Genomic DNA, 54,663 nt, shown 5'->3' on the forward strand with positions numbered 1-54,663 from the left:
TCCACCAAGCCGCGGGTGCTTAGGCTGGAACCCCTTGGCCATCGAGTGCGCCAGGCGGATCCCGGAACAGGTCCGGGATGACGGATGGTTGCCGTAAAGGGCCGCGTCCCACCCCATCGCGCCCGTTCAGCCTTATTACCGAAAACGGTCGTTTATAGGTTCGCGACCTGACCCCGCTCCTTCCCCGGCTTCACGGCGTCATCGCCGCCACCCCGTCATCCCCGCGAAAGCGGGGACCCAGGGTCTCGGGCAATGGGGCTTCGGGCACGACCGCGCCTCTCTCCTGAACAACGCCCGGGCGCAATCGCGCAATGCCATCGCGCACCTCGCCACCATCCCTAAAGCAGGCTCCCCTGCGCTCCCGCCTGATGGCTCGCCCGCATTTCCACCCGCGACGCCGCCTTCACCGGGCTGATCAGCGGCGGCAGCTTGGGCCGCCTTCCTTCGAACAATTCCTGCAACGTCACGAATTGCAGCGCCGGAAACCGCCCGAACTCGGTCTCGATCACCGGCTGCGACGCCGCCTCGTCGCGCATCCCCTTGGTCGGCGCGCCCTTCATCACGAACAGGCCGAAGCGGTGCCGATCGCGCTCCATCACCCGCCCCAGATCGCGCACCATATTGGGGTTCACATGGTCGCCCGCCTTCACGCTGATCACTCCGGTCTCGATGCGGTTCTTGGCGGCGAGATAGTTGAACCAGCCGTCGACGCCCTTGTCCCCGCCCTTCTTCTCGCGCGGGAATCCCCCCACCTGCCAGCTCACCCATTGCTGGAACTGATGCGGATCCTCCTCGGCCAGCCGCTCGGCGCTCGCCAGGTCCTTGGGCACGCCGATCGTCTCGAACTGGATGCCGGGATAGCCTTCCCGCATCCGGTTCTCGATCATCCCGATCGCGATATGGGTTACGTCGATCCCGATCCACTGCCGCCCCAGCTTTTGGGCGGCGTCCACCGCAGTCCCGCACCCGCAAAAGGGATCGAGCACCACATCGCCGGGGTTGGACGAGGCGGAGATGATCCGCTCGAGCAGCGCGCGGGGCTTCTGGGTGGGGTAGCCCAGACGTTCCTGGGCTTGGGAGTTAAGGGGTGGAATATCCGTCCAAACGTCTGACAGTGCGACACCGCGCTGCTCATCGAGGAAGCGTTTTAGCTGAGGCACACCCCCGGGCCGTGTCTGAACCACCAGCCCCGCGCCGTACGCCTTTTCCATACGGTCCCGCGTCCATCTCCATACGCGTGTCACCCCCAGAAACTCGTATGTCAGGTTCGGCCTGTCGCGGTTGGGGTTAATGAGGTTGTCGAGCCTGTAGAGCCTCCCGTCGGCGTCCCGATGGCTATATTTCGCCCGTGTTTTCCCTGGCAAATTCGAGGGATCATAAGCCTGAAACACAGCTTCGACGTTCCAACGAGCCTGATCCGTGCGCCCGTAGTTTAGAACCACGTCGTGATTGTTCGGCAGACGACGGCTCATTAGGCCTTTGCCGGTGGAACGCAGCCACACGATCTCGTTGCGGAAATTCTCCGCCCCAAACACCGCATCCAGCACCAGCTTCAGATAATGCGACGCGGTCGGATCGCAGTGCAGATACAGGCTCCCGGTCGGCTTGAGCACGCGGTGCAGTTCCACCAGCCGCACCGCCATCATCGCCAGATAGGCCATGAGCGGATTCTCGCCGATCGCCGCGTGCATCGCCTCCATCATCACCTGGAGCTGGCGGTTGGTCCCACCCGCAATGTCGAGCATGGCGTTGTTCGATGCCTCGCCCCAGGTCCAGGTGTCGCCAAAGGCCTGGATGCTTGCATCCGCCCCCGCACCGTTCGCCGCCTTGAACAGCACGTTATAGCCCGCGTTCGAGTTGAACGGCGGGTCGAGATAGATCAGGTCGACGCTGGCATCGGCGACATGTGTGCGCAGCACATCCAGATTGTCGCCATAATAGAGCTTGCTCACCCCCGCCTCCCCCAAAGCAGGAGCAAGCCTAATCCGATCGGGCGCGGCCGCTCCCACGCAACCTGATCCGCTTCGGCGATCCAAATTGGAGAGATCGGACGCAACTGGCGCGCACGCCGCTTCGTTCCTATCTCTGGCCCCTAGCATCCCCAAAAGAACGAAGATAGAACAAGCCTCATGGCATTGACTCACATTACCGTCCGCGGCGCGCGCGAGCATAATCTCAAGGGCGTCGATATCGACATCCCGCGCGACACCCTCACGGTGATCACCGGCCTGTCCGGCTCGGGCAAGTCCTCGCTCGCCTTCGACACCATCTATGCCGAGGGGCAGCGCCGCTATGTCGAGTCGCTCAGCGCCTATGCGCGCCAGTTCCTCGAGATGATGCAGAAGCCCGATGTCGATCATATCGAGGGCCTCTCCCCCGCGATCAGCATCGAGCAGAAGACCACGTCGCGAAACCCGCGCTCGACGGTGGCGACCGTCACCGAAATCTACGATTATATGCGCCTGCTCTGGGCGCGTGTCGGCGTGCCGTACAGCCCCGCCACCGGCCTGCCGATCGCCGCGCAGACCGTCAGCCAGATGGTCGATCGCGTCCTCGCGCTGCCCGAGGGCACCCGCCTGCTCCTCCTCGCCCCCGTCGTCCGCGGTCGCAAGGGCGAGTATAGGAAGGAGCTGGCCGAGTGGCAGAAGGCCGGTTTCCAGCGCGTCCGCGTGGATGGCGAGACCTATCTGATCGAGGAAGCCCCCGCGCTCGACAAGAAGTACAAGCACGACATCGAAGTCGTGGTCGATCGCCTCGTGGTGCGCGATGACATCGCCACCCGCCTCGCCGAAAGCTTCGAGACCGCGCTCAAGCTCTCCGAAGGGCTGGCCTATGTCGATCTGGTCGACACCACCGTCGCCGAACTCGCCGTCACCCCGGCGAAAGCCGGGGTCTCTGGCAAAGGCGCTGCGCAGGAGCCGCACGAGATCCCGGCTTCCGCCGGGATGACGGCGGGCGGCGCGATGAAGGGCGCCGGCATCCCCGCAAACCGCATCGTCTTTTCCGAGAAGTTCGCCTGCCCCGTCTCCGGCTTCACCATCGCCGAGATCGAGCCGCGCCTCTTCTCGTTCAACGCCCCCCAGGGCGCCTGCCCGGCCTGTGACGGCCTCGGCGAAAAGCTCGTGTTCGACGAGGATCTCGTCGTCCCCAATCACGAGCTCACCATCAAGAAGGGCGCGATCGTGCCCTGGGCCAAGTCGAACCCGCCCAGCCCCTATTACATGCAGGTGCTGGGCAGCCTCGCCCGCGAATTCGGCTTCAGCCTCGATACGCCGTGGAAGGATCTGCCCGGCGAAGTCCAGCTCATCATCCTCCACGGCACCGGCGGCAAGCCCGTCACCCTCACCTTTGTCGACGGCAGGAAGAGCTACGACGTCCGCAAGCCGTTCGAAGGCGTGATCGGCAATCTCAACCGCCGCATGCTTCAGACCGAGAGCGCGTGGATGCGCGAGGAGCTCAGCAAATATCAGGCGTCGCACCCCTGCGAAGTCTGCGACGGCGCGCGCCTCAAGCCCGAGGCGCTGGCGGTCAAGATCGCGGGCGCGGACATCAGCTACGCCACCCGCCTCTCGGTGGTCGACGCGCTGGCATGGTTCCAGGCGCTGCCCGAAACCCTCACCGATCAGCAGCGCGAGATCGCCCGCGCGATCCTCAAGGAGATCGACGAGCGGCTCGGCTTCCTCAACAATGTCGGGCTCGATTATCTCAACCTCAATCGCACCTCCGGCACCCTCTCCGGCGGTGAGAGCCAGCGCATCCGCCTCGCCAGCCAGATCGGTTCGGGCCTCTCGGGCGTGCTCTACGTGCTCGACGAGCCCTCGATCGGCCTCCACCAGCGCGACAACGACATGCTGCTCGCCACGCTCCGGCGCCTGCGCGATCTGGGGAACACCGTGCTGGTCGTCGAGCATGACGAGGATGCGATCCGCACCGCCGATTACGTCATCGATATGGGTCCCGGCGCGGGCGTCCATGGCGGTCAGGTCGTCGCGCAGGGCACGCTCGATCAGGTCCTTGCCAGCCCGGACAGCATCACCGCCGATTATCTCGCCGGCCGCCGCATGGTCCCGCTCCCGGCCAAGCGCCGCAAGGGCAATGGCAAGAAGCTGACCGTCCACAATGCCACCGCCAACAATCTGACCGGCGTCACCGCCAGCATCCCGCTCGGCACCTTCACCTGCATCACCGGCGTCTCGGGATCGGGCAAGTCGAGCTTCACGATCGACACGCTCTATGCCGCCGCCGCGCGCCAATTGAACGGCGCGCGCATCCTCGCCGGCAAGCACGACAAGATCACGGGCCTTGAGCATCTCGACAAGGTGATCGACATCGATCAGTCGCCGATCGGCCGCACCCCGCGCTCAAACCCCGCCACTTATACCGGCGCCTTCACCCAGATCCGCGACTGGTTCGCCGGCCTCCCCGAAGCCCAGGCGCGCGGCTACAAGCCCGGCCGCTTCAGCTTCAACGTCAAGGGCGGCCGCTGCGAGGCCTGCACCGGCGACGGCCTGCTCAAGATCGAGATGCACTTCCTCCCCGACGTCTATGTCACCTGCGACGTCTGCCACGGCCAGCGCTACAATCGCGAGACGCTGGAAGTGAAATTCAAGGGCAAGAGCATCGCCGACGTGCTCGACATGACCGTCGAGGACGCCCACGAATTCTTCAAGGCCGTCCCCCCCATCCGCGATCGCATGGCCATGCTCGCCGAAGTCGGTCTCGGCTATGTCAAGGTCGGCCAGCAAGCCACCACCCTCAGCGGCGGCGAAGCCCAGCGCGTCAAGCTCGCCAAGGAACTGGCGCGCCGAGCCACCGGCCAGACGCTCTACATCCTCGACGAACCCACCACCGGCCTCCACTTCGAGGACGTCCGCAAGCTGTTGGAGGTACTCCACGCCCTGGTCGAGCAGGGCAACACCGTGGTCGTGATCGAGCACAACCTCGACGTCATAAAGACCGCGGACTGGATCCTCGACCTGGGGCCGGAGGGCGGGGTGAAGGGCGGCGAGATCGTCGCGGAAGGCACGCCGGAGACGGTGGTGAAGGAACCGCGGAGCTTTACCGGGCGGTATCTCAGCCCATTGCTAAACCGCCCCGCCGCTGTGGCGGCGGAATAAATCAAATCTTTGTGGCGGTGTTCGGAAAATTAGGATTTTATCCACATAGTTCACAGGAGCAAATTCACAGGTGGCAGAAAGCAGTGGATCAACCATGAATGCTTGGACCCGCCTTTTAGAGGTCATGGTAAGGTGTTTTCCCGAATCGCGGAAATTACCTCCGTGGTTGAAAAAGAAAGCCACCATGGACCACCTCCTGTCGCACGATATCGATAAGGCGTCGGATAGTGGAATTTATGACTATGCGGAGCCGTATAAGAGCGCGTCTTTGGACTTAGAAAGCCAACTAATACGAGCGCTGGCTGATTCACGCGCGTTTAAGCGCTTGAGCGACATTCGGTTTTTGGGCGCACTAGATTATTGCTTGGTGTCCAGACCAAATGGTTCTCAAAGTAACGCGCGCTTCACCCGGGCGCAGCATAGCATTGGGGTAGCAGCCCTTGCGCGAGCATATCTCGATTTAACTACGCATTCATCTTCAGACAGATTGATATGTGTGGCAGCAGCAATGCTGCATGACATCGGCCACCCCCCTTTCTCTCATACACTTGAGCCGGTTTTTCATGAGAAGTTCGGGCTAAACCACCATCGCGCATCTGAGGAGGTAATTTTGGGAGTTGGACACTCTCCCGAAATTTCTGAAATCCTTTCGTCTTTTGGGATCAGTGCCGAGGCTGTCGTCTCTGTTCTCAACGGCAATGACGAACCATTCCAAGGATTTTTCTCCGGGCCGATTAACTTCGATACGATCGAAGGAATTTTGAGATCTAGGAATTATCTCAAGATGCAAAATCTTGGGATAACTCCAATAAAGGTGGTTCAGGCAGCTACTGAGCGGCACGATGACCACAATCAGGAAATGGTTGACGCTTTTTGGAAATGTAAGGACGAGATGTACACCCTCGTCATACGCTCAAAACTTGGAGTTTTATTTGATACGCTGTTCCAAGAGGCAGCTAAGGATATTATTGATCTGCTACAGCCTAGTGATTTCTATCTGACTGAATCACAGATGTTTCGTAAGTTTCCAATTTTCCGTCAAGCGGCCCAGAGGCAATACTGGCATCGCATGGGGGAAGCGCTGCTTCCCGACGAAGTCCCATTTCAGGTTCGACGCTTCTATGTAAACGTGGGCGGGGATTTCTTTAAATGGCAAGATCGCGAGAGATATAAACAATCGAAATCTGCTAGCACCTTGACTCTCAAGGACGTTCTGCCAGCCTAATCTCACATAGTGGGGTGAGGGGCATGAAGGGCATTACGGAGGCCATTGATTTTTCCGAGGGCAAGCTTAGGGAACTTCGCGAAGCATTGAGTGCCTCGATGCCCGACGGCCAGCTAGTCGTTACCTGCGGATCGTACGCGAGACGGGAGGCTTCTCCATCGTCGGATATGGATTATTATTCGATCTTGGATGACGGAACCGACAAATCCCTGACTCCGCCTTGGGACGCCCCTTTGCGCAACGAGATTGAGGGACGAGTTGGAAAACTCCCAGCCGCACAGGGAGCTTTCGCGACCAACGTTGGGGAGCAGGAACTGCTAGAAAATTATGGCGGTTCTAGGGATAGCAATGACACGATCACGCGTCGAATGCTGTATCTCCTAGAAGGCGATTATTTGACTTGCCCGGAAAAATTCAAAGCGCTTCGACGACGAATAATTGAACGTTATGTTGATCATACTCCGGGCGATCACCAATTAGCATTTTATCTACTGAATGATATTATTAGGTATTGGCGCACTTTAGCTGTTGATTACGCAGATAAGACATACGGTGTGGAGAATCCAAAACCCTGGGCAGTTCGCAACATTAAGTTGATATTTTCTCGTAAACTTATTTATGCGAGTGGACTATTCAGTGTTGCATTAACTGCTGATCGAACAAAAGAAGACAAATGCGATATTCTTGAAGACATGTTCAACAGGACTCCCTTAGACCGCCTCCGATATGTTAGCGGTGACATAGCTATTGAACGGCTTTTCCAGATGTACTCTTTTTTTCTAGATCAGCTATCAGACCCTTCAGTCCGACAACATTTGGATACGCTCACCACCGAGACAGGTCGATTGGACAAGATATTCCGCCGCTTAAAGAATGAGGGGCACTATTTTTCCCGCGAGCTTATGGGCGTTTTCACCCGAACTTTTCATGCGTCGCATCCTATACATATGGCAGTGATATTTTAGTAGAGTTGCGATGGCACTCTACTAAAATACGCCAATCCCGCCCCACCAAAGCCGCGTCGTCGGTCGGCACTCGCAGCGCCGCTGGCCGGGCTTGCCCGCGCTTCGCACAGTGCTGGATTTAGCCCCCGCTAAATCCTAGCATCCGCTGCGCCATGCCCCATCTCCCCACCTCCCCCGCCCATCTCGGCCTCGGCGCCACCGCCACTGTCGAGCCGCCCTTCACCGGCATGGAGTGGTACGCCGACTACGCCACCCGCCACGCCGCCGACGGGATCGAGGGCCGCTTGGTCTCGCAATATGACTTCGCCGAAAGCTGGACGATGTGGGAGGTCCACCCGCACGGCGCCGAGATGGTGATCTGCACCGCCGGCACCCTCACGCTCCACCAGCAACATGCCGACGGCGCCACCGAAAGCGTGACGCTCGCCCCCGGCGACTATGCGATCAACCCGCCCGGCACCTGGCACACTGCCGACGTGCCCCCCGGCGTCACCGCCACCGCGATCTTCATCACGCCCGGCCTTGGGACCGATCACCGGCGGCGGTGAGGGGGCATCGCGGGTCGGCAGAAGAGAGTTTCACGCAAAGACGCTAGGACGCGAAGAAGGGGTGGTTCACGCGGAGGCGCAGAGAGCGCGGAGATTTGCCTTGCCGCGCCAGCGGCCCTCGACAACCACCGCCAGCCATGCCACCGCCCAAGATAATGGCGGCTGACGCCGCCGGAAGGCACACCCTCTTCGCGCCTTGGCGCCTTTGCGTGAACATCTAAAATGCCGCGTCCTTCGCGCCTCCGCGTGAACCCTCTTCTTCCGCCCCCGCCCGCGCCTCCCCCGCCCGCGACCGACAAAAGCCTGTCCTACACGCCCCGATCCCTATAACTGGTTCGTCCTCTATCGATCCGGAGAGGAGGACCATGCCGCCAGCACCGAAACCCGCCGCTCCACGCGAAAAAAACGCGCGCACCCGCCTGCCCCCGGTCCCGGCAGGAACCGCGTCTTGGTGTCACCTTTGTGTAACCTTTCGCGCCCGCTTCCCGCTTCGCCGCGTCGCGGGGCCCTCGTGCGAATGAGGGCGGAGCCGGCGCGATTGCCGCCCCCGCCCTTCGGGGCTTCGCTATTGCTTGCCCACCGTGCTGGTGAAGCTGCTGGGCGAGAAATTGCCCTCGACCAGATTGTCGCCATAGCTGCGCACCGCGCCGCCGCTTGCGGTGGCGACTGCGGCGCTGTTGCCCGTCACGGCGTTGTCGCTGGCGAAGATCACGCCGTTCGCGCCCGTTGCGGAAAAGGCGACCACGCTGTTCGAAGAGATCGTGGTGTCGGAAACCAGCACGTTGACCAGCACGCCGTTGGTCAGCACCTCCACGCCGGTCGCGTTGGCCGTGATGTGGCTGTTCGAGATCGTCGCGACGGTGCCGCCCGCATTGGTGCTCACGCTATGGTCGAACTTGATCCCCGCGCCGAGATTGTTGTGGACGCGCACCCGATCGAGCGTGACGCGCGCCAGCCCTCCCGCTCCGGTCGGCTGGACCAGGATGCCGGTGGCGCCGGTATTGCCGTTGTTGATGATCGTGACGTCGTCGACGATCAGGCGGCCCAGTCCGGAGGGCTGGAAGAGGATTCCCGAGCCGTTCACCGTGCCGTTGTTGCGGATGATCACCTTCTCGATCGTCAGCGACAGCCCGGCAATGAAGCGGATGCCGTTGATCCCGGCCGAAGAGCCGGTGCCTCCGGCAATCTCGAGCCCGCGCAGCGTGATATTGTCGTTCACGCCGGCGTTGATAACGATGCCGTTGGAAGCGGCGTTCAATATGCTGCCCGGAAACTGCGTGCAGTCGATCGTGATCGCCTTGGTGATCGTCACCGCGCCCCAGCCACCCGGATCCAGGCAGTTGATCTCGCCCCCCGCCGCGGTCTTGGAAATGGCACCGGCAAAGGTCTTGCACGGGGCGGTGCGGCTGCACGGATTGGCATCGTCCCCCACGCCCGAAACCCAGGTCCGCGTAGCCTGGGCCGACGCGGGCGCGATATGAACCAACATCGTCGCGGCCGCAGCCACGACAAGCATAGTCAAGCGCTTATAAACCATCATGATGACTTGCCCTCCTGTTTCGCAGGACTGAAATGCCAGTCGGCAGCCGACTGTATCACTGCGCAATATCGCCGGTAAGACGCCTGACGGTAGTTCCAGCCATAATGGCGTAGATTGGAGGAATACGGGAGACGCTGACGATAGGAACGCACCTAAACCATCTTTGTCGTCACAGAATTGTCCTCAAGGCGACGAATTACTGTTTGCTACCGGGCAGATTCGATGGCGTGGCGGGCCGGGCGGCGGCGCGCCGGATCGATCGTTGGCGCAAGGCTTCCCCTCCGCGCGCCGCCCCGCGCTTGAAATACGGTGCCGCGATCCCATATCAGCGTTCAGGCAACACGCGCCGAACCGGCTTTTCCCTCGTGGAATGCGTGATGCCCGCCCCGCCGCCAATCGCAATCCGATCCGCAATTGCCGGTCGAATTGCATGCGCATGGGGCCGCCGCACATCGCAATCCCGCGCGTGCGGCTTTCCACCCTCCAAACAGGAGCAAAGATTGAACTTTTTCGACCAAGTACACGAAACGCAGATTACCCGTTTGTATCCGCAGCCGCGCATTGCGACGCGGCGCTCCGTTCCCCTCTATCGCCGCCTTTTCCCGCTCGATCCGCCGCATGAGCGCGCGCCGAACGGCTAAAGCGGCCTTCACCTCTCCTGCCTGCCCCCGAATCCCGGCTTCGCGCGTTGGACGCGCAATGTCTGGAGACAGGGCAGGGTATCAGGAGACTGACATGAGCATTTTGGGACGCATCAAGGACGCTATTCTGGGCCGCGGCGGCGGCATTTTCGGCAAGGACGCGCCCGCTGCGCCTGCCCCCCAGTCCGCGCCCGTCTCCCCCACCCCCCTAGATCAGCAGGCCGGCACCGCGCCCGTCGCCTCTGCCGAGCCGGTCGATGTCGAAAGGGTGTTGACCGAGAAGCTGGCGGCGAAGGGCAATCCCGATCTCAACTGGCGCACCTCGATCGTCGATCTGATGAAGCTGCTCGATCTGGATTCGAGCCTCGAGAACCGCAAGGAGCTCGCCACCGAGCTGGGCTATTCGGGTGCCAAGGATGGCAGCGCAGAGATGAACATCTGGCTCCACAATGCGGTGATGCTGGAGCTCGTCAACAACGGCGCGAAGGTGCCGGACAAGCTGACCGGCTGAGCGCCACGCGGCGGGCGCGCCTTGCAATCCCGTCCGCCGCTCCCATATTGGCTTGGCTACCTGTCGCATATTGACGGTCTTCGGCGCTTTGCGGCTCCTTCTTCCTTCCTTCCCTGCTCCTCGCGGCACGAGGGTTCTCCATGCCGGAGGCCCGCAGAAGAAGAAGGTATTACCCATGGCCATCACCGGCACCGTGAAATTTTTCAACAATGACAAGGGCTATGGCTTCATCGCTCCCGAAGAGGGCGGCCAGGACGCGTTTGTCCACATCTCGGCCGTTGAGCGCGCCGGGCTGTCGACGCTCCAGCAGAACCAGCGCGTCAGCTACGAGCTCGAGCAGGACCAGCGCGGCCGCACCTCGGCCGTGAACCTGCAGGAAGCCTGATCCCGCGCCGGCGCCCTCGCGCGCCGGTCCGGATCGTGCGCCGCGCTTCCCCTTTCCGGGCGAGCGCGGCGCCGCTTTCGTTTTCCTTTCTCCATTGGAGGCTCCGTGGCGGATCTTCTCACTCTCTACCGTGAACATGCCGAACGCGCTCAGGCCGATGCCGATGCCGCGACGCTTGGAAATGTGCGTGAGCGCAATTTGCGTGCCGCTGACGCCTGGCGTCAGATGGCTGAGCGGATCGAGCGCACCGAAACCGCCCGCGCCACCCGCGAGCCGCATGGCGACCCGGCGCTCCGCGCGCAGAGGACGACCCCGTAACGTTTTACCGGAACAGGCGGCTCTGGTAGGGGTTGATCGCGTCGAACCCGCAACGAACCGGAAAGGCTGACCATGGCCACGCGAAAGACTCCAGGCACTACTCCCCGAGCTACCACCCGCCGCCCCGCCGCAAAGCGCAGCACGGCCAAGCCCGCTGCTGCGCCCAAGGCCGATGCCGCCGCTGAGAAGCCGGCCAAGGCTCCCGCTGCGAAGGCGCCCAAGACCGCCGCCGCGAAGCCGGTCGCCGCCGCTGCAAAGCCGACAGCCACCAAAGCACCCGCAGGGAAAGCGGCCAAACCGGCCGCTGCCAAGGATCCCGCTAAGACTGCGGCAAAAGCCACGGCCAGGCCTGCCACGAAGCCCGCGCCCAAGAGCGCAGCATCGCCAAAACCCGCTGCCGAGCCAAAGACAGCAGCAAAGCGCAAGCCTGCCGCAAAGGCAACGCCCGCCAAGCCCACCGCACCGAAAGCCGCAGCTCCGCAGGGTGCTGCTCCGAAGGCTGCGGAAGCGCCCGCCCCCACCCTCGCCGCCCGCGTTCAGGCCGCGCCCGCACCCGTCAAGGCTGCGGGCATTGCCGGCCTGGTCGCGGCAATCGGCGGCGCTGTGCTTGGGGCACTACGTATCTCTCGCAAGCCGTCCGGCGACAGTTAGGAGGCAACATTCGGGACGGGCGCGCAACCTTTACGCCCCGTCGCGCATTGCTCCCTGATCCAGAGAGGATGGGAGAAGCATCATGCGTATCGTCGTCTTGGGGTTGCTGGCTGCAACCACGCTCGGAGCCTGCACAGAGGATGGCTATGGCCCCTCGCGCAGCTATTCGAGTGCATATGTCCAATATGATTATAACCGGCCCGATCCGGCCTATGGCGGTTATTATGCCGATCGCTACTATCGCGATGACAACCGCCGCTATCGCGAGCGCCGTCTGAGCCGGAATGATCGGGTCTATCGCGGCCAGGACGGCCGCTATTATTGCCGCCGTTCGGACGGCACCACCGGCCTGATCGTGGGTGGCGTCGCGGGCGGCCTGCTCGGCAATCTCATTGCTCCAGGTGGCTCGGAAGTACTCGGCACTGTGCTGGGCGCTGCTGCGGGCGCGGCAATCGGATCCTCGGCGGACCGGAACGAAGTGCGCTGCCGATAGGATTGCGATATATTCACGGGCGCGGCGCGTGCCGCCGCGCCCCGTCTATCGGAAGGATATTGCATTGAGCACCCGCACCGGCAGCGCACGCTATGAGGGCTTCGGCAAGGAAGGCCGCGGCCATGTCAGCACCCAATCGGGCGTGCTGGCCGATCAATTCTACGGGTTCGGCACCCGCTTCGGCGACGAAAAGGGCACCAATCCCGAGGAGCTCATCGCCGCCGCGCACGCCAGTTGTTTCACCATGGCGCTCAGCTTCGCCCTTGCGCGGGCCGGCTTCTCGGATGGCACACTGGAGACCCAAGCTGCCGTCAAGCTCGATCAGGACAGCGAAGGCGGCTTTGTCATCACCCGCTCCGATCTCACGCTCGTCGCGAAAATCCCCGGCATCGCCCACCAGCAGTTCCAGGCTCTGGCCGAAGGCGCGCACGCCAATTGCCCGGTGTCGAAGCTGCTGAAAGCGGAAAGCACGCTGAGCGTCACCCTCGCCTAGGGCTTGATCCATCCGGGTCGAATAACCGCCGCTCTCCCGCTTCCGCGGGCTGATCCAAAATGTCCGGATTCCGCTCTAGCGCCGTTCGATCAACCGGCCCACGCCCTCGTGGCGGGTCGGATCTCCCTCAACGCTTTCGTGCTCCAGCCTGTTGCGGATCGCGATCAGTTCCTGCTCGCTCAGATGCTCGATCCCGATGAATTCGTTCCGGCCGCTGTCCAGTGCGCGGATGATCTCGTCGAGCTTGCACTGGATCGCCGCAGCATCACGATTCTGGGCGTTCTGGATCAGGAACACCATGAGGAAGGTCACCACCGTCGTGCCGGTGTTGATCACCAGCTGCCACGTGTCGGAATAATGAAAGAGCGGGCCGGTAAGGGCCCATAATAGAATGACCAGAAACGCCAGCACGAACGCCGGAGACCGCCCCGCCCATCCCGCCACCAATTGCGCGAAGCGCTCGAACAACCTTCCCATGCAGGACTCCTTTGCCACACACCTAGCGCCGCGCAGCGCTGCGGTCACTTGGGGATAGAGGCAGAGTCACAAGCTGCCGGATTTTGGGCCGGAAAGTCTGGGATGGCGGCGAAACGCAAAAGGGGGCCGGCATTTCTGCCAGCCCCCATGTCACCGGACTTCGGCCGATTGACCCGGACGGATCGCGCAGCCTGGTTTCGGCGGCATGCTCCACTCGCGCCGGCAAGGGCATGCGAGCTTCGCGTCGGTCGCTAGAGGTGGAGGGTTCCGTGCACTTTCCCGAAGGACGATGCACTTGCTCTCCGGCCCCTGGTGGCCCGCTTCAGATCCGCCGCAAGTGGCGAAACTGGAGCCTTGCGAGATGCTTCCCGATTGGCCCTTCAACCGTTCGACCGCTTGCGCGGCTTCCGAGCTGATGGTCCGCTCTTCGTGACCGTCCCTTCCCTTGCGGCTGGCTCTTACACCACTGCAATCTCCGGTTGGCCATCCCGGCTCCCCTCGTGCCTCCGCAGCGCTTGCGCACCGCTTCAGCATCTGGTTCCGCCGTGCTCCGGCCGTCTCTCGAAGCCCTTGCGATCGCTTTCGCGTCCGCGCGGTCTCGCAACTGTCCGTCGCTGGCATCTCTACGTCCCTGCCCGGCTGGTTTCCCTAAGGCGCCTGCGCCCGGCTGGTCCGGCAAGTCCTTGATCCTGCTTCGGTTTCCCGCCGCCCAACCATCTCCTTACAGTCATGAAGGTGTCACCGAATCCGATTCGCGCAAAGTGGCAAATGAGGGCGCATGCCTGTTGATAACGTGGATAACGTGCACAGATTCGCAGGTCTATCAGACCGGTGACCAGCCGGGTGCCGCGAGTTCGAACCCCGCGAATTCGAAGCCAGGAACAACAACGCAACTGACCAGCGTCCATCCCGCCCCCGCCTCTGCCGCCTGCCAGCAGCCTACCGGCACCCGGGCCTGTGGAGCCTCGCCCGACAACACATCCGGTCCCAGCGCCACAGCTTCCACATCACCCTCCGAGCGCTGAATGCGCAACGTCAGCGGCGCGCCCGCGTGCCACAACCACAATTCGTCGGCATCGACGCGGTGCCAGTGCGAACGCTGGCCCGCTTCGAGCAGGAAATGGATCGCCGTTCCTCCAGCCCGTACGCCGGGTTCGGCCTCCGCGCGCCAGGTCTCGCGATACCAGCCGCCTTCGGGGTGCGGTGTCAGTCCGAGCGCCGCGATGATCTCTTCCGCCTTTTGCATGGGGTTACCTTAGCACCGCCATTCCCGCAGGTAAGCCGGTCGCGCAGCCCCATCGCCTGCCCCCTTTCGCAAGCGGGCCATTAACCAACGCCCGCTATAACCTCGCATATGCTGCGCCTACTCGTGCTTTCCACGCTCTTTCCCGATGCTTCGCGTCCACGCTTCGGAAGCTTCGTCGAGCGTCAGACCCTGTCGCTGGCGAGCCATCCCGATATCGAGGTGCGCGTGGTTGCGCCGCACGGTCTTCCCCCTTGGCCGCTTCGCGCGCTCCCCCGCTACCGCCCGCTCGCCACGCTACCCGCGCGCGAGCAATGGAAGGGTCTCGACGTGCATCGCCCCGCCTTCCTCAATCTGCCCCTGACCGGCGGGCGCTTTCACGCGGCGGCGCTCACCCGCGCGATCACTCCGCTGCTGGAGGATATCCGTCGCGATTTCCCCTTCGACGCCATCGCCGCCGAATTCTTCTTTCCCGACGGGGTCGCCGCCATCGCGCTCGGGCGCCACTTTGGTGTCCCCGTGTCGATCAAGGCGCGGGGATCCGACGTCCATCATTGGGGCCGCCTTCCTGTGACCGGCGCGCAGGTTCGCGCGGCGGGGTGCGCGGCGGACGGCATGCTCTCGGTCAGCGAGGCCATGCGCGACGACATGATCGCGATGGGCATGCCCGGCGATCGAATCGAAGCGATCATCACGGGCGTCGATCTCGAACGCTTCGCTCCCCGCGATCGTGCCGGGGCCAAGGCGGAGCTGGGAGTCCACGGCTCGCTTATCCTATCGGTCGGCGCGCTGATCCCGCTCAAGGGGCACGATATCGTCATCGACGCGATCGCCGGAATGCCGGGCGTCACCCTGTGTATCGCCGGTGAGGGTCCGGAGCGCGAACGGCTCACGGCGCTGGCCGCGAAGCTCGGCGTGGCGGATCGCGTTCGCCTGCTCGGCAACATCCCGCATGACGAACTCTCGGTCTATCTCGCCGCCGCCGATGCGATGGCGCTGGCGTCCGAGCGCGAGGGACTGGCCAATGCCTGGCTCGAAGCGCTGGCGAGCGGAACCCCGGTGGTGATTCCCGATGTGGGCGGTGCGCGGCAGGTCGTCCGCGAGGATGTGGCCGGCCGGCTGGTCGAGCGAACGCCGGAAGCCTTTGCCGCTGGCCTCGGCGATATCCTCGCCAACCCGCCCGCGCCCGATGCCGTTCGCGCCACCGTGGCGCCCTTTACCTGGGCGGCAAATGCCGATCTGCTGCACGACTATTTCATGCGGCTGGTCAGCCGCTATCGAAAGGGGTTAGTCTCCGCGCACTGAACATTTGCCGGAGACCGACCATGGCGAAGGACAAGAGCCCGAAAAGCGGATCGCTGCTGCCGAAGAGCATCGCCGGCGCGAAGCTGCCCAAGGATATCCGCAAGAAGCTGACCGATCTCGCCAAGCATCCCGTCGTCGCCGATATCCTTGCCGCCGGGCTAGTGGCCCTTGCCGCCAAGCTCAAGAACGAGCCCAAGGTGCAGCAGGCGGCCGCCAAGGCACGCACCAAGGCGGCCGATGTCGCCGCTGACGTGGCGGAGGCGGCTGCAGGCGTGGCCGCCGCCGTCGCCCGGCCGACAGACGCCCCGCCTGCGGCAAAACGTGTTCGGAAGCCCGCTGCCCCGGTAGCCAAGGCCGACAAGCCGAAGACCCCCGCCAAGCCGAAGGCGCCCGCCAAGGCCAAGTCCACGTCAAAGCCTCGCGCCGCCGCCAAGCCCAAGCCGGCGGAGTAGCCGCCCGCTTGGGGATCAGTGCCGGGCCGCCCAGGCCCCCGCCTGCTTCTCCGCCAGCGCGATCAGATCACCCTGGACCACGTTCATGTCGATCAAATGGAGCCCCCATCCGGCGAGCACCGTTGGTCCCACGCGGACGTCTCCGCCAATATCGTCGATGCGCGGATCGGCCGGATTTGCATGCGTCGTCACCGCCAGATAGTTGAACCCGTCTTTCCGCACGCATTCCGCCGAAAGCAGCCCCGGTGCCCGGACGAACGGCGTGGTCACCGGCTTGCCGTCGCTCGTCCATCGCGGCGCCTGATCCGCGCCGAGAAGGCTCCCCGATGTGACCAGATAGTTCCGCGTCACCGCGCTGCCGCCCCGCAGCGCCGCCGGGTTGGTGCACGCAGCCTCCACGCCGGGCCGGTCGCCCTTGCCGAAGCGGCTGTCGGCGGGCGGCGGCGAATCGGCGCGGAAGCTGGCGAAGCTGACGATGCAGCCGGTCTGCGTCTCATCGCGGCATAGCGAAATGGTCTGGTACAACCCGCCGATGTCCTTCCCCTCGGGCACCGGCACCGTGGTTCCGATCAGCATCGCCGAGATCAACTGCTTCTGCGCCGGCTTGCCCTCGATCGCCTTGCCGAGCAGCTTCGCCAACAGGCTCGCCCCCTGGCTGTGCCCGATCAGCACCACGCCGCGACCGTTATTGTCGCGGGCCAGATAGTCGTTCCACGCCGCCTCCACGTCGCGATAGGCCATCTCGCGATCCACCGCGGGCGTTTGCCCCGTCATCAGCGCGCGCAATGCCGTGAGCGTCACCTGCCGATATATCGGCGCGAACACCCGGCACTTCGCTCCGAAGCGCGCCGCCTGGAACTGGATTACTCTATTCTCTTCGGGGCCCGCTCTCAGATCGCTATTGGGCGTCGGGTCGAGCGAGACCGTTGGATAGACGTAGAAACAATCGAACTTCGGATTCTTCGCCGCCTCGAATTTCTCGATCGTGGGCGTGCCATCCGCCGCGATCACGGTTGCCGTCAGGTCCTGCGTGCATGCGTCCTGCCTGCCCGGGCGGCACAGCCAATTGGCGTCCTGCCGGTAATCGGGATCGGATGAGATCGCGGCCAGCGCGAGTGCAAGCATCAGCATAAGGCACCTCTCCTGTCCCGAGCGATCCTACTGCGCCCGCGCCATCAGTCCAGCGGGTAGATCGCGCCCGCGATCCAGCGCAATTCGGCGCGAAGTACGCCCCAGGCGCGCGCCGCCGCCCGGCTGTCCATCGCTTCCAGCCCGATGTCGCGCGCGGCCAGCGCCTGCACGAGCGCCACAGGCGGCCGCCGCATCGTGGCGCCCGTCCCGAGCAGGAGGAATTCCGGTTTTGGATCAAGCGCAAGCAGCGGCGCCAGATCGCTCTCGCTGAGCGCCTCCAGCGGCGGCGGGGCCCAGCCATCGGCGCGCTCGGGGCTGATCAACAGACCCTCATAGACGCCGCCGTCGACCTTGAACCCGCGCCCCGAAAAGCCGGTAATCACCGGCCCCTCAGCACCGCTGCGGTTCATTTGCATCTGGCTTTGCCTCAGCGACTTTCGCGTGGCCCCACACGCTCCGCGCCGGCCACCACGCCCTTTTCGGCCTTCTCCTCGCGGAAGCCCGGCTTGAGGCCCAGCGTGATGAGCAGCGACGACGAAACATAGACCGACGAATAGGTGCCCACGATGATGCCCAGCATCATCGCAGCGGTGAAGCCGCGCAGCACATGGCCGCCGAAGATCAGCAGCGACGTCAGCGCCAGCATGATCGTGACCGATGTCATCACCGTGCGCGGCAGCGTCTCGTTGACCGACAGATCGATCAGCTCTTTCATGCCCATCTTGCGGTATTTGCGCATATTCTCGCGAATACGGTCGTCGATCACCATCTTGTCGTTGATCGAATAGCCGATGATCGTCAGCACCGCCGCGACGATATTGAGATCGAACACGAACTGGGTGAGCGCGAAGAAGCCCAGCGTCATCAGCACGTCGTGGATGATCGCCACCGCGGTCGATACGCCGAACTGCCATTCGTAGCGCAGCCATGAGAAGATCGCGATGCCGATGATCGCAAGAATGACCGCGAGGATGCCGTTGAAGACCAGGCCTTCCGAAACCTTGCCGGAGACGGTGGAGTAGCTGCTGAAGGTCGCGCCGGGGAATTTCTCCGCGAGCGCCACCTTCACCTTTTCCACCATCGCATTCACCGCGTTGGGATCGTTCGAATCAGGCACCGGCAAACGCACCGTCACCGTGTTGGCATTGCCGAGCTGCTGGAGCGTGGCATCGCCCAGACCAAGCTCGTTGACCGTCGAGCGCACCTCATCGAGCGGCGGGGCCGTGACGAACTTTTCCTCGATCGATACGCCGCCGACGAAATCGACGCCCATGTTGAGCTTCAGCGTGGCCACCAGCACGATCGCCGCCACGCTCAGAAGCGCGGTGATGAAGAATGCGATGTGCCGAACCTTTACGAAGCCGATGTTCGTATTGTCTGGAACGATCTTGAGCAGACGCATGATGAGCGTGCCTTAAATATTGATGTCGGTGGGGCGGTTCTTCCGCGCCCAGATCGAAACGAGCAGGCGGGTAAAGACCACTGCGGTGAACACCGAGCTGACGATACCGATCAGCAGCACGATGGCGAAGCCGCGAATCGGCCCCGATCCAAGGATGAGCATGATCAGCCCGGCAATCGCGTGGGTCACGTTCGCCTCGAAGATCGTCCGGCTCGCTTCCTTGTAGCCGAATTCGATCGCCTGCGTAACGTTGCGCCCGCGCCGCCGCTCTTCGCGAATACGCTCGTTGATCAGCACGTTGGCGTCGACCGCGGTACCGATGGTCAGCACGAAGCCCGCGATGCCCGGCAGCGTCAGAGTCGCGTTCAGCAGGCCCATAACCGCCAGGATGATCAGCACGTTCAGCGTCACCGCCAGCGTCGCATAGATACCGAAGCGGCCATAGGTGAGGATCATGAACGTGATCACCGCAACGATGGCGATGATCGACGCGGTGACGCCCGCCTTGATGGAGTCAGCGCCCAGTTCGGGGCTGACCGTGTTTTCTGAAACCACCTTCAGGTTGATCGGCAGCTTGCCCGAACGCAGCGCGATCGCAAGCTGGTTGGCGCTCTCGACGGTAAACCCGCCCGAGATCGTCGCGCTACCGCCCAGGATCGGTTCGTTGATGTTGGGTGCCGAAATCACCTCGTTATCGACGATGATCGCAAACGGCTTGCCGGTATTCTCCTGCGTCACCTTGGCAAAACGCTTCGAGCCGGTGCCGTCCAGGCTGATGGCCACGTCCGGCCGGCCCTGCTGGTCAAACGACTGCGTCGCGTCGAGCAGCATGTTGCCGTCGATGAGAACGCTGCGGAACACGGCGATCTGCCCGCCTGCCGAAGGATAATTCAGCACCTGGCTGCCAGGAGGTACCTGGCCCGCCCCGATCATTTCGGGGCTGACGCTGGTATCCACCAACTTGAATTCGAGCTTGGCGGTGCGGCCGAGCAGCTTCTTGAGCGCGGTCGGGTCCTGGAGCCCTGGCACCTGCACGACGATGCGGTTCGCACCTTCCCGGATAACCGTCGGTTCCAGCGTGCCCAGCGCGTTGATGCGCCTGTCGACGACCTCGCGGGCGTCGTTCATCGCCTCCTCGACCTTCTGGCTCATGCCGGCGCTGCTGGGCGTGAGCACAAATTTGGTCGAATCGACCACCGCGATATCCCAGTCGCGTTGGCCGGTCGTGCCCACGCCATTGGTCAGCGGCAGCAATTTCTCGCGCGCGGCATCCACCTGGGAAGGATCACGGACCATGAAGGTCACCTTGCCATCCTGCACAGAGATGTCGCCGATATCTACGCGCGGGGCACGGCGCATATCGTTACGCACCTGCTCCTTCATCGCCTCCAGGCGCGCCTGCGCTACCCCGCTGGTATCGCCTTCCAGCAGCAGATAGCTGCCGCCTGCCAGATCAAGCCCAAGGTTGATCGCCGGATGCGGTATCCAGCTCGGCCATTGATCGCGCTGGTCCTTCGAAAAGAAGCTCGGGATCGCCAGGACGACCATAATCGCCAGGCCGATGAAGATCGAAAGCCGTTTCCAGCGGGGGAAGTCCAGCATCAGTCGTTCGCGGGTTTGCCGGTGCCGGCCGGGATCACTTCGGCGAGCGTCGCCTTGATCGCGCGGACCCTCACATTGGTTCCGAGTTCAATCTCGACCTCACGATCCTCGACCTTGGTGACCTTGCCGATCAGCCCGCCGCCGGTGACGACACGGTCGCCCTTCTTCACCGAGTTCACGGCGTTCTGAAGCTCCTTCATCCGCTTTTGCTGCGGACGGATCATCAGAAAATAGAAGACAACGAAGATGAGGACAAGCGGCAGAAGCGAGACAATTGCGCCTGCGGCGCCGCCGCTTTGGCCCGCCGCGCCTGCGGCCTGTGCATATGCTGGGGAGATGAACATGGCTTCCCGAATGGCTGGAGACAGGAGCGAAAACCGCTCCACACTGAGCGGCGGGCGCTAACATGCGTGCAGCGCCCGCGCAACCGCCTTGCATCTGCGCGCCGACCGTCCTAGAGGCCCCTCCCCTGAGCCCGCGACGAGCGGGGCAGGTATCTGGTCGGGGCGTAGCGCAGCCTGGTAGCGCATCACACTGGGGGTGTGGGGGTCGCAGGTTCGAATCCTGTCGCCCCGACCAATTTACCACACTATTTCAATGGGTTAGCACGGGTCCGCTGGCAGCGTCAGCGGCATCCCGCTTCGCTGTCTAACCTATGTGTAGCAGCGCCGCCGACCCAGTCGCTTTCCCTCTGTTTTTCGGCTGCTAGGTCACCTAGACCTTATGGTATGCGAAAAATGCCATTGATACGGCTTGGGTTGGGAATGGCGGCGGTGACTGCAAGTCATACTGCTGCCGCTGAAGATCGGGTTGAGTGCTTCGACGCAGTTGTATCGGCGAAAATCCTGCGGCAAACACCAAGCGTATTCCCTGACTGCGGAGACGATTGCATAATCATCTCCTGGCCGTGGTTTATGGAAATTGATGTGAAGCGGGTAGTCGAAGGAAAGGTGTCGAAAGGTCGGCAGCTAATCCTAACGGTGCAACATGTTCCCTTTCGCAAAAACCTAGGGACGCGTCGATGGTGGCTTAGGCGGAATTCACTCGGCGGGTTCAATTTACTGAGAGTAGGCGACGAGAAGCCCGCGCGCTGCACCGCAGGTTCCGCCCCAGCAGACCCATATATCCGCCCAGCTCCGGGACAGACACTTAACGATCTACTGCGTGAGGGCGAAGTGGCATATCGTCAGTTACTCGACAAATAGACATCGCAGCAACGCCCCGAACCCGAGGGCGCGAGGCGTTGCACAGCGTCAGACCTGAAGGAGACTGGTCCCGCTGGTGCGGTCGTTGGATTGACGGGGAACGCACCGCTATGCCCCGGCGCGGGTGAAATGGACAAACCCCGCGCAACCCTATGCCGCTATCACCGCCCACCGTCAGCGGGCATATGCGAGCGCCCAAACCATCCCCTCGTCCCATTCGCGGAGGTGGTCGAGGATTCGCAGGAAGTCCCCTGCCAGCTTGCCCGCCTCAACATCCGCGTACACCTCGTCTGCGAACGCATCGAACGAGCCGCAAAGAATGACGATCGGCGATGGTCGCGGTTTCCGAGCACTCTCTATCCGCTTGACGCGGCGTTGGAGCGCCCGGATGCCCGCCACTGTGGTCAGCCCTTCCCGCTGAGCGCCTTGCTCATCTCAATGTCAGCGGCCATCTGCCCGCCAGCGAGCGCGGCGTTGTCGTCGGCCACGCCAAAATGGCGGTTGATGATGTGGTGCGCGTTCTCGATGGGCATCCCATACTTCTCAGCGCGGCGGCGCTGGTCGAGCGCCACGTCAGCCTTGCCCTCGGGAACGGTCGGTTCGATATTGTCAGTCATGGTCGTATCACCTTCAGTTGAGTTGGTTATTGCAGCACGCCCAGATGGCCGAGCATGTCGAGCGCGTCTCCGCGCTCACGTTCCCCGCTGCACTCGCGCAGCACGTCCATGCAGTTCTTTGCCGCCTGCTTCCGAAACGCCGGATCGAGGTTGGCAATGGGCTGGGGCGGTGCGGGTTCGACACCGAAGAAGGTCATCATCTCGCCGCCCGACATGGGCAGCACTTTCACATCGCAGTTCTCGCTTGCCGCTAGACGCTCTGCGGCGGTGCGCCACTTGTGGTATTCGTCCGCGTGCTGGATGCCCACGCGCCTGCCATTGATAAGGATGACAAGGAACAGGTCGCGCGGACCCGGTTCTGGGCACATGGCGCGATGGGCAGCGCGCCAGCTTCGATAGTCGGTCATGGCTGGTCTCCGTCGGGGTATGCGTCAATCCGCGCGGATGCCGTTCGCATCGCCGACTTTCGCAACCGAAGTGCAAATAATTCCAGTTTAGCGAGAGGCATTGCTCGCCTCCTCAAGCGCCTCGATCCGAGCGGACAAGTCTTCCTGAGCGCGAACATCGGAGAGCCGAGCGATGCTGTCGATCACCAGCCGCCCCACATCCGGGGCAAGTTGCCCGCCCGCTACCGCGTCCAACACCTGGGCGACCTGCTCACTGATCGGCGCTGCCGAGTTGAAGGCGAACTCGGTCTTTTCCATCTGTGCCTTCACCGAGGGCAGCACCTTGGCAAGAACGATACTGGCGGCGTTGGTGTCGCCCTCAAGCGCCTTGCCCACCAGCACGGACACGATGGCGCGCATTTCGTCCAACATTTGAGCGGTGGCGAGCAGACGCTTGTCGGGGCGACCGGCAGGACGTCCAGCGGGGTTCGGCGACGGACAGCCGGGAGTCCACGCGGGGTTGCCCGCACCGCGCACGGGCGGCGCAGGTGACGGGGGCGCAGGCTTCCAATCCGTGCCCCAAGGGGGAGCGACAGCGTTCATCGAACTACCTCGATTTGATTAGAGCAAGCGTCAGACCGGGACGGCGAATGCGGCGTTGGACTCTTTTACCTGCTTTCGCACCATTTCGGGGGTCACCGTTTTGACGAGGATCTGGCGCTTGCCGTCCTTCGATTCCTCGTAGATCTTGATGTCGCCGACCGCATCGCTGACCGCCTTGGTGAGCATCTTGTATCGGTTGTTCAGCATCTCCGCCGCCGCCTTCATCGCCCGCAGCTTCTTCGCTTCGAGCGGGCGCTGCGCCCCGTGCCACTCATGCAGGAATTGCGCGCTGGTCTCCGCGTCGATCCCGGAGAGGTAGTGCCGACCGCCGAGAACAGCCGTAACCGTGATCGAATCGCCGTCCGCAATCGCTTGCCGGATCGCGGTGATGCGCTTCGCCTCATTGTCCATGCCACGAAAGAACGACCTGATCTCGGATGCCATGCTCTGAGTAGCCCGCTGCTCCACCGGCGCGTTCAACTCCTTCTCAAGCGAGGCGATATTGTTGTTGAGTGTGTCCACCGTGCGCGACCACGAACCGTAAACCTTGCTCATCAGCTTGGTGGCGTGATTATCGACAGCAATCAGTTGCGCGTATTCATTGAGAGCTGGATTTTTTGCCGCGCCAGCCTTGGCGTCGTGAATCGATTGCAGCGCCTGAAACGCCTCATGCACTGCCGTTTCGGTCTGCCCAAGCAACGGGCGCGTCTCGTCGTCGTAATCGGCAATCTCACCGGCAATGCCGGGATACAGCGTTGGCGAAATACGGGTGTCGATCTTATCGGACATTTTACGCAGCCGGGAACATCGCCATGCCGATTAACACCCCGGGCATGTATCGCGGATGGATTGGCGCGGACGGAATACCGCATGTCGCGGTCTCCGCCGAAGAAAAGCTGCCACAGCCCTGATGCCGATAAGTTCCGAGCTAGGGATATCGCCATTCGCAGCTAGGTCGTGAACCGATAAACGGGTTTCAGGGTCGGACGTCTTCGCCCGCTGCATATGGGCGTAGATCAGCGCCTGCATCCTTGAAGGCGGCGGCGATCTCCGTCAGGCTGAAGCACCGATCCCATAATTCGGTCGCGAGCAGATTGATGGCCGGAACCGAGACTTGCGTTGCCGGCCCAGGATTTGTTTCAAGGACACCGGGCCGCCTAATGCGTATGGGCGGGGTCTCATGTCCACAAGGTGCCTTTACGGCGACAGCCTGCAACGTCGCTACACAATCACTTCCCATAAAGCCGCTCCGGATTGTCGATGAGTACGCGGCGCAACAGCGCCTCGTCAGGTACGAAGCGGCGGAGCAGCGCGACGAGATCGGCTTCACGCGGCACGGGTCCTTTCACATTGGGATGCGGGAAATCGGTGCCCCACAGGATGCGATCACGCGCAGCCGCGATCAGCGCTTGCGCGAAGGGGATCGTGTCATCGTAATGCGGGGGGGCGGCCGAGGCACGATCTGCACCCGATATCTTTATCCAGCACTTGGGGTCTTCCGCTAGGTCAAGCAACGTTGCAAACGGCTTTTGCTCCAGCCCGCCTTCGACGCGGATCCTACCGAGATGATCGATTACATAGGGGACTGGCAGGCGCGCAGCGACTGCTACAAAGCCGGGGAGCTCCTGCGGGTCGAAGTGAAACACCGCATGCCACCCCAGCGGCGCGATGCGATCGGCCAGGCTAAGGATGTTGGCGGCGCTGGGTACCGGGCCAAGCGCGGGCGCATAGTTGAAGCGGACGCCGCGGATGCCGCCCGCATGCAGCTGCCGCAGCTCGGCCCCGGTGACTTCGGGCGGGACCAGCGCGATGCCGCGATGCCGCCCGTTCGAAGCGGCGATGGCGTCGAGCGTCACGCGCATGTCATAGCCATGGCAGGCGGGATGGACGATCACCGCACGATCAGCGCCGATCGAGGCATGCATCTCTGCCAACGCTTCGCGCGAGGACTCGGCGGGCGTGTAGGTGCGCGGCTCCGCCCAGGGATAATCTGCGGCCGGGCCGAAGACGTGGCAATGCGTGTCCCAGCTTCCAGCGGGCAATCGGTGCATGGTCAAGGATCCTATGGATTTAGCGGCGGCGCGTTCGAAGGAAGCGCAGGACCTCCGCATTGAAGGCCTCTGGCTGCTCCCAATATGCGGAATGGCCGCAATCGGGCAGCAATGCGAAGCGCCCCCCTGGGATCATTTCCGCATAGCGACGGGCCAGCGGCGCGGGCATGATCAGGTCCGCACCGCCGGCGATCACAAGGGTAGGCGTCTTGATCCGGGCGAGTGCAGCAGCATCGAGCGTGACGCGCGGCTTCTGACGCACCCGCTCGCCGATCACCGCATGCTCCTCCAGCTTTTCCCAACGTGCCACTCCCTCGGGATTGGCTCCGCGATAACTGGGGCCGAGCTCGCGCACCGCTGCCGGCAACTGGCGCAGCGAGGGGGGGCCGATACGATCGAGCTCGCGGCGCAGCCATGGCTCAGCGGCCCCGCCCTGCGTGCAGGCCAATACCATCGACAATATCCGCGACGGGTACAGAACTGCGCATTCAGGCGCGATAAAGCCGCCCGCCGCAGTGGCGACCAGGTGGAAGCGATCGAGGTTCATCGCATCCGCAACGGCAATCACATCGTCCACGGCATGGCCGAATTCCGCGCCGCGCTCGACGGGCGATCCGAAATGGCCCCGGCGCGAATAGGCCGCGACGCGGTAACCGGCGCGGCGGAATGCGGCATATTGATATTCCCAGATCGCAGCGCTGCCGGTTGCCGGGTGGAGCAACAGGATCGGATCACCCTTGCCGCCCGAATCCCAGCCCCAGAGGCGCGCGCCCGGAACATTCACCAGAACCTCGCGCGCCCCCGGAGGAGGAACCGGCGCGCCCTCGGGAGCATGGGCGATGGCGGAGAAGGGCGCCGCAGCTGCGGCAGCGATGAGGGTCCGGCGCGAAAGCGGGCTGGAAGCAAGGCTCTTCATGAACGCGGTGACTAACACGACAAAGGTCACAATACCAAACATTATCCTTTTTATGTTTGGACGACGCGTCAACAGCTTCAAACCTGGCAGAAGGCTGTTATATCTGGGCCATGGGGAAACGAGACACCTTCCGCCCGCAACCGGATCTCAGCCGCAGCGCCGTGCCGCGTTATCTGCAGCTCGCCACGCTGTTCCGGCGCCGGATCGACAGCGACATCTGGCCGACTGGCGAACAGATTCCAACGATCGACGATCTGGTGGAGGAATGCGGCGTCGCGCGCGCCACGGTCCGCCAGGCGCTCGGTGTTCTCGAAGATGAAGGCCTGCTCGCGCGCTATCGCGCGAAGGGCACTTTCGTACTCGATCGCCGGCGAGAGGGGCTGTGGTGCAATGTTCAAGCCTCTTGGCAGGATCTGCTGACAGCGCGCGACGATGCCGTAATCAAGGTGCTGAAAGACCAATTGGTCGACGCTCCCACGGGTCTTCCGCGTGAATTGGGCACGCTGGCTCCGCGCTACCGGCACCTGCGACGCCAGCATTGGCGCGAGAATCGGCCCTTTCTGGTCGCCGACGTTTACATCGATGCGGCGCTGGCCAAGGGGCTGCCGAAGAATGCCTTCACCACGCTTACCGCGATGCGAATGGCCGAGAGCCTGCCCGACGTACAGATCCGCGACGCGCGCCAGACCATCACGATCGGCGGCGCCGATATCGAGACCGCGACGGCCCTTGAGCTGCCGCTCAATGCGGCGGTCGCCCATGTCCAGCGCGTCGCGGTCGATCAGCGCGGCGTAGTCATCGCGGTATCCAACGGTATCTATCGTGGCGATGTCGTCCGGATCGACCTGAAGCTGAAATAGTGGCTAAGGGATAGACTTACGGACTAAGTGCGCGTATTCATGCCCTGCGGCTGGATGACTCCCAGCCGAAACGGGAGGGTATGTGAAACTGCATTGGTCGCCGCGATCGCCTTATGTGCGCAAGACGATGATCGCCGCGCACGTGCTGGGGGTGGCGGACCGGATCGAACGGGTGCGCAGCGTCGCGGTGATGACGCGCCCCAATCCGGCGATCATGGCGGACAATCCGCTCAACAAGATTCCGACGCTGGTGTTGGAAGACGGCACGGTGCTCGTCGATTCGCGGGTCATCTGCGAATATCTGGACGCACTTTCGTCGGGTCCGCACATCTTCCCGGCCCCCGGCCCCGCGCGCTGGCAGGCGCTGAGCTGGGCGGCGCGGGCGGACGGATTGCTCGACCTGCTGATCCTGTGGCGCAATGAGCGGGAAAAACCTTCAGAGACCCGAACCGCAGCCTGGATTGATGCTTTTCGCGAGAAAGCGGGTGCGACGCTCGACCGGTTCGAGCAGGAGCTTGCCGCGATCGAAAGCCAGCCGTTCGGCATCGCCCATATCGGGCTGGGTTGCGCGCTCGGCTATCTCGACTTCCGTTTCGCCGATCTCGGCTGGCGCGAAGGACGGCCGCAGCTCGCGCGCTGGTACCGCGGCTTCGAGGAGCATCCCGCAGCCATCGCCACCGAGATCATCGATGACTGACACGGCAGGGCCCCTGTCGCATCTCCGCGTGCTCGATCTCAGCAGGATCATGGCGGGGCCATGGGCCACGCAATTATTCGCGGACCTGGGCGCCGAGGTCATCAAGGTCGAGCGGCCCGGAGCGGGCGACGACACGCGCGCCTGGGGCCCGCCCTATCTGAAGGATGCGGCGGGACAAGAAACCAGCGAGGCCGGCTATTATCTCTCGGTCAATCGCGGCAAGCGCTCGATCGCCATCGATATCGCCGATCCCGAGGGACAGGCGACGCTGCGCAGCCTCGCCCGCGAATGCGACGTGGTGGTCGAGAATTTCAAGGCCGGAGCACTCGCCCGCTACGGGCTCGATGCGGCAACGCTACGCGCGGACAATCCCGCCCTCATCTATTGCTCGATCACCGGCTTCGGACAGGACGGCCCACGACGCGACCAGGCGGCCTATGACTTCGCCATCCAGGCGATGGGCGGGCTGATGAGCGTAACCGGCGAGCGCGACGACCTGCCAGGCGGCGGGCCACAGAAAGTGGGCGCGCCGATCGTCGATCTGATGACGGGAATGTATGCCGCCGTCGCGGTGCTGGCGGCGCTGGCCCGGCGTGACCGCACCGGACAGGGCGACACGATCGACCTGGCGATGCTCGACGTGTCCGCAGCGATGCTGGCCAATCAAGCGATGAACTTCCTCGTCTCCGGCCGCGAACCGACACGCCAGGGCAATCGCCACCCCAATATCCAGCCGCAGGATCGCTTCGAAGCGGCGGACGGCGCATTCGTGCTCGCCGTGGGCAATGACGGCCAGTTCGCCAAACTCTGCGAAGTGATTGGCCGATCCGAATGGTCGAGCGATCCGCGCTTCGCGACCAACGCCCAGCGTGTGCGCGAGAACCAGGTTCTGACGCCGCTGCTGCGTGAGGCTTTTGCCGGATGGCAGCGCGCCGCGCTGATCGCCGCGCTCGAATCGGCCGGCGTGCCCTGCGCTCCGATCAACACCGTCGGGCAATTATTCGACGATCCACAGATCGTCCATCGCGGCGTGCTGCGCCATGTCGAACACACGCTGGGTGGCATGGTGCCGATCGTCGGCAATCCGATCCGCTTTCAGGAGGCGTCGCGTCCGATCGACCGCGCACCGCCGCTCCTGGGCGCTGACACCAAGACGGTGCTGGACCGCATCCGCACCGCCAACATGGGGACTGTTGCTTGAACGTGGAGACCAAAATTCCCGGCGCCCCGCGCGACCGGATACCCCTGATCGAACCGGAGGCGATGACCGACGCCCAGAGGCGCGTTCATGACGAAATCGTCGCCGGGCCGCGCGGACGGATGGTGGGGCCGCTGCGCGCGGTGATCCACAATCCCGACCTGGCACGCGACTGGTCCCGCCTTGGGGCGCAGCTTCGCTACGAAACCTCGCTCGGCAACCGGTTCAGCGAGCTCGCGATCATCGTGACTGCACGGCATTGGGCAAGCGAGGTGGAGTGGGCAATCCATGTTGGGCTCGCGCTGGACGCCGGGCTGCCGCTCGCGCTGATCGAGGCAATCGCGGCGGGCGAAGCGCCGCACTTCGAAAACGAGCGCGACGCGATCGTGTACGAATATTGCCGCCAGATCCTCTTGCACTGCCGCGTCGACAGCGCGGCCTACGCCGCCGTCCGCACCCATTGGGGCGATGTCGGCGTGGTCGAGTTGACCGCGCTGATCGGCTATTATTCGATGGTGGCGATGACGCTCAATGCGCACGAGATTCCCGCGCCATCCGATCTGCCAACCGCGCCAATGATCGATGGTTGCGGCCGGAGTGCCCTGCCCCCCGCCACCAACGCCCGGGAGCACGTAGCATGAAGGGGCTTGAGGATCTGACTCGACTGAAGATCGAGATTGACGGTCACGTCGCCGTGGTCACTCTAGCGGCGCCTCCGGTAAACGCACACGATCGCGCGCTGCGTGAAGAACTGGTGCGCACGTTCGACGTGCTGGGCGCGGAAGTAGATATCCGGGCGATCGTGCTCACGGGCGAAGGCAAAGCGTTCAGCGCGGGTGCGGATCTGAGCGAGCGCCCGGCCATTGCCGACGAACCCGGCGGATATTCGCGGCACAACCGATTGGTGCGCGCGACGTTCGATGTCGTGCTGGAATGCCCGAAGCCGGTCATCGCCGCAGTCAATGGCGCGGCGATCGGCGCGGCCTGCGTGCTGGCGCTGGTGTGCGATATCATGGTGGTGGCCGAGGAAGCCTTTCTGTCGATGACCGAGGTGGATTTCGGGATGGCGGGGGGCGTGCGCCACGTCCTGCGCTCGTTCAGCCCTTCAGACGCGCGCCTGATGATCTACACGGCGCGGCGGATCAGCGGTCCCGAATTGCACCGGATGAACGTCGCCTCGCTATGCGTTCCGCGGGATCGGCTGATGAACGAGGCGCTGGGCATTGCGCGCGAGATCGCGGGCAAGGTGCCGCTGGCCGTGACCGCCGCCAAGCGGTCCTTTGGACTCACTGAGGAAATGCCGCTGCGCGATGGCTATCGCTACGAGCAGACTCAGACCGCGGCGCTGGCGAATACCGAGGACACCAAGGAGGCGCTCGCCGCGTTTCGCGAAAAGCGCAAGCCGGTGTTCAAGGGTCGATAGCGACCTAAAATCCATATTTATGAACTATATGGCAGAGCAACTCCACACCGTCTCTGTGGTCTGGGTCCGGATTTTCGGTATGAGATAGGACCATATTGACCCGTAAAGGACATAATTATATACCATCAGATAATAAGTGCCGGCTAGCGGCATGCTCATTTGGGGGGTTGAGGATGACTAAGCGTTCCACGATTCAGGTTTCCATGATCGCGCTGGCGATCGCAGCGTTTGGCGCAACAGCCGCGAAGGCGCAGGACGCCCCTCCGCGTCCGGCGGAGCCCGAAGCCGCCGTGGACGCCGAGGCTCCTCCGGCAGATGGATCGCAAGACATCGTCGTGACCGGCACGAGCATCCGCGGCATCGCCCCGGTGGGATCCGAGGTGGTTGCGATCGGCCGCGACGATATTGACGCGTCGCCTGCGGTCACGGTCTCGCAGATGCTTCTCGAAACTCCGCAGGTTTTCAATTCCGGTATTTCGGAAGGCTCGCGCAACGGCCCGGGCGGCTCGACCAACGTGGTCGCGGCGACCGCGATCTCGTTGCGCGGCCTGGGGCCGTTCGCGACGCTGACCCTGTTCGATGGCGAGCGGCCGGTGCCCAACGGCACGACCGGCGGCTTCGTCGATCCATCGAGCATCCCGACGATCGCGCTTCAGCGCGTGGAAGTGATCGCGGACGGCGCATCCGCCATTTACGGTTCGGACGCCGTGGCCGGCGTGGTCAATCTCGTGCCGCGCCGCTCCTATGACGGGCTGGGGATCGATGCCCGCTACGGCATGGGCGCACAGTACAAGGATGCGCAGATCAGCGCGATCCTGGGCCAGGATTGGGGATCGGGGCGCTTCACGCTCGCCTATCAGCACAGCTATCGCAGCAACGTCTTCGGCGGCGACCGGGATTTCGTGACGAACGACTTCCGCGCGGCCGGGAACGCCGATTTCCGCGCCACCTCATGCGCGCCGGGCAATATCGTGATCGGCGGCATCAGCTATGCGATCCCGGCGGGCGGCGCGACACCGGCGAACCTGATCGCAAACACGCAAAATCGTTGCGACTCCTCGCGCATGAGCGATCTCCTGCCGCAGCAGGAATATAACAGCGCCAGCATGACCTTTGATCAGGAGATCTCGGATGGCTGGCGCATCTGGATGACCGGCTACCTGAGCCGTCGCGACGCCATTCCGACGAGCTCAGCTGCCACCCAGAGCCTGACCGTACCGCGCACCAACGCCTTCTTCGTAGCGCCACAGGGGCTGAATCCGGCGTCGCTGACGGTGCAATATTCGTTCGCCGACGATTTCGGGCCCACGTTCCGCGGGCGCGCCACTTCGCGCCAGTTCCAGATTTTCGGCGGGACCGAGATCGATCTGTTCGCCGATGTGCGCGCGCGGATCTCGGGATCCTATGGACGCAGCCAGGACAATACGATCCGCAACGCGCTCGACACCGCCGCGATCACGACGGCGCTCGCCAGCAGCGACCCGGCGAATGCGCTGAACCCGTTCCGCACCGGCACCCGAACGTCGCAAGCGGTGCTCGATCGCATCAGCGCCTTTACCGACATCATCTTCGGCGACATCAAGCAATATACGGCGCGGCTGAAGGTGGACGGTTCGCTGTTCGACCTGCCGGGCGGGCCGGTGCGCTTTGCCGTAGGCGCGGACTATCTGAACGTGAAGGTTCTGACCGGCACCGAACGCGGCCCCAACAATGCCGTGGTGTATTTCGCACGCGATTTGCCGCGCAACACGAAGGCGGCGTTCGGCGAAGTCTATCTGCCTCTGGTCAGCGCGCAGAACGCGATGCCGGGCATCCAGAAGCTGGAGCTGAACTTCGCCGGCCGCGTCGAGGAATATAGCGATGCCGGCGTCACCAAGAATCCGAAGATTGGCGTGAACTGGTCGCCGGTGAACGGGCTGACGCTGCGCAGCAGCTATGGCACTTCGTTCCGCGCGCCGAACCTGACCCAGACCTACACGCCCGCGGGTGGCGGCCTGTATCTGCGCAACTTCACCGATCCCACCGCCAATGGCGGCGCAGGCGGGATCATCCAGGGCGTGGGCCTGTTCGCCGACAATCTGGCGCTGAAGCCGGAAACCGCGAAGACGTTTTCGCTGGGTGCGGAGATCAACCCGTTCGATCGGGCGCGGCTGAGCCTCAACTATTTCAACGTGGTCTATGAAGGCCAGATCATCGGCCACAACAACAACACCACCATCCTGCTCGATGAAGCATTTTACCGCGACTTGATCGTCCGCAACCCGAGCCAGGCGTTCCTGCAGCAATATCTCGACGCCGGCCATGTGATCCAGGGCGGCACCGCAACGACCTACTTCAATTCGAAGGTGTTCATCTTTGCGAGCAACAACAATCTGGGCGTGACGAAGACCCGCGGGCTCGATTACCAGCTCGATCTCGCCTTCCCGACGGCGAGCGCGGGCGAGTTCCGGTTCCGTTCGGCGGGCACCTATTTCCTGTCCTTCCAGGTGGCGCCGAGCGCGGCCGCCCCGCTGGTCGAGCGTGTGAACACGATCGATTACCCGCTCACCTTCCGCAACCGGTCCAGCCTGAGTTGGACGATGGACGGGCTCGCCGCGCAGGTCGCGCTGAATTACTCGAACGGCTATTGGAACACCGGCGTGGTGCCGCAGAAGCGCGTCCAGTCCTATGCAACGGTGGACCTGAACATCGGCTACAGCTTCAACGGGACCGGATTGCTCAGCGATACGCGCGTCGGGCTGGAGATCAGCAACCTGTTCGATCGCAACCCGCCGTTCGTGAGCTTCCGCAACGGCTATGATCCGCAGGTGGCGAACCCCACCGGCCGCATCGTCGCGCTCACGCTGGGGAAGAAGTTCTAACCTCCCCGCACGATACGGGAGCGGCGCCTCAGCGCCGCTCCTCCCACCATCGACGCTCGGCGCGGTACGCGTCGGGCGTTTCTTTTGTTACGGTGTCGAACACCATCGTGCGGCGGTCCGCAACGTCATACGGGCGCCACTGGGGACGGCCCTTCACGTTGGGATCGCCAGTCCGCGCAAGGCTCGCCCACGCGCCGCTCATCAGCTCCGACACCTGCCGCGCGGCGGGCGACGCCGTAGCGGGGATCTGGCGAAAGATATAGGCAAGCTCCGATCCGTGCCCAGCACCCGGGCTTGGCTTTGCGCCGCGCGTCGCGCGGTCGGGATCGAAGGCGAAGCGAAAGGAATATACCGGTGCCTGGCGCTTCGATGCGAGTTCCGCGACGCGCAGGCTGTTCGACCAGTACATCTCGTCCGCCGAAAGCGCGAAATAGAGATCCGTCTCGGATGCTCCAGGCCGCGCGGCCCGATAGGCGGCGAGCGCGGCGTCGGTACGTTCGCCCAAGATCGGCAGCAATTCGGCCCTCGCTCCTGCTGCATCCAGCGAGAACAGCTCGGGGCGACGCAAGTTGAACGGACGATGCTCCTCGGTGGTGGAGCCCACCATGATCGGGATATGCGCCGAGCATGCCGGAGCGTGCGCACCAAAAGGCTGTTCGGGGAGTGCCCGCCCATCGATCACCGCGGACCAGGGGCGAAGGCCCTGCACACGGACCTCCATGAGCTTCGCCTGTGCAGCGAGCAGCCGCTCGAGCGGCACTGCACGCAGGCCATCTATGTCCCGTGCCCCGAGCGACAGCGCCGCCATCAGCTTGGCGGTCGTCTCTTCCCCCTCTTCTAGCGTGACCGAAGTCTGGCGCATCGTGCCGCTCTGGATCACCGCGCTGTGAAACAGTCGGCAGGCCTCGGGCATCGCCAGCATGGTCATCACCTTGCCGCCCCCGCCCGACTGGCCGAAGATCATCACCCGCCCCGGATCCCCGCCGAACGCGCCGATCGAGCGCTGCACCCAGCCAAGTGCATCGATGATATCCAGCATCCCCACGCGCCCTGCATCGGCGAAACGCGGATCGATATGATCGAGACGCAGTGCACTGAGCGCGCCGAGGCGATGGTTGATCGTCACCACGACCACGTCGTGCGCGATCGCCAGACCGGTTCCGTCGAAACGATCGGTGCTGGACGAGCCGGACTGGAATCCGCCGCCGTGCAGCCAGAACATCACGGGCCGGGGCTTACCATCGAGCGCGGGAGTATAGATGTTGAGCACTTGGCACGCCTCTGACGCGGGCACCGTATATTCACGCGGGCCGGTCGCCTGGGGCGACATCGGGCCGAAGGCGAGTGCGTCGCGGATTCCGCTCCACTCGGCAGGGACGCAGCGTTCGAACCGGCCGGGCGCATTGCCATAGGGGATGCCAAGGAAGCGCAGCGCGCCGTTCACCGATGCGCCGCGCACGGTGCCGTGCGGCGTGCGCACCACCGGCGCTTCGCCCCATACCCCGACACCGGCCCGTGCGATCGATGGCGCCGAAATCAGTGCGGTGGCAGCACCGGCCAGCCACTGGCGGCGGCTCAGGCTCGAAAATGTCTGCATCTGTGTCCCTCTCCCTCGACTATTAAATATAGGTCATGATACTATCCCTTTTCCAAAGGATTTGAAACATGCGATATCGGTGGCGATGTGCGGTGGCGAGCGTCGGACTGTTGGCCGCACCTGCGAGCGCTGCGGCGCAAGATGGCGCCCCCGCTGGAACGGTGGCGCTGCGCGACGTGACGATGCCGCCCTCCTCTTTCTTGAGCGAGGCGGCGCTTGAGGCGCTGCGCAACCCGCGCGCGCGCACCGGCCCGCGCAACGACACGCTCGATGCCGCGACGCTCGCCCGCTTTCCCGTTCGCGTAGAGAGGGTAACGCTCGGGGGAATCGCGGCGATGCGGGTGAGCCCCGCCCGCCTCCAGACACCCGCCGAAAAACGCCATGCGCTAATCTATATGCGCGGCGGCGGAGCGCGCAGAGAGGAGTATTTCGGCGTGCCTGACGTTGCGCCCGTGGTCGCAGGCAGCGGCTATACGGTTTATGCCATCGCCTATCGCGGCGCGCCGGATGCCTATTTCCCTGCAGCCACAGATGATGCGCTGAACGTCTATCAGGTGCTGCTGAAATCCCATCGGGCCAAGGACATAGCGATTTTCGGAAGCTCCTTTGGCGGCGGGCTTAGCGGCCAGCTCATCGCGCGCATCCTGCATGATGGACTGCCGCGCCCAGCGGCGCTGGCGATCCTGTGCGCAGGACTGGCAGGGCCCGGCGGCGACTCGCTGATCCTAAGCGCCGCATTGGCGGGTCGTCCTCCCAGTCCAGCAAGGGCCGATCAAATCAGCAGCGGCCCCAATCCGCTCGATTACTATCGCACCGCGCGCCCTGACGACCCGCTCTTTCGCCCGGTGGCCAGCCCTCCCCTGCTCGCCCGCTTTCCTCCCACATTCCTGTCGGCAGGAAGCCGCGGCGTCGAAATGAGCCAGGCCGCCTATTCGCACAACATGTTGCGGGAAAGCGGGGTCGAAGCCGAATTGCACGTGTGGGACGGCCTGCCGCATTGCTTCCAGAGCGATGATCGCCTGCCGGAATCTGCCCAGCTCCATCGCCGTCTGATCGAGTTTCTCCGCCGCGCTTTCGCTGGATCATATCCCGCAAAACGTTGACGCGACTAAAAAGTCATATCATAGACCTTTTAAGGCATTAGAACCGCAATGGTCGGAACCGGAGGGCAGCGCGTGCAATATCCATCGCCTCGCAAGGGCGCCAATTGGGGCCGGCTGTCACTGATCGGAGCGGGGCTGCTGTTCGGCGGCACCTTTGCTCATGCCCAGCTCGCGAACCAGGAGCTTCCCGGCGCGGTCGGCAATGTCGCCGGCCATGTGGCGAGCCAGCGCGAGCAGGCGCAGGAAGCACCGCGCAACCCGTGGCTTGAGCCCGGCCGCAGCGAGGTGATCCCGTCGCTGGCGCTCTACGATAACCCGCACGGCCAGATCGGCATCCTCAATGAAGACGGCGCGGTGCAGACCAAGGGCCATCCCTTCTTCACACCGCTCGGCACCAACGGACGCGCTTGCGTCACCTGTCATCAGCCGAACGATGCGATGAGCATATCAGTGGAGACGGTGCAGCGTCGCTGGAAGGAAACCGGCGGCAAGGACCCGCTGTTCGCGCCGATCGACGGATCCAATTGCCCCAGCCTGCCACAGGGCGATCCGAAATCGCATTCGCTGCTGCTCGAAAAGGGGCTGTTCCGCATCTTCCTGCCCTGGCCGCCCAAGACCGCGACCGGTGCGCCGCTCAAGCCCGAATTCACGCTGGAAGTCGTCTCGGATCCCACCGGCTGCAATTTCGATCCGGTTTATGGCCTGAAGGGCAAGAACCCGATGATCTCGGTGTTCCGCCGCCCGCGCGTGGTCGGGAACCTCAAATATGTGATGCAGCCCTACGCCCAGTTCTTCAACATCAAGCTGGGTACGCCGCTGGAGAAGGATCCGGAAACGGGCGTCCGCGTGGGCATGAACCTGCTCGCGGATTCGCGGCAGCCGACGCTCAAGGCGCAGGCGGTCGAAGCCGGGATAACGCATTTGCAGATGACCGGGATGATGACCCCGGAGCAGCTGGCGGTGCTGGAGAAATTCGAGCGGCAGATTTTCGTCGCGCAGATCCGCAGCAAGCGCGGCGGCGACCTGACCGATACGCCCGCAGTCGATGGCCTTGGCCCCGCGGCGCTGCGCGACGGCAAGCCGGGGCTGGGCAATATCGAGAGCAATCCGGTGTTCCGCTTCTACGACGCCTGGCGCGCCGACAAGGGAGCGAAACTGGACGATCAGGCCGCATTCCGCGCCTCCGTCGCGCGCGGGTCGGATGTGTTCTTCAAACGGCCCTTCTTCATCCGCAACGTGACCTATATCAATTCGATCGGCCTCGGGAATCCGGTGAAGCGGCAATGCGCGACCTGTCATAACGCGTCGCATACCGGGATGGACGTGGCCCCCGGCTGGATCGATCTGGGAACGGCCAATCTGCCCACGGCGAACGTGTCGCCCGATCTGCCCGTGTTCAAGCTGACCTGCCGGCCCGATGTGCGGCCGCATCCCTATCTCGGACGCGTGATCTACACGCATGATCCCGGCCGCGCGATCATCAGCGGCAAGTGCACCGATATCGGCGCGATCACGATGCAGCAGATGCGGGGGCTTTCGGCGCGTGCGCCCTATTTCGCGAACGGATCGGCTGCCTCGCTCGACGATCTGGTGAGCTATTATGATCGTCGCTTCAACATGGGCCTGACCAGCACCGAGCGTCAGGACCTGATCAACTTCCTCAGCGTGCTGTGATGGCCCGGAGAACCAAGATGATGCATGCACGCCGGATCGCCGGAGCGGTGGCGATGATAGGGATGGTGGCGTCCTCCGCCGCGCTCGCGCAGGATCAGGTGAAGCGGCTCAACTTTGTCGGCTGCCCGATCGTGCGCGATACCGAAATGGTCCCGTGCTGGCTCGCCGAGCACAAGGGCGAGCTATATTATCTGGGGCTGCAGCTCGATCTGCAGGACCCGTTCTTCCCCCCGCAATTGCTGCACAAGGCGCTGGTCGAAGGAGTTGTGACCGATAAGCCGCGGATCTGCGGCGGCATCGTGCTGGAGCCCGTGAAGGTTGCGACGATGCCGGAGCTCGATCCGAGCTGCAACACGATCCTGCCCGCCGAAGGCCATGTGATCACCGGCGCGCGGCGCGGAACCGGGCCAGACCCCGACGTGCTTTCCGCGCGCAACCAGCTGCGGGCGCGCCAGGTAACCAAATATGACCCGCCGTTCGAGAAGAAGACCTTCACCGTCTATTTCGATTTCGACGACACCTACATGCCGACACGTGCGAACCGCAATGTGACCGAGGCGATGCGCTATGCCACCGCGAGCAAGGCGGGAAGCGTGCGCGTGATCGCCTATCGCGGCGGCGCGAAGCTCAGCGACGGGACCAAATTGACCGAGCAGGATGCGGTGATCGCCGAGCGCGTCGAGAATATCCGTTTCGCTCTGGTCGATATCGGCGTGCCGGCAGAGGCCGTGTCGGTCGAACCGAAGGTGAGGCCCGAGCGCTATACCGGCGTGGACGATTACAAGACTCGCCGCGTCGAGATCGTCGTCACGCCTTAGAGCAGCTTTCAATTAATCGGCACCAGCCCGCTTCCTCATCCGCAGCCCACGATATGCACCGTTGGTTGCCGAGGTGGGGGAGCGTGCTGGTGCCGATTCAGCTTTAAACGAAATCGCCGCCGGAGCGAGTGCCGGACGCCTGGGGCCAGCCGCCCGCCTTGTCCGTGACCAGCTTCACCCCGCCCCCGATTGGCTCGCCAATCCAGGACCGCGAAAGGGGACGAGCATCCCGCTTGGCCTAACGTCCCCGCCTTCACGGGGACGCCGGTGACGCGGCCCCTACCGGACGCCCCCTAGAGTTTGCGCTGCTGCTCCAACTTGTAGCTGCCCCACAGCATCAGCAGCGGCCCGGCCGTCATCAGCAGCCCGTAATAGACGAACGCGCCATCCAGATTGCCGCCCTTGTCTGCAAAATAGCCGACGATGGTGGGGCTCAGGAACGATCCCACCCCGCCCAGCGTCGCGATCAGCGCGAGGCCACCGGCAGCGGCCTTGCCCGTGAGGTAGCGGGATGGCAGCGCCCAGAAGGGGCCAGTCGCGCCCAGGAATCCACACACCGCAACCGTGAGTGAAATCATCGCGAGCGGCAGGCTGGAAGAGGTGAACAACAGCGACAGCCATCCCGCACCGCTCAGCATCGCGCTCGTCGCCGCGTGCCAGCGGCGCTCCTGCCTCCGGTCAGACCGGCGCGCGACAAGCTGCTGCACGACGATGGCGATCAGGAAGGGCACGCCGGCAAGCAGGCCGACATGGAGCAGATTGTCCACGCCCGCATTTCGGATCACCGATGGCATCCACAATTGCAGACCCGCTCCTCCGGCGACCAGGCTGATCGCCATCGCCGCGATCGAATAGATGCGCACGTCGCGCGCCGCGGCGCCGAACTGGGTGTGGCTGCCCCCGCCGGCTTCCGCCCGCGCCGCAGTCTCCGCAGCTTCGGCGTCCAGTTCGCTGCGAAGGAAGCGCTTTTCCTCGGCGGTCAGCCAGCGCGCGTCCTCGGGCCGGTCATAGAGCAGCACGAACGCCAGCACGCCCATTGCAACCGAAGGAAGCCCCTCGATCACGAACATCCACTGCCATCCGTGCCAGCCGCCAACGCCGTCCATCCCGTGCAGGATCGCGCCCGACAATGGGCCGCCGATCAGCGAAGCCAGCGGCATCGCCGCCATGAATGCGGCGGTAAAAGTGGCGCGCCGCCGCGAGGGGATCCACAGCGATACGAAGAGCAGCATGCCGGGGAAGAAGCCGGCTTCGGCGATGCCCAGCAGCAGGCGCAGGATGTAATAATGCAGATCGGTCTTCATCAGCGCGAAACCGGCCGCACACAGGCCCCACGCGACCATGATCCGCAGCAGCGTCTTCCGCACGCCGACCTTGTGGAGCATCAGGTTGCTCGGAATCTCGAACGCGCTGTAGCCGAGATAAAAGAGCCCGGCACCCAGCCCGAAGGCCGCTTCCGTCATGCCGAGATCGTCCATGAAGGCCAGCTTCGCAAAGCCGATATTGGAGCGATCGAGATAATTGAGGATATAGCAGACCATCAGGATCGGCAGCAGCCGCCACGCCAGCTTGCGGTGAAGCCGGGTTTCAAGCGATTCGTTGGCGGTCTGGTTCATGCGGCGGCCCCTCTTTCCCGCGCACCCTAGCGCGGCATAGCTTAATTGGCTATACTTATGAACATTAACGGCGACCGGATATGCGTGGGCAGCGGAGGAGCCAGCTCCTGCTGACCCGCCGCTCCGCTAGCCTTGCCCTGGCGAACGCTCCGTAATGACGATGTTTTGCGCGCGGTCAGGCACCGCCATGCGACGGTTTCCTGAGGCCGAGCAGCAACAGCAAAGCGGCCACGGCAGCCAGCCCCGGCAGGCTGGCCTCAAGCCCGAATGCGCCGCCGGTCAGCCAATCAGGAGCTGCGGACAAGACGGGCCGAAGAAGCCGCGGCTCACTCTCGCCACTCACGCCAAACCCTAACAGGATGCCCTGGGTCACATTCGCCGCGAAATGAAGGCCGATCGGCATGGCTAGGCTCCGGGTTCCTAGATACGCCATTCCGAAGAGCAGCGAGGCCAGGAAGATGTTCGTACCCGCCCATATCCGGGTGGCGCCCGTCATCCCCGGATTTCCCAGATGCGTGAGTAGGAAAAGGCCGGCAAGGATAAGTTGCGCGGGCCAGACGCCGAGCGCGCCGATCAACCGCTGAAACAAGAGCCCGCGGAACAGCAACTCCTCGGCGACCGCCACGCCCGCCATCAGCAGCGTTACCCCGAAAACGGCCCCGATCGCCGAATCGCTGCCATGGAACCGCACCCATCCGCCCGCCCAGAGCAGTAGCGCCGGCGCGAGCATCAACGCCGCGCCGAGCATTCCACCAAGCCCTAGCTCGCGCAGCCAGCGGCGATCGGGGCGGCCCGTCACTTCCCACACAGGCTTGCGCCGAAGCATCTGAATCGCCGCCGTGGCGCACGCGATCACCGCGCCCTGCTCGTAAAGCGAAACCGCGTGATCGTAGCGCACCGAAATCAGGATCACGGGGAACAGGATCGCTGCAAGGGTCGCCAGAAACGCAGCCGCCCAGCCAAGTTGCTTCAGCCGATAGCGCCAATCGCCGGGCGAGATTCGCATTCCCTCGATGGCCTGATCCGCCCGGCGTGTCATCCGATTTCTCCCATGGAAACATTGCCATTCGAACCATCTGCCGAGGCGCGGGCCGGTGGCGATATTTCGGCGGCGCTCACCAGTGCGGCGGCAATTGCGAAAATTGCGCCCAGCGCCAATCCGATGCGCGGCGCCACTGCAGCGGGTGCGCCGGCGAGGAGCAGCCCGGTAACGAGCGCGCCGACGGTCTGACCGGCAAGCCGCGCGCTGCCCTGCATGCCGCCTGCCGCGCCGCTGCGTTCCGGCGGGGCGCTCAGCAACATGGTGCGATTGTTCGGCACCTGGAACAGTCCAAAGCCCAGCCCGCTCATCGACGCGCCCATGGCAAGCGGCACAATGCTGCCCGCAACCGGCCATAGCGCCGTCAAAAGCAGTCCCGCGCTCAGCATCACGCCGCCCACCACGCAAAGCCTGGCCGATCCGAACCGCTCCGCAAGCAAGCTCGCAACCGAACTGGTCACCGCGACAGTCAGCGGCCAGCAGGTCATGACCAGCCCCGCGCCGACCGGGCCATACCCCAATCCGAGTTGCAAATAGAATGGCAGCGCCAGCACGCCCACCGACTGTGCGACGAAGCAACAGACCGAGGCGATGATCGATATCCGGAAGGCGCGTTGCGCCAGCAGGTCTATCGGCCAGAGCGGCGCATCGCGCATCTGTTCGCGATGGATCAGCACCAGCGCGAATCCGGCGGAAAGGCATGCGGGCAATATGGCCCATCCGCTGCCTGCGGTCGCCAATCCCGCCGCACCCAGAAACAGTCCAGCGACAGCGGCGTGCAGCACGATACCCATATAGTCGATCGTGCCCCGGTCCGGCGGGACAGGAGGCAAGGCAAGCGAAGCCGCCAATGCGACGGCAATAAGCGGCAGTTTGGCAAAGAACAGCCAGGGCCATGGCGCCAGCGCAAGAATGAGCGCCCCAACAATCGGCCCAGCCGCCGAACACAGCGCAACGTTCAGCGCGTTCCATCCAATTGCCCTGCCCATCCGCTCAGAGCCGAGCGCAAAGCGCAGCAGCGCAATCCCCAGCGCCATGACGCCTGCACCGCCCAGCCCCTGCAACGCCCGCGCCAGCACGAGAAGCTCCAGCGTAGGAGCGAAACCGCAAAGGATCGAAGCTGCGCTGAAGACCCCCAGCCCCGCCAGGAACACCCGCTTGTAGCCAAGCCGCTCCGCGATGTGCGCGCTCGGTAGCAATCCGATGACGAGCGCGGTCTGATAGACGCTGACCGCGAGTATCGCGTGCGCCGGCGCCGCGGGTAGCGCGCGCGCGATGACCGGCAGCGCAACGTTGACCAGCCCAGCATCGAGGACAACCAGCGCCATTGCCGCCATTACCGCAACAACGCTGGCACCCTCCTCCCTGGTCATGACAGCGGTACCCGCCATGCTCCATCGCGCTCGACGAAGCGCATGACCTTGCGCTCGACCTGGTCCTCATGACGCAGATCACGCTCGGTGAAGCGGAACACCATCGCATCATCCGTCGCGCAGCGTGTGTCGTGGATGTCCCCGGGCAGATATGCGCGGGCTTGGCCGGGTTTGAGGAGGGTGGTGTCGCGGCGGACCAAGTGGTCGGAATTTGCATCGGAGACGCGCGCATAGGTGCAGATTTCGAGCGCGCCGGATTGGACGCCATAGACGACCCATGCGCGGCCATGATCGTGCGGCGGACGATACAGGCCCAATTTTTCGGCATGCGCGAGCAGCATGAAGCTGTCCGCCTCGCGGTGCAGTTCGCGCGTGGCCGGACGTTCGGCAAGCAGCGCCGCCAGCCATTCCTCGCCCTCGCTGGCCAAAGAGAGATCATCGAGATGCCCACGGCATCGCGCCACCAATTCGCTGCTGATCGGGCCCCAGTCCGCCCGCACCGCCGCGACGAACCTGGTCAAAGCTGTTTCGGTCACCTTATCATCCTCGTGCAGTGAGCCCGAGGATGTACGGCGCAGAGCAGATAGGGCGAAAGGCGCAACATTCGCACATTATTGTTGCGTTTGACGCGCTATATCGCTGCAATGCGCCGGCCGGAGGAACATCGATGACGCCGCCCGATCTCAATCTGTTGCACCTGCTCGATGTGCTGCTGACCGAGGGCAGCGTGGTGCGCGCCGGGAAACGACTGCGATTGAGCCCTTCCGCGATGAGCCGTGCGCTCGCGCGGCTGCGCGCGGTTACGGGCGATCAATTGCTGGTTCGTGCCGGCCGGGGACTGGTCCCCACCCCGCGCGCGATCGCGATGAAGCGGCAGGTCCACGATCTTGTCGAAGAGGCGCATATGCTGCTGCGCCCCGCCGACCGGCTGGAGCTGGCGACGCTGAAGCGGACCTTCACGCTCAGGACCAGCGACGGCTTTGCCGAGACTTTCGGCCCCAGGCTGATCACGCAGGTCCAGCAGGAAGCCCCCGGCGTCCAGCTTCGCTTCGTGCGCAAGCTCGACAAGGATAGCGAAGGCCTGCGCGACGGAACGATCGATCTGGAAACCGGCGTGGTTTCGGGAACGAGCGGCCCGGAAGTGCGCGCGCAGGCGCTGTTCGTCGACCGTTACGTGGGAGTCGCACGCGGCGGCCATCCGCTATCGCGCGGCGAGGTGACACCTGCCGCATACGCCGCCTGGAACCATGTCGTCGCCTGGCGCCCCGGGCTCAACCTGCTGGGCGTGGACGAGGTCATGGAGCGGCTGGGCCTCTCCCGCCACGTGATGACCAGTGTCGATGGCTTTTCGGCCGCGCTGGCGCTGGCGCGGGAATCGGATCTCATCGCGACGGTTCCGGCGTTGCATACCGCAGCGTTGCGGGAAGGCATGTTCACCTTTCCAATCCCACTTCCGATACCCGATTTCACGATATCGCTCCTGTGGCACCCGCGGCTGGATGGCGATCCGGCGCATAGGTGGCTCCGCGATTGCGTGCAGCGGGCCTGCCGGCGCTGAGCATCGCCTCCGGGTAAAAACCGATGACGCCCCCGCTCCCATGCCCTAATGCGACTCGCGCATTCAGCCGGAGGCAATTCCCATTCGTCAAATCGCCGCCTTACCCTATCGCATCGAAGGCCCGACCGAGGTGCAGGTGCTGCTTGTCACGTCGCGTGGAACCGGCCGGTGGGTGATCCCGAAGGGGAATCCCGAATCCGGCCTGTCCGCCCATGCGGCCGCGGCGCTCGAGGCGGAGGAAGAGGCCGGCGTGCGCGGCGCGCTCTGCCCGATACCGCTTGGCAGCTATCAGTATCGCAAGCGCCGCAGCAGCGGGGCCACGCTTACGGTCGATGTCGATGTCTTCCCGCTTGCGGTGAACGACGTGCTGGTCAGCTGGAAGGAGCAGAACGAGCGCGAACGCAGATGGTTCGGATTGTCCGAAGCCGCGAGCGCAGTAGATGAGCCCGATCTGAGAGATCTGATTCGCTCTTTCGCCCCTGCGGAATTTCAGGCCGCGGTGCGGCGCACCGGTGCCTTCAGCACCATGACACGACATACAGGATTGGCTTCGATGTTTGGATGGTTTCAGCGGCTATTGCCGCGCACGGGCAATTTCTTCGAGATGTTCGAAGCGCATGCGGCAACGGTTCTTTCGGGGGCCGAGGCCACGGCGCGCCTGCTTGCCGGCGGCCCCGGGGCGGCCGAGCATATCCGCGAGATCATCGAGCGCGAGCATGATGCCGACAACATCACCCGCGAAGTGCTCCAGACGGTGCGCTCGACCTTCCTCACGCCCTTTGATCGCAGTGCGATCACCGCGCTGATCGGCTCACTCGACGATACGATCGACGAGATGCAGGCTGCGGCGTTGGCGATCGACCTGTATGAGATGAAGGAATTCCCGTCGGAGATGCAGGACATGGCCGGCATCGTCGTCGATGCCGCCCGGCTCGCGGCAGAAGCCATGCCACTGCTGCGCGACGTCAGCCGCAATGGCGGCCGCCTGCACGAGCTGACCGAGCGGCTGGTCCGCATCGAGGGGCATGCCGATAATATCCATGCCGCCGGTCTCAAGCGCTCGCTTCAGGAGCATGGCGCGTCCGATACGCTGCGCTTCGTCACCGAGCGTGAGATCTACAAGCATCTCGAGCGCATCGTCGACGCATTCGAGGACGTCGCCGATCAGATCGACGGCATCGTGATCGATCACGCCTGACCATGCATGAGCTAGCATTCCCGCTGCTCGTCGGGCTGATCGCAGTCGCGCTTGCGTTCGATTATCTGAACGGGCTGCACGACGCCGCCAATTCGATCGCCACCGTCGTCGCCACCCGGCTCCTGTCGCCGGTCAAGGCGGTGCTGTTCGCGGCCGTGTTCAATTTCGCAGCCTATTTCCTCTCGCTTGCATTCCCCTGGCTCCATGCCGTTGCGGAGACGATCGGAAAGGGGCTGGTCGACAAGGATATCGTCACCCCGGCGGTTATCTTTGGCGCGCTGGGTGGGGCAATGACGTGGAACGTCATAACCTGGCTGCGCGGCATTCCCTCTTCGAGCAGCCACGCGCTGGTCGGCGGCCTGATCGGTGCGGGCGTTGCACATGGCGGGCTGCTCAGCATTCAATGGTCGGGCCTCAACAAGACGCTGATCGCCATCGTCCTTTCGCCCACGATCGGCATGATCCTGGCGCTGACGGTGATGCTGGTGACAAGCTGGATATTCCGCCGCACCAATCCGGGTCGCGCCGAGCGCAGCTTCCGCGTGCTGCACCTGATTTCATCGGCCTGCTATTCGATCAGCCACGGCCTGAACGACGCGCAGAAGACGATGGGGATCATCACCGTTCTGCTCTATTCCACGGGGCGACTGAGCGGTGATTTTGAGGTGCCGCATTGGGTTGCGATCAGCTGCTATATCGCGATTGCCGCGGGCACGATGACCGGCGGCTGGAAGATCATCGAGACGATGGGCTCGCGCATCACCAAGCTTTCGCAGCATCAGGGATTCAGCGCGTCGATGTCGGGCTCAATCGTTGTGTTTGCCGCGTCCGCGTTCGGCATCCCGGTCTCCACCACCCACACCATCACCGGCGCGATCATCGGTGCTGGCACCGCGCGGCGCGCCTCGGCCGTGCGCTGGGGCGTGGCGAAGAACGTCGTGATGGCGTGGATCATTACGATCCCGGCATCTGCGGCGATCGGCGCGGCCTTTTACGGGCTCACCCGACTTTTCTAGGTTGGGAACTCGTTAAAGCGGCCTGTCGGCTAGCGACCCCTTTGCAGACGTTCGTCGGAAATGACAGACTACGTTGCAATTGGAGGATCAAGCTATGAGCGATGGTCATGGGTGCGATGTAGGTGGGCAGCATTGCGGCAATACCGGCATCAGCGCATCGGGCGCTGCCGGAGACGCCGGATATGATGCGGGAGCTGATGGCCGAACGCCCGTTCCGAACATCAAGCGTATGACGATCAACGGTGCGCCTGTAAGCGAAGCGTCGCATGAATACGTCATCGAAAAAACGGCTTCTCCCCGTAAATTCTGAACGACCGCTTTCCACCCAAATCCGGCTGTTCGGGGGTCAATCGACTGCGCTAGAAGCAGCCGGCCGACTATACCCCAGATCTAGGACGTCGATACTGTACTCTCCGTCACCCCGGGCTTGCCCCGGGGTGACGAGGGGAGAAGGCTGGCCCTCTGGGCACCCGGTCAGGATCTCCGGGGGCAGGGTCGGTTGAGGCGTGGCGGTCGGTTCGACTCCTTTGCGGACCTTGAATCGTTGTCACCCCGGACATGTTCCGGGGTCCACGAAGCCGCGGGGTGTTGGCGCTGGAGCCTCTTGTACATCGAGTGCCGTCAGGTGGATCCCGGAACAAGTCCGGGATGACCGGGGGTCGTGGGGTATGTCGGCTTCCCGACCCAAGCGCGGTCCTTCGGCCTTATTGCCGAAAAAGTTCACGACCTGGTATGGCCGTCCATCAGGCGGGGTGGGACGGTCGCGCCGCCCCGCCCCGCCGGGGAACCTAGCCCGCCAGAAGCGATTCGAGCGAGGCCGCACCCTTGTCGGTCAGGTACACCACGGTGCTGCGCCGGTCGGCAGGATGGGAACGGCGCGCGACATAGCCGCGGTCCTCCAGCGTGCCGAGATGGCGCTTGGCGGTCGTGCTGGGTGCCCCGCTGCCGATGCATGCTGAAGTCACGCTCACGGCGTGGCCCTCTGCCTTGCGCACGTACAGGTCGAGCAGCATTTCCCAGGTCGGATCGCCGCAATCGAGCCCCGGCATCACCTCGCGACGGCGGCGGAGCACCGCCAGCAGTTGCGAAGCCTTGGCCACGGCCTTTTCCTGACCGAGGCGTGCGCCATTGTCAGGAACGAAGTCGCGCGGCACGGTCAGGGTCTGGATCAATTCCGGGCGTTCGCCACGCTCCGATTGTGAAAAGTGCCTACCGCAAGGGCAAGTAGCATGGGGAATGCCCAAAAGGGTTGAACCGAGGCGTAGGCCTCCGCCAACATCGAGGACTGTAGTATCCGGACCACGTGGGTGAAGGTGCCCACCAAGTGCGCTGCGGCTACCCATAACGGCCAAAATCTCCTGCTGCGCTGCACGATCAGCAAGAGGAAGGCGAGAAAGCACAGGTCCACCATCATCACCAGATACTGGGGTTCGTGGTAGCGCACATTCTGGATGTCTGCGGCGATCCAGGATGCCGCAGCCGCAACGAGATATCCCGCCGCGACCGCCCGCTCGTCTCGCCCACCCCGGATCAGCGCGAACGCGCAGATCCCGAGTGCAGCGAAAATGTAAAATATCGAAACGGCGACGAAGAGGAGGCTCATGGCACTAGCCGACCATGGAGCGCTCCTCCGGTCAACCGCGCATCAAGCAACCGCGGCAAGGATCGGCTTCGCCCGGCGTGCGCGCGGCTTGTTGCCCGTACATCCGACATCGGCTTCTCCCAGACCATGATCATCGCGAACGACCGTCAACGCCTGATGGCAGGCGACAAAGCTCTCACGCGCTTCGCGAAGCGCGGCCAGGCCCGACACGGCCTGCGCCACTGCATCCGATGCCTGCTCGGCGGCGGCACCCGTGGTCAGGCGGCCATCGCAGATCGAGATCAGCAGGTTGGCGCCGGCGATCAGCGACTGGTCGATCGACGCTTCGGAAACACCGAGATTCACCGCGATGGCGCGTGCGGACTTCAATTTCTGGTTCGGCATGCTCATTCTCCCAGCCCGGCGCACAGCCGAGCCCCCTACCCGTGTTGAGGTTCAGGAGCGGCCGAGAGTGGAGCTGAAAACGCCGAGGGCAAAAAAGTAGAGCGCCGCGGTCGCCATCATCATCATGGCGAGACCAAAAACGGCGACCAATTTGCCCGCGAAGCTCAGATCATTTTCCGGCCTTCCCGGCGTCGGAAACGGCCAAGGCAGCTCCGACACCAGCGAACGAAAGGCCGAATTTCGGTCCGGTACGACCCCGAATTGTTCGTATGCGAAGGATTCCGTACCATCGATACGTTCGGATTCGACGAGCTGGCGCGCGGCGGCCATGTAGCTCGGCACGCCCAGCTTGTCCTTGGCGGAGCCCAGCCGCTGATAGACCGTATGGTGGGAAACATCGAGTTTCTGCGCCACCGCCTTCGCCGAATTCAGGTCGTTATACAGGCGCAGCGCGTCACGCTCGCGAGCCGTCAACCGGTCCGTCGGAGACATTGGGGTCGGTTCGGACGAATCTTGCGCCATTCCGGTACGTATATGCGCGCGCGAGGCTGAGAACAACGCACTGTCGTACCCGGGTGACACAGAACGCATGGTTTGCACCTTCGCCTCCTCCACCCCATATCGCGCGTTATGAGCGGACAAAGCAACGCGTGGCACGGCACGACCATTCTCTCCGTGCGCAAATCCGGCAAAGTGGTGATCGCGGGGGACGGCCAGGTTTCGGCCGGCAACACCGTGATGAAGCCCAATGCCCGCAAGGTGCGGCCGTTGGGCGATGGCAAGGTGATCGCGGGATTCGCCGGCGCCACGGCGGATGCATTCACCCTGTTCGAGCGACTCGAAGCCAAGCTTGAGCGCCATCAGGGCCAGTTGCTCCGCGCCGCGGTCGAGCTCGCCAAGGATTGGCGCACCGACAAATATCTCCGCAATCTGGAAGCGATGCTCATCGTTGCTGACAAGGACGTGACGCTGGTAGTCACCGGCAATGGCGACGTGCTGGAGCCGGAGGGCGGTGTCGCGGCGATCGGCTCGGGCGGCAATTTCGCACTCGCGGCGGCGCGCGCGCTGGTCGATTACGAAGCGGATGCCGAAAAGATTGCCCGCGCCGCGATGAAGATCGCCGGTGAGCTTTGCGTCTATACCAATGATCGCCTCACCGTCGAAACGCTGGACAGCGCCACCTGAAGCCAGAGAAAGCCGCCGGATGTACCGGGTTGAATATGATCGCCAGGCCAATGTCATGCGGATTCATGTCGAGGGCTTCTGGAACCTGAAGAACGTATCCGGATTCGCGGCCGCCGTCGGCGTAGCCACGAACCACGCGCGCGACGCCGGCCGCGACGATTTTGACGTGATCGTGGAATCGCTTGATTTCCCGGTACAGGGAACCGAGGTGGCCGATCTGCTGACCGACGTCATGCGCGCCGGAATGTCACAGACAAATGGCCGCTCCGCAGTCGTCGTCGGCAGCCACCTCAATCGCCTCCAGGCCGAACGCACCCTCGTCCATCCGCGCGTCCGCGTCTTCCTGTCGATGGAAGAAGCAGAGGCATGGCTGGCCGGCGGCTGAGCATATGGCTTGAAGCCCGCGTCCGCGCCCCCACATCGAACCCGATACGAACCCTACGGAACCCCATGAACGACCAGCTCACCCCCAAGGCGATCGTCGCCGCTCTCGACGCACATATCATCGGCCAGAAGGACGCGAAGAAGGCCGTCGCGGTGGCGTTGCGCAATCGCTGGCGCCGCCAGCAGCTTTCTGCGGACCTGCGCGACGAGGTGACGCCCAAGAACATCCTGATGATCGGGCCGACGGGCTGCGGCAAGACCGAGATCAGCCGCCGCCTGGCGAAGCTGGCCGACGCGCCGTTCGTCAAGGTTGAGGCCACCAAATTCACCGAGGTCGGCTATGTCGGCCGCGACGTGGAGCAGATCGCCCGCGATCTGGTCGAGGAGGCGATCCGCCTCGAAAAGGAGCGCCGCCGCGTCGCGGTGAAGGACAAGGCCGAAGAAGCCGCGATGGGCCGGTTGCTCGATGCGCTGACCGGCAAGGACAGCTCCACCGCCACGCGCGAGGCGTTCAAGCAGCGCTTCCATGACGGCGTGCTCGATTCCACCGAAATCGAGATCGAGATCGAGCAGGCTCCGGCTATGCCGTTCGACATTCCCGGTGGCGCGCCGCAGATGATCAATCTGGGCGAGATGATGAAGGGGCTGACCGGGTCGCCGCTCAAGAAGCGCAAGCTCAACGTCCGCTCGGCGTGGGAGAAGCTGGTCGAGGAGGAAGCCGACAAGCGCCTCGATCAGGACGAGGTCAGCCGCCAGGCGCTGGCCGATGCCGAGGCCAATGGCATCGTCTTCCTCGATGAGATCGACAAGATCGCGGTGAGCGACGTTCGCGGCGGTTCGGTGAGCCGCGAAGGCGTGCAGCGCGATCTGCTGCCGCTGATCGAGGGCACCACGGTCGCCACCAAATATGGGCCGATGAAGACCGATCACATCCTCTTCATCGCCAGCGGCGCGTTCCACGTCGCCAAGCCCAGCGATCTGCTCCCCGAGCTTCAGGGCCGCCTGCCGATCCGCGTCGAGCTCCAGGCGCTGACCGAAGAGGATTTCGTAGCCATCCTGTCAGACACCAAGGCGAGCCTCGTCCAGCAATATGCCGCGCTGCTCGGCACCGAAGGCGTGACGATCGACTTCACCCCCGAAGGCATCCGTGCGGTCGCCCGGATCGCCGCCGAAGTGAACAGCGAAGTCGAGAATATCGGCGCGCGGCGCTTGCAGACGGTGATGGAAAAGCTGCTGGAGGAAGTCAGCTTCGATGCGGAGGATCGCAGCGGCAGCACGGTCGTCATCGATGCCGGCTATGTCGATGGCCAGATCTCCGCGATCGCGCGCAACAACGATCTCAGCCGCTACGTGCTGTAACCAATCCTCCCCCGCCGGGCGGGGGAGGATCAGCCGCTTACTTCGCCTTGGTATAGGGTGTGAACTTGCCCAGGCTGCACGAAGGCCCGAGTATCGACGAGCCGGGTTCGCGCACGCGGATCATGTCGCGGCGGCACAATTGCGATCCGTGCACCTCGATGATCAGCGTGTCGCCTGGATCCAGACCGGGGCATCCGCCGTCCAGATCATTGCGCCATACCCGCGAGCCCTGGCGGTAAAGCAGCGTGTTCGCGTCGATGATCTGCGGCCCGTTCGATCCCATCGAACTGATGCAATCGGTCGGCTCGCCCGCCACGCGCCCTTCCAGCGCCTTGGCGAGTTCGCGCTCGGCGCGTTCCTGCTTGCGGCTCTGCGCCGGATCGGCCTGCGCCGCGCATCCGGCCAGCGCCAGCGCGCCCAGAATGATCGCTGTCCGCATCTTCACGCTCCTGATTCGGTGTAGGGGACGAACTCGCCCAGCGAGCACGAACCGGTCATCATTCCGCCGGTCCGCGACCGGGTGTGCACCGTGTCGCTCGCGCAATATTGGCGGCCAAAGGTACGGAAGACCGGGATATCGTCGCGCTTCAGGCCGGAGCAGGTGCCCCGCGTCGTGTTGCGCCAAACCTTGTTGCGGCCCTCGATGAACAGGATTTCCTTCTCGAAGCCCCGCGTCTCGGTGATGCGGTCGCTGCGCACGCAATTCTGCGGCTTGCCGGGGGTCAGCCCCTTCAGCTCGAGCGCGATCTTGGCTTCGTCGCTCAGCGGGACTTTCTGCTCGGAAGCAGCTCCGGTCGCGGCGGTGGCGAGGACGAGAAGGGGCACGGCAAAACGGATCATTACTCTCTCCTTATGCCCCCTGCCGCTTATACACGCCTCAGCCGCGAAATGCATCCTTTGCCGCGCGTCTTTCGGCAAGAATTTCGGCGCTTCCGGCGCGCATGAAGGGGTTGGTGGCAAGTTCCTGCGCGATCGTGGTGGGCACGGTGGGCTCGCCCCTGGCCCGCGCCGCATCCACCTCGGCCATCCGCGCCCGGATGGCGTCATTCTCCGGCTCGGCGGCCAGCGCATAGCGTCCGTTCGATTGGGTATATTCGTGCGCGCAATAGATGCGCGTCTCGGGAGGCAGCTTGGCGAGCCGCTGCATGTTGGCAAACATCTGCGCAGCCGTGCCCTCGAACAGCCGCCCGCATCCCATGGCGAACAATGTGTCGCCAACGAACGCCGCACCGTCCCCGGCGAAATGGTATGCGATGTGCCCGGCGGTATGCGCGGGCACGTCCATCACCAGCGCCTCATGCGCGCCCAGCCGCACGACATCGCCTTCGCGCACCAGCCGGTCGGCGGTCGGAATCCGCTCCACCTCGCCCGCCGGCGAGATCACCTCGGCACCCGTCGCCGCCTTGATCCCGGCATTGCCGCCGGTGTGATCAGGATGCCAATGGGTGTTCCAGATCGCCGAGATCGTCCAGCCCCGCGCCGCCGCAGCTTCCAGCACCGGCTCGGCGACGGCGGGGTCCACCACCATCGTCTCGCCGCTATCGCGATCGTGCACCAGCCACACATAATTGTCGCTGAGCGCCGGGATGCGGACGATCTCGAGCGCCATCACCATACGCCCGTATTCGGCATCGAGGCCCATGGCTCCTGCGGCTCCAGCCGCCCGTCCTGGAGCAATTCGATCGAGATATTGTCGGGCGTGCGGATGAACGCCATGTGCCCGTCGCGCGGCGGGCGGTTGATCGTCACCCCGGCGTCCATCAGCCGCTGGCAGGTCTCGTAGATATTGTCGACCTGATAGGCGATGTGCCCGAAATTGCGCCCGCCCGTATATTCCTCCGGGTCCCAATTATGCGTCAGCTCGACCTGCGCATCCTCGTCGCCTGGCGCCGCCAGATAGATGAGCGTGAAGCGGCCCTGTTCGCTGTCGAAGCGCTTGACTTCCTTGAGCCCGAGAAGCTCGAAAAATGCGACCGTCGCCTGGGGATCGGTCACGCGGATCATGGTGTGGAGATATTTCATGGGGGGAGAGATAGGCCTCCCACTCCCCTCCCTACAAGGGAAGAGGAGCAGGAAGGATCACTTCTCCGTCGCCCCAAACTGCTCCAGCGCCGTCCGCGCGCTCGTGGCCGCAGGGCTTCCCGGCGATAGCTCGATCACCCGTGCCCAGGCGGTGCGCGCATTGGCCTCGTCCCCCGCAGCGGCCGCGATATTCCCCGCTTCGAGCTGCACCGAAACATCATCGGCCGATCGCCGCAGCGCCTCCGCGATATCCGCCGCCGCGCGCTTGAGGTCGCCCTGCCGCCGCGCCAGCGTCGCCGAGAGCAGCCAGGCGAGCGGATCGCCCGGCGCGGCCGACAGCGCCTTGTCGATATCGTTGCGGGCGCCGTCCATGTCGCCCGCCGCCACCAGCGCGCGGGCGCGGTCCAGATGCGCCTCGCCCAGCGCCAGACCTGTCAGCGTCGCGCGCGCCAGCGCCGCGTCGAATGCCGATCGCGCGCGCACCGGATTGCCCGCCGCCAGCCAGGCATTGCCCGATTGCACCCAATAATCGGCGACCTTGCTGCCGTTCGCCAGTTCGTCCTCGCGGGCTGCGTCCTCAAATGCCGCCGCCGCCGAATCCCAGCGCCCCTGATTGGCATAGGCCACGCCCAGGCATTGCCGTGCCAAAGCGCCGCCGCCCTCGCCGCGCCATTTCACCGCGTTGGCCTGCCCCGCCGCCGGATCGCCGGTCGCCAGGTCCATGCATTCGGCAAAGCGCGGCGGCTCGGCCGGCCTGTCCTGCGCGATCAGGAAGAGGAGGAGGGGAAGGAACATTGCGCAATCACATCCTCAAGCGCGCGCACCAGCAGGGCCAGGTCTTGGTCGCGCGAAAGCCGGTGGTCACCGTCCTTGATCAATATCGTCTGCACATCGTCTGAACGAAACAGCTCGCCCAGCACGCCGGCGCGCTGCCACGGCACTTCCTTGTCCCTCTGCCCCTGCAACAGCCGCACCGGCCCGGTGAACTCGATCGGGCGCACCATCATCCGGTTCGCCTCGCCCGAAGCCCAGAAGGCGCGGGTTGTGACGGTCGGCTGGTCCGAATAGTCCGATGGCCGTTCCAGCCGCCCGTTCTGGAGCAGCTTCATCTTCTGCTCCATGGTAAAGCCCCAGTCGGTAAAGTCCGGCGCGGCTGCGATCCCCACCATGCCCGCCACGCGATCGGGCCGCTCCTTGGCGGCAAGCAGCATCACCCATCCGCCCATCGATGAGCCTACGAGCACCACCGGACCCTTCAGATCGTCGATCATCCGAAGCGCGTCGTCGCGCCAGGTGGCGAGCGTTTCCTCCTCGAAATTGCCTTCGCTCGCTCCGCACCCGGCATAGTCGAACCGCCGGAACGCGCGGCCATTGGCCTTCGCCCATGCTTCCAGGTGCAGCGCCTTGGTTCCCTCCAT

At 64.0% G+C, this 54,663-nt stretch carries 59 protein-coding genes and 1 tRNA gene (1 of these 60 only partly in view); 30 read left to right on the top strand and 30 right to left on the bottom strand.

Going from position 1 to position 54,663, the window contains the following annotated elements:
- Window positions 1–338 precede the first annotated feature (338 nt).
- The gene (locus SSO01S_RS15555; protein WP_066800769.1) at window positions 339–1,952 is read right to left on the bottom strand and encodes a DNA methyltransferase; all 1,614 of its coding nucleotides are present in this window, start codon (window positions 1,950–1,952) and stop codon (window positions 339–341) included.
- Between the two features lie 177 nt (window positions 1,953–2,129).
- Here SSO01S_RS15555 and uvrA point away from each other — a divergent pair, with 177 nt between their 5' ends.
- The 4 genes from uvrA to SSO01S_RS15570 all read left to right on the top strand — a co-directional run bounded on the left by uvrA (window position 2,130) and on the right by SSO01S_RS15570 (window position 7,855).
- Window positions 2,130–5,117 (top strand): excinuclease ABC subunit UvrA, encoded by a 2,988-nt coding sequence (gene uvrA / locus SSO01S_RS15560; protein WP_066800772.1) that lies wholly within the window; start codon window positions 2,130–2,132, stop codon window positions 5,115–5,117.
- Between the two features lie 70 nt (window positions 5,118–5,187).
- Window positions 5,188–6,342 carry an HD domain-containing protein gene (locus SSO01S_RS17330; protein ID WP_157073809.1) on the top strand — a complete coding sequence of 385 codons (1,155 nt, stop codon included), beginning with the start codon at window positions 5,188–5,190 and terminating at the stop codon, window positions 6,340–6,342.
- 23 nt (window positions 6,343–6,365) lie between these two features.
- Entirely contained in the window at window positions 6,366–7,307 is a 942-nt protein-coding gene (locus SSO01S_RS17625; RefSeq protein ID WP_157073810.1) for a hypothetical protein, read from the top strand.
- Between the two features lie 152 nt (window positions 7,308–7,459).
- Window positions 7,460–7,855, top strand: coding sequence for a cupin domain-containing protein (locus tag SSO01S_RS15570; protein WP_066800776.1), 396 nt, complete (start codon window positions 7,460–7,462; stop codon window positions 7,853–7,855).
- 565 nt (window positions 7,856–8,420) lie between these two features.
- On the opposite strand, the gene SSO01S_RS15575 is transcribed toward SSO01S_RS15570, so the two are convergent.
- Window positions 8,421–9,392, bottom strand: a complete 972-nt coding sequence (locus tag SSO01S_RS15575) for a right-handed parallel beta-helix repeat-containing protein (RefSeq protein WP_169798370.1) — start codon at window positions 9,390–9,392, stop codon at window positions 8,421–8,423.
- 503 nt (window positions 9,393–9,895) lie between these two features.
- On the opposite strand from SSO01S_RS15575, the gene SSO01S_RS17630 reads away from it, so the two are divergent.
- The 7 genes from SSO01S_RS17630 to SSO01S_RS15600 all read left to right on the top strand — a co-directional run bounded on the left by SSO01S_RS17630 (window position 9,896) and on the right by SSO01S_RS15600 (window position 12,887).
- The gene (locus tag SSO01S_RS17630; RefSeq protein ID WP_157073811.1) at window positions 9,896–10,036 is read left to right on the top strand and encodes a hypothetical protein; all 141 of its coding nucleotides are present in this window, start codon (window positions 9,896–9,898) and stop codon (window positions 10,034–10,036) included.
- 94 nt (window positions 10,037–10,130) lie between these two features.
- Window positions 10,131–10,547 (top strand): DUF3597 domain-containing protein, encoded by a 417-nt coding sequence (locus SSO01S_RS15580; protein WP_066800783.1) that lies wholly within the window; start codon window positions 10,131–10,133, stop codon window positions 10,545–10,547.
- Between the two features lie 175 nt (window positions 10,548–10,722).
- Window positions 10,723–10,932: a cold-shock protein gene (locus tag SSO01S_RS15585; RefSeq protein WP_066800786.1), complete on the top strand. Its 210-nt coding sequence runs from the start codon at window positions 10,723–10,725 to the stop codon at window positions 10,930–10,932.
- Window positions 10,933–11,037: 105 nt separating this feature from the next.
- A complete protein-coding gene (locus tag SSO01S_RS15590) occupies window positions 11,038–11,250 on the top strand; it encodes a hypothetical protein (protein ID WP_066800789.1) in 213 nt (70 codons plus the stop codon).
- Between the two features lie 72 nt (window positions 11,251–11,322).
- Complete coding sequence (locus tag SSO01S_RS17635) at window positions 11,323–11,901, top strand: hypothetical protein (RefSeq protein ID WP_157073812.1); 579 nt, start codon at window positions 11,323–11,325, stop codon at window positions 11,899–11,901.
- An 82-nt stretch (window positions 11,902–11,983) separates the two neighbouring features.
- Entirely contained in the window at window positions 11,984–12,394 is a 411-nt protein-coding gene (locus SSO01S_RS15595; RefSeq protein ID WP_157073813.1) for a glycine zipper 2TM domain-containing protein, read from the top strand.
- Window positions 12,395–12,458: 64 nt separating this feature from the next.
- Window positions 12,459–12,887: an OsmC family protein gene (locus SSO01S_RS15600; RefSeq protein WP_066801009.1), complete on the top strand. Its 429-nt coding sequence runs from the start codon at window positions 12,459–12,461 to the stop codon at window positions 12,885–12,887.
- 75 nt (window positions 12,888–12,962) lie between these two features.
- Here the strand turns inward: SSO01S_RS15600 and SSO01S_RS15605 are convergent, their stop codons facing one another.
- Both SSO01S_RS15605 and SSO01S_RS15610 read right to left on the bottom strand, forming a co-directional pair.
- Window positions 12,963–13,364: a low affinity iron permease family protein gene (locus tag SSO01S_RS15605; RefSeq protein ID WP_066800791.1), complete on the bottom strand. Its 402-nt coding sequence runs from the start codon at window positions 13,362–13,364 to the stop codon at window positions 12,963–12,965.
- Between the two features lie 823 nt (window positions 13,365–14,187).
- Window positions 14,188–14,610 (bottom strand): cupin domain-containing protein, encoded by a 423-nt coding sequence (locus SSO01S_RS15610; protein WP_066800794.1) that lies wholly within the window; start codon window positions 14,608–14,610, stop codon window positions 14,188–14,190.
- A 108-nt stretch (window positions 14,611–14,718) separates the two neighbouring features.
- On the opposite strand from SSO01S_RS15610, the gene SSO01S_RS15615 reads away from it, so the two are divergent.
- Window positions 14,719–15,912, top strand: coding sequence for a glycosyltransferase (locus SSO01S_RS15615; protein WP_066800797.1), 1,194 nt, complete (start codon window positions 14,719–14,721; stop codon window positions 15,910–15,912).
- A gap of 20 nt (window positions 15,913–15,932) precedes the next feature.
- The gene (locus SSO01S_RS15620; RefSeq protein WP_066800800.1) at window positions 15,933–16,364 is read left to right on the top strand and encodes a hypothetical protein; all 432 of its coding nucleotides are present in this window, start codon (window positions 15,933–15,935) and stop codon (window positions 16,362–16,364) included.
- Between the two features lie 15 nt (window positions 16,365–16,379).
- On the opposite strand, the gene SSO01S_RS15625 is transcribed toward SSO01S_RS15620, so the two are convergent.
- Genes SSO01S_RS15625 through yajC form a run of 5 tightly spaced genes read right to left on the bottom strand, consistent with a single transcriptional unit; the run spans window position 16,380 to window position 20,843 of the window.
- Complete coding sequence (locus SSO01S_RS15625; RefSeq protein ID WP_066800803.1) at window positions 16,380–17,495, bottom strand: DUF3089 domain-containing protein; 1,116 nt, start codon at window positions 17,493–17,495, stop codon at window positions 16,380–16,382.
- A 44-nt stretch (window positions 17,496–17,539) separates the two neighbouring features.
- The gene (locus SSO01S_RS15630) at window positions 17,540–17,911 is read right to left on the bottom strand and encodes an Mth938-like domain-containing protein (protein ID WP_066800806.1); all 372 of its coding nucleotides are present in this window, start codon (window positions 17,909–17,911) and stop codon (window positions 17,540–17,542) included.
- Window positions 17,912–17,922: 11 nt separating this feature from the next.
- Window positions 17,923–18,897 carry a protein translocase subunit SecF gene (gene secF / locus SSO01S_RS15635; protein WP_066800808.1) on the bottom strand — a complete coding sequence of 325 codons (975 nt, stop codon included), beginning with the start codon at window positions 18,895–18,897 and terminating at the stop codon, window positions 17,923–17,925.
- A 12-nt stretch (window positions 18,898–18,909) separates the two neighbouring features.
- Entirely contained in the window at window positions 18,910–20,499 is a 1,590-nt protein-coding gene (gene secD, locus SSO01S_RS15640) for a protein translocase subunit SecD (RefSeq protein ID WP_066800812.1), read from the bottom strand.
- Window positions 20,499–20,843 (bottom strand): preprotein translocase subunit YajC, encoded by a 345-nt coding sequence (yajC, locus tag SSO01S_RS15645; protein ID WP_066800815.1) that lies wholly within the window; start codon window positions 20,841–20,843, stop codon window positions 20,499–20,501. Before yajC ends, secD begins: the two co-directional genes overlap by 1 nt.
- A 158-nt stretch (window positions 20,844–21,001) precedes the next feature.
- On the opposite strand from yajC, the gene SSO01S_RS15650 reads away from it, so the two are divergent.
- Window positions 21,002–21,078, top strand: a tRNA-Pro gene (locus tag SSO01S_RS15650).
- 1,030 nt (window positions 21,079–22,108) lie between these two features.
- Here the strand turns inward: SSO01S_RS15650 and SSO01S_RS15660 are convergent.
- The 6 genes from SSO01S_RS15660 to SSO01S_RS15685 form a co-directional block, all read right to left on the bottom strand.
- A complete protein-coding gene (locus tag SSO01S_RS15660) occupies window positions 22,109–22,321 on the bottom strand; it encodes a hypothetical protein (protein ID WP_066800819.1) in 213 nt (70 codons plus the stop codon).
- Window positions 22,322–22,347: 26 nt separating this feature from the next.
- The gene (locus tag SSO01S_RS15665; RefSeq protein WP_066800822.1) at window positions 22,348–22,728 is read right to left on the bottom strand and encodes a hypothetical protein; all 381 of its coding nucleotides are present in this window, start codon (window positions 22,726–22,728) and stop codon (window positions 22,348–22,350) included.
- Between the two features lie 87 nt (window positions 22,729–22,815).
- Window positions 22,816–23,139 (bottom strand): hypothetical protein, encoded by a 324-nt coding sequence (locus tag SSO01S_RS15670; protein ID WP_066800825.1) that lies wholly within the window; start codon window positions 23,137–23,139, stop codon window positions 22,816–22,818.
- A gap of 201 nt (window positions 23,140–23,340) precedes the next feature.
- A complete protein-coding gene (locus SSO01S_RS15675) occupies window positions 23,341–24,099 on the bottom strand; it encodes a hypothetical protein (protein ID WP_066800827.1) in 759 nt (252 codons plus the stop codon).
- A 440-nt stretch (window positions 24,100–24,539) separates the two neighbouring features.
- Window positions 24,540–25,361 (bottom strand): amidohydrolase family protein, encoded by an 822-nt coding sequence (locus SSO01S_RS15680; protein WP_066800829.1) that lies wholly within the window; start codon window positions 25,359–25,361, stop codon window positions 24,540–24,542.
- A 19-nt stretch (window positions 25,362–25,380) separates the two neighbouring features.
- Entirely contained in the window at window positions 25,381–26,319 is a 939-nt protein-coding gene (locus SSO01S_RS15685) for an alpha/beta fold hydrolase (RefSeq protein ID WP_083943173.1), read from the bottom strand.
- Window positions 26,320–26,387: 68 nt separating this feature from the next.
- On the opposite strand from SSO01S_RS15685, the gene SSO01S_RS15690 reads away from it, so the two are divergent.
- The 6 genes from SSO01S_RS15690 to SSO01S_RS15715 all read left to right on the top strand — a co-directional run bounded on the left by SSO01S_RS15690 (window position 26,388) and on the right by SSO01S_RS15715 (window position 33,316).
- Window positions 26,388–27,137, top strand: a complete 750-nt coding sequence (locus tag SSO01S_RS15690) for a GntR family transcriptional regulator (protein WP_066800834.1) — start codon at window positions 26,388–26,390, stop codon at window positions 27,135–27,137.
- Window positions 27,138–27,219: 82 nt separating this feature from the next.
- Complete coding sequence (locus SSO01S_RS15695; RefSeq protein WP_066800837.1) at window positions 27,220–27,834, top strand: glutathione S-transferase family protein; 615 nt, start codon at window positions 27,220–27,222, stop codon at window positions 27,832–27,834.
- A complete protein-coding gene (locus tag SSO01S_RS15700; RefSeq protein WP_066800840.1) occupies window positions 27,827–29,035 on the top strand; it encodes a CaiB/BaiF CoA transferase family protein in 1,209 nt (402 codons plus the stop codon). Before SSO01S_RS15695 ends, SSO01S_RS15700 begins: the two co-directional genes overlap by 8 nt.
- Before the next feature lie 62 nt (window positions 29,036–29,097).
- Window positions 29,098–29,673 (top strand): carboxymuconolactone decarboxylase family protein, encoded by a 576-nt coding sequence (locus SSO01S_RS15705; protein WP_066801011.1) that lies wholly within the window; start codon window positions 29,098–29,100, stop codon window positions 29,671–29,673.
- Window positions 29,670–30,455: an enoyl-CoA hydratase/isomerase family protein gene (locus SSO01S_RS15710; protein ID WP_066800843.1), complete on the top strand. Its 786-nt coding sequence runs from the start codon at window positions 29,670–29,672 to the stop codon at window positions 30,453–30,455. The genes SSO01S_RS15705 and SSO01S_RS15710 overlap by 4 nt, the downstream gene beginning before the upstream one ends.
- Window positions 30,456–30,628: 173 nt before the next feature.
- Window positions 30,629–33,316, top strand: coding sequence for a TonB-dependent receptor domain-containing protein (locus SSO01S_RS15715; protein ID WP_083943175.1), 2,688 nt, complete (start codon window positions 30,629–30,631; stop codon window positions 33,314–33,316).
- Between the two features lie 28 nt (window positions 33,317–33,344).
- Here the strand turns inward: SSO01S_RS15715 and SSO01S_RS15720 are convergent, their stop codons facing one another.
- Complete coding sequence (locus SSO01S_RS15720; RefSeq protein ID WP_066800846.1) at window positions 33,345–34,913, bottom strand: carboxylesterase/lipase family protein; 1,569 nt, start codon at window positions 34,911–34,913, stop codon at window positions 33,345–33,347.
- A gap of 110 nt (window positions 34,914–35,023) precedes the next feature.
- On the opposite strand from SSO01S_RS15720, the gene SSO01S_RS15725 reads away from it, so the two are divergent.
- The 3 genes from SSO01S_RS15725 to SSO01S_RS15735 all read left to right on the top strand — a co-directional run bounded on the left by SSO01S_RS15725 (window position 35,024) and on the right by SSO01S_RS15735 (window position 38,508).
- Window positions 35,024–36,016 (top strand): alpha/beta hydrolase, encoded by a 993-nt coding sequence (locus SSO01S_RS15725; RefSeq protein ID WP_169798372.1) that lies wholly within the window; start codon window positions 35,024–35,026, stop codon window positions 36,014–36,016.
- 72 nt (window positions 36,017–36,088) lie between these two features.
- On the top strand, window positions 36,089–37,690 hold the full coding sequence (locus tag SSO01S_RS15730; protein ID WP_218000380.1) for a hypothetical protein: 1,602 nt from the start codon (window positions 36,089–36,091) through the stop codon (window positions 37,688–37,690).
- 17 nt (window positions 37,691–37,707) lie between these two features.
- Entirely contained in the window at window positions 37,708–38,508 is an 801-nt protein-coding gene (locus SSO01S_RS15735; RefSeq protein ID WP_157073815.1) for an OmpA family protein, read from the top strand.
- A 293-nt stretch (window positions 38,509–38,801) separates the two neighbouring features.
- Here SSO01S_RS15735 and SSO01S_RS15740 read toward each other — a convergent pair whose 3' ends face one another.
- From SSO01S_RS15740 to SSO01S_RS15755, 4 genes are all read right to left on the bottom strand, one after another.
- A complete protein-coding gene (locus SSO01S_RS15740) occupies window positions 38,802–40,124 on the bottom strand; it encodes an MFS transporter (RefSeq protein WP_066800852.1) in 1,323 nt (440 codons plus the stop codon).
- A gap of 175 nt (window positions 40,125–40,299) precedes the next feature.
- Complete coding sequence (locus SSO01S_RS15745) at window positions 40,300–41,163, bottom strand: CPBP family intramembrane glutamic endopeptidase (protein ID WP_066800855.1); 864 nt, start codon at window positions 41,161–41,163, stop codon at window positions 40,300–40,302.
- A complete protein-coding gene (locus tag SSO01S_RS15750; protein WP_218000381.1) occupies window positions 41,160–42,554 on the bottom strand; it encodes an MFS transporter in 1,395 nt (464 codons plus the stop codon). Before SSO01S_RS15750 ends, SSO01S_RS15745 begins: the two co-directional genes overlap by 4 nt.
- Window positions 42,533–43,072, bottom strand: coding sequence for a cupin domain-containing protein (locus SSO01S_RS15755; RefSeq protein WP_157073816.1), 540 nt, complete (start codon window positions 43,070–43,072; stop codon window positions 42,533–42,535). Before SSO01S_RS15755 ends, SSO01S_RS15750 begins: the two co-directional genes overlap by 22 nt.
- A 131-nt stretch (window positions 43,073–43,203) precedes the next feature.
- Between SSO01S_RS15755 and SSO01S_RS15760 the strand changes: the two genes are divergently transcribed.
- From SSO01S_RS15760 to SSO01S_RS15775, 4 genes are all read left to right on the top strand, one after another.
- On the top strand, window positions 43,204–44,094 hold the full coding sequence (locus SSO01S_RS15760) for a LysR family transcriptional regulator (RefSeq protein WP_066800861.1): 891 nt from the start codon (window positions 43,204–43,206) through the stop codon (window positions 44,092–44,094).
- 82 nt (window positions 44,095–44,176) lie between these two features.
- Window positions 44,177–45,292, top strand: coding sequence for a DUF47 family protein (locus SSO01S_RS15765; protein WP_174520800.1), 1,116 nt, complete (start codon window positions 44,177–44,179; stop codon window positions 45,290–45,292).
- A 2-nt stretch (window positions 45,293–45,294) separates the two neighbouring features.
- The gene (locus tag SSO01S_RS15770; protein WP_066800864.1) at window positions 45,295–46,308 is read left to right on the top strand and encodes an inorganic phosphate transporter; all 1,014 of its coding nucleotides are present in this window, start codon (window positions 45,295–45,297) and stop codon (window positions 46,306–46,308) included.
- A gap of 94 nt (window positions 46,309–46,402) precedes the next feature.
- Window positions 46,403–46,618 (top strand): hypothetical protein, encoded by a 216-nt coding sequence (locus tag SSO01S_RS15775; RefSeq protein WP_066800884.1) that lies wholly within the window; start codon window positions 46,403–46,405, stop codon window positions 46,616–46,618.
- A 478-nt stretch (window positions 46,619–47,096) separates the two neighbouring features.
- Here the strand turns inward: SSO01S_RS15775 and SSO01S_RS15780 are convergent, their stop codons facing one another.
- The 4 genes from SSO01S_RS15780 to SSO01S_RS15795 are packed head-to-tail and all read right to left on the bottom strand — an operon-like array spanning window position 47,097 to window position 48,817.
- Window positions 47,097–47,480: a helix-turn-helix domain-containing protein gene (locus SSO01S_RS15780; RefSeq protein WP_066800886.1), complete on the bottom strand. Its 384-nt coding sequence runs from the start codon at window positions 47,478–47,480 to the stop codon at window positions 47,097–47,099.
- On the bottom strand, window positions 47,477–47,911 hold the full coding sequence (locus SSO01S_RS15785; protein ID WP_066800888.1) for a hypothetical protein: 435 nt from the start codon (window positions 47,909–47,911) through the stop codon (window positions 47,477–47,479). Before SSO01S_RS15785 ends, SSO01S_RS15780 begins: the two co-directional genes overlap by 4 nt.
- A 42-nt stretch (window positions 47,912–47,953) precedes the next feature.
- Window positions 47,954–48,295, bottom strand: a complete 342-nt coding sequence (locus SSO01S_RS15790) for a hypothetical protein (protein ID WP_066800898.1) — start codon at window positions 48,293–48,295, stop codon at window positions 47,954–47,956.
- Window positions 48,296–48,346: 51 nt separating this feature from the next.
- Window positions 48,347–48,817, bottom strand: coding sequence for a LuxR C-terminal-related transcriptional regulator (locus tag SSO01S_RS15795; RefSeq protein ID WP_169798373.1), 471 nt, complete (start codon window positions 48,815–48,817; stop codon window positions 48,347–48,349).
- 108 nt (window positions 48,818–48,925) lie between these two features.
- Between SSO01S_RS15795 and hslV the strand changes: the two genes are divergently transcribed.
- The 3 genes from hslV to hslU all read left to right on the top strand — a co-directional run bounded on the left by hslV (window position 48,926) and on the right by hslU (window position 51,223).
- Window positions 48,926–49,480: an ATP-dependent protease subunit HslV gene (gene hslV / locus SSO01S_RS15800; protein WP_066800904.1), complete on the top strand. Its 555-nt coding sequence runs from the start codon at window positions 48,926–48,928 to the stop codon at window positions 49,478–49,480.
- A 19-nt stretch (window positions 49,481–49,499) separates the two neighbouring features.
- On the top strand, window positions 49,500–49,865 hold the full coding sequence (locus SSO01S_RS15805; protein WP_066800907.1) for a hypothetical protein: 366 nt from the start codon (window positions 49,500–49,502) through the stop codon (window positions 49,863–49,865).
- A 65-nt stretch (window positions 49,866–49,930) separates the two neighbouring features.
- Window positions 49,931–51,223 carry an ATP-dependent protease ATPase subunit HslU gene (gene hslU / locus SSO01S_RS15810; RefSeq protein ID WP_066800910.1) on the top strand — a complete coding sequence of 431 codons (1,293 nt, stop codon included), beginning with the start codon at window positions 49,931–49,933 and terminating at the stop codon, window positions 51,221–51,223.
- Between the two features lie 37 nt (window positions 51,224–51,260).
- Here hslU and SSO01S_RS15815 read toward each other — a convergent pair whose 3' ends face one another.
- The 6 genes in view from SSO01S_RS15815 to SSO01S_RS15840 are tightly spaced (at most 57 nt apart) and all read right to left on the bottom strand, a layout consistent with a single transcriptional unit that may run on beyond the window.
- Window positions 51,261–51,662: a DUF6491 family protein gene (locus SSO01S_RS15815; protein ID WP_066800913.1), complete on the bottom strand. Its 402-nt coding sequence runs from the start codon at window positions 51,660–51,662 to the stop codon at window positions 51,261–51,263.
- Window positions 51,663–51,664: 2 nt separating this feature from the next.
- Window positions 51,665–52,063: a hypothetical protein gene (locus SSO01S_RS15820; RefSeq protein ID WP_066800916.1), complete on the bottom strand. Its 399-nt coding sequence runs from the start codon at window positions 52,061–52,063 to the stop codon at window positions 51,665–51,667.
- 37 nt (window positions 52,064–52,100) lie between these two features.
- Complete coding sequence (gene gloB / locus SSO01S_RS15825; protein ID WP_439646577.1) at window positions 52,101–52,865, bottom strand: hydroxyacylglutathione hydrolase; 765 nt, start codon at window positions 52,863–52,865, stop codon at window positions 52,101–52,103.
- Window positions 52,832–53,245 carry a VOC family protein gene (locus SSO01S_RS15830; RefSeq protein ID WP_066800919.1) on the bottom strand — a complete coding sequence of 138 codons (414 nt, stop codon included), beginning with the start codon at window positions 53,243–53,245 and terminating at the stop codon, window positions 52,832–52,834. The genes gloB and SSO01S_RS15830 overlap by 34 nt, the downstream gene beginning before the upstream one ends.
- A 57-nt stretch (window positions 53,246–53,302) precedes the next feature.
- Window positions 53,303–54,040 (bottom strand): tetratricopeptide repeat protein, encoded by a 738-nt coding sequence (locus tag SSO01S_RS15835; RefSeq protein ID WP_066800928.1) that lies wholly within the window; start codon window positions 54,038–54,040, stop codon window positions 53,303–53,305.
- Window positions 54,013–54,663, bottom strand: the 3' portion of a protein-coding gene (locus SSO01S_RS15840) for an alpha/beta fold hydrolase (protein ID WP_066800931.1). Its footprint extends 93 nt past the window's final position; only the last 651 of its 744 coding nucleotides appear in the window; its start codon lies off the right edge, out of view; it ends in the stop codon at window positions 54,013–54,015. Before SSO01S_RS15840 ends, SSO01S_RS15835 begins: the two co-directional genes overlap by 28 nt.

Source organism: Sphingomonas soli NBRC 100801 (assembly GCF_001591025.1).
Lineage (GTDB): Bacteria > Pseudomonadota > Alphaproteobacteria > Sphingomonadales > Sphingomonadaceae > Sphingomonas > Sphingomonas soli.

What these genes read in the sequence shown, in the direction of transcription:
- gloB (WP_439646577.1), bottom strand. Translation starts at nt 52,865, where the DNA reads ATGGGCCTCGATGCCGAATACGGGCGTATGGTGATGGCGCTCGAGATC.
- SSO01S_RS15785 (WP_066800888.1), bottom strand. Translation starts at nt 47,911, where the DNA reads ATGAGCCTCCTCTTCGTCGCCGTTTCGATATTTTACATTTTCGCTGCA.
- SSO01S_RS15585 (WP_066800786.1), top strand. Translation starts at nt 10,723, where the DNA reads ATGGCCATCACCGGCACCGTGAAATTTTTCAACAATGACAAGGGCTAT.
- SSO01S_RS15580 (WP_066800783.1), top strand. Translation starts at nt 10,131, where the DNA reads ATGAGCATTTTGGGACGCATCAAGGACGCTATTCTGGGCCGCGGCGGC.
- SSO01S_RS15615 (WP_066800797.1), top strand. Translation starts at nt 14,719, where the DNA reads ATGCTGCGCCTACTCGTGCTTTCCACGCTCTTTCCCGATGCTTCGCGT.
- SSO01S_RS15610 (WP_066800794.1), bottom strand. Translation starts at nt 14,610, where the DNA reads ATGCAAAAGGCGGAAGAGATCATCGCGGCGCTCGGACTGACACCGCAC.
- SSO01S_RS15745 (WP_066800855.1), bottom strand. Translation starts at nt 41,163, where the DNA reads ATGACACGCCGGGCGGATCAGGCCATCGAGGGAATGCGAATCTCGCCC.
- SSO01S_RS15720 (WP_066800846.1), bottom strand. Translation starts at nt 34,913, where the DNA reads ATGCAGACATTTTCGAGCCTGAGCCGCCGCCAGTGGCTGGCCGGTGCT.
- SSO01S_RS15575 (WP_169798370.1), bottom strand. Translation starts at nt 9,392, where the DNA reads ATGGTTTATAAGCGCTTGACTATGCTTGTCGTGGCTGCGGCCGCGACG.
- uvrA (WP_066800772.1), top strand. Translation starts at nt 2,130, where the DNA reads ATGGCATTGACTCACATTACCGTCCGCGGCGCGCGCGAGCATAATCTC.
- SSO01S_RS17625 (WP_157073810.1), top strand. Translation starts at nt 6,366, where the DNA reads ATGAAGGGCATTACGGAGGCCATTGATTTTTCCGAGGGCAAGCTTAGG.
- SSO01S_RS15665 (WP_066800822.1), bottom strand. Translation starts at nt 22,728, where the DNA reads ATGACCGACTATCGAAGCTGGCGCGCTGCCCATCGCGCCATGTGCCCA.
- SSO01S_RS17635 (WP_157073812.1), top strand. Translation starts at nt 11,323, where the DNA reads ATGGCCACGCGAAAGACTCCAGGCACTACTCCCCGAGCTACCACCCGC.
- SSO01S_RS15630 (WP_066800806.1), bottom strand. Translation starts at nt 17,911, where the DNA reads ATGCAAATGAACCGCAGCGGTGCTGAGGGGCCGGTGATTACCGGCTTT.
- SSO01S_RS15595 (WP_157073813.1), top strand. Translation starts at nt 11,984, where the DNA reads ATGCGTATCGTCGTCTTGGGGTTGCTGGCTGCAACCACGCTCGGAGCC.
- SSO01S_RS15770 (WP_066800864.1), top strand. Translation starts at nt 45,295, where the DNA reads ATGCATGAGCTAGCATTCCCGCTGCTCGTCGGGCTGATCGCAGTCGCG.
- SSO01S_RS15830 (WP_066800919.1), bottom strand. Translation starts at nt 53,245, where the DNA reads ATGAAATATCTCCACACCATGATCCGCGTGACCGATCCCCAGGCGACG.
- hslU (WP_066800910.1), top strand. Translation starts at nt 49,931, where the DNA reads ATGAACGACCAGCTCACCCCCAAGGCGATCGTCGCCGCTCTCGACGCA.
- SSO01S_RS15685 (WP_083943173.1), bottom strand. Translation starts at nt 26,319, where the DNA reads ATGTTTGGTATTGTGACCTTTGTCGTGTTAGTCACCGCGTTCATGAAG.
- secF (WP_066800808.1), bottom strand. Translation starts at nt 18,897, where the DNA reads ATGCGTCTGCTCAAGATCGTTCCAGACAATACGAACATCGGCTTCGTA.
- SSO01S_RS15795 (WP_169798373.1), bottom strand. Translation starts at nt 48,817, where the DNA reads ATGGCGCAAGATTCGTCCGAACCGACCCCAATGTCTCCGACGGACCGG.
- SSO01S_RS15775 (WP_066800884.1), top strand. Translation starts at nt 46,403, where the DNA reads ATGAGCGATGGTCATGGGTGCGATGTAGGTGGGCAGCATTGCGGCAAT.
- SSO01S_RS15705 (WP_066801011.1), top strand. Translation starts at nt 29,098, where the DNA reads ATGACCGACGCCCAGAGGCGCGTTCATGACGAAATCGTCGCCGGGCCG.
- SSO01S_RS15625 (WP_066800803.1), bottom strand. Translation starts at nt 17,495, where the DNA reads ATGCTGATGCTTGCACTCGCGCTGGCCGCGATCTCATCCGATCCCGAT.
- SSO01S_RS15690 (WP_066800834.1), top strand. Translation starts at nt 26,388, where the DNA reads ATGGGGAAACGAGACACCTTCCGCCCGCAACCGGATCTCAGCCGCAGC.
- SSO01S_RS15570 (WP_066800776.1), top strand. Translation starts at nt 7,460, where the DNA reads ATGCCCCATCTCCCCACCTCCCCCGCCCATCTCGGCCTCGGCGCCACC.
- SSO01S_RS15790 (WP_066800898.1), bottom strand. Translation starts at nt 48,295, where the DNA reads ATGCCGAACCAGAAATTGAAGTCCGCACGCGCCATCGCGGTGAATCTC.
- SSO01S_RS15735 (WP_157073815.1), top strand. Translation starts at nt 37,708, where the DNA reads ATGATGCATGCACGCCGGATCGCCGGAGCGGTGGCGATGATAGGGATG.
- SSO01S_RS15680 (WP_066800829.1), bottom strand. Translation starts at nt 25,361, where the DNA reads ATGCACCGATTGCCCGCTGGAAGCTGGGACACGCATTGCCACGTCTTC.
- secD (WP_066800812.1), bottom strand. Translation starts at nt 20,499, where the DNA reads ATGCTGGACTTCCCCCGCTGGAAACGGCTTTCGATCTTCATCGGCCTG.
- SSO01S_RS15815 (WP_066800913.1), bottom strand. Translation starts at nt 51,662, where the DNA reads ATGCGGACAGCGATCATTCTGGGCGCGCTGGCGCTGGCCGGATGCGCG.
- SSO01S_RS15805 (WP_066800907.1), top strand. Translation starts at nt 49,500, where the DNA reads ATGTACCGGGTTGAATATGATCGCCAGGCCAATGTCATGCGGATTCAT.
- SSO01S_RS15700 (WP_066800840.1), top strand. Translation starts at nt 27,827, where the DNA reads ATGACTGACACGGCAGGGCCCCTGTCGCATCTCCGCGTGCTCGATCTC.
- SSO01S_RS15740 (WP_066800852.1), bottom strand. Translation starts at nt 40,124, where the DNA reads ATGAACCAGACCGCCAACGAATCGCTTGAAACCCGGCTTCACCGCAAG.
- SSO01S_RS15660 (WP_066800819.1), bottom strand. Translation starts at nt 22,321, where the DNA reads ATGACTGACAATATCGAACCGACCGTTCCCGAGGGCAAGGCTGACGTG.
- SSO01S_RS15605 (WP_066800791.1), bottom strand. Translation starts at nt 13,364, where the DNA reads ATGGGAAGGTTGTTCGAGCGCTTCGCGCAATTGGTGGCGGGATGGGCG.
- SSO01S_RS15620 (WP_066800800.1), top strand. Translation starts at nt 15,933, where the DNA reads ATGGCGAAGGACAAGAGCCCGAAAAGCGGATCGCTGCTGCCGAAGAGC.
- SSO01S_RS15675 (WP_066800827.1), bottom strand. Translation starts at nt 24,099, where the DNA reads ATGTCCGATAAGATCGACACCCGTATTTCGCCAACGCTGTATCCCGGC.
- SSO01S_RS15710 (WP_066800843.1), top strand. Translation starts at nt 29,670, where the DNA reads ATGAAGGGGCTTGAGGATCTGACTCGACTGAAGATCGAGATTGACGGT.
- SSO01S_RS15750 (WP_218000381.1), bottom strand. Translation starts at nt 42,554, where the DNA reads ATGGCGGGTACCGCTGTCATGACCAGGGAGGAGGGTGCCAGCGTTGTT.
- SSO01S_RS15835 (WP_066800928.1), bottom strand. Translation starts at nt 54,040, where the DNA reads ATGTTCCTTCCCCTCCTCCTCTTCCTGATCGCGCAGGACAGGCCGGCC.
- hslV (WP_066800904.1), top strand. Translation starts at nt 48,926, where the DNA reads ATGAGCGGACAAAGCAACGCGTGGCACGGCACGACCATTCTCTCCGTG.
- yajC (WP_066800815.1), bottom strand. Translation starts at nt 20,843, where the DNA reads ATGTTCATCTCCCCAGCATATGCACAGGCCGCAGGCGCGGCGGGCCAA.
- SSO01S_RS15760 (WP_066800861.1), top strand. Translation starts at nt 43,204, where the DNA reads ATGACGCCGCCCGATCTCAATCTGTTGCACCTGCTCGATGTGCTGCTG.
- SSO01S_RS15820 (WP_066800916.1), bottom strand. Translation starts at nt 52,063, where the DNA reads ATGATCCGTTTTGCCGTGCCCCTTCTCGTCCTCGCCACCGCCGCGACC.
- SSO01S_RS15715 (WP_083943175.1), top strand. Translation starts at nt 30,629, where the DNA reads ATGACTAAGCGTTCCACGATTCAGGTTTCCATGATCGCGCTGGCGATC.
- SSO01S_RS15670 (WP_066800825.1), bottom strand. Translation starts at nt 23,139, where the DNA reads ATGTTGGACGAAATGCGCGCCATCGTGTCCGTGCTGGTGGGCAAGGCG.